The 55972-nt window shown below is 71.6% G+C and carries 54 protein-coding genes and 4 pseudogenes; 36 read left to right on the top strand and 22 right to left on the bottom strand.

Annotated elements, in window-relative coordinates:
• Positions 1-357: 357 nt before the first annotated feature.
• Positions 358-984, top strand: coding sequence for an SAM-dependent methyltransferase (locus tag ACLFMI_RS14550; protein WP_410948376.1), 627 nt, complete (start codon positions 358-360; stop codon positions 982-984).
• Positions 985-1142: 158 nt separating this feature from the next.
• On the opposite strand, the gene ACLFMI_RS14545 is transcribed toward ACLFMI_RS14550, so the two are convergent.
• From ACLFMI_RS14545 to ACLFMI_RS14510, 8 genes and pseudogenes are all read right to left on the bottom strand, one after another.
• Positions 1143-2405 carry an IS4 family transposase gene (locus ACLFMI_RS14545; protein ID WP_410948375.1) on the bottom strand — a complete coding sequence of 421 codons (1263 nt, stop codon included), beginning with the start codon at positions 2403-2405 and terminating at the stop codon, positions 1143-1145.
• 610 nt (positions 2406-3015) lie between these two features.
• Complete coding sequence (locus ACLFMI_RS14540; protein ID WP_410948498.1) at positions 3016-4794, bottom strand: IS481 family transposase; 1779 nt, start codon at positions 4792-4794, stop codon at positions 3016-3018.
• Positions 4795-5005: 211 nt separating this feature from the next.
• Positions 5006-5383 carry a dihydrofolate reductase family protein gene (locus tag ACLFMI_RS14535; protein WP_410948497.1) on the bottom strand — a complete coding sequence of 126 codons (378 nt, stop codon included), beginning with the start codon at positions 5381-5383 and terminating at the stop codon, positions 5006-5008.
• A 568-nt stretch (positions 5384-5951) separates the two neighbouring features.
• Complete coding sequence (locus ACLFMI_RS14530) at positions 5952-8237, bottom strand: heavy metal translocating P-type ATPase (RefSeq protein ID WP_410948374.1); 2286 nt, start codon at positions 8235-8237, stop codon at positions 5952-5954.
• Positions 8237-8464, bottom strand: a complete 228-nt coding sequence (locus ACLFMI_RS14525; protein WP_410948373.1) for a hypothetical protein — start codon at positions 8462-8464, stop codon at positions 8237-8239. Before ACLFMI_RS14525 ends, ACLFMI_RS14530 begins: the two co-directional genes overlap by 1 nt.
• A gap of 107 nt (positions 8465-8571) precedes the next feature.
• A pseudogene (locus tag ACLFMI_RS14520) lies at positions 8572-8775 on the bottom strand (heavy-metal-associated domain-containing protein); the annotation flags it as partial.
• 103 nt (positions 8776-8878) lie between these two features.
• Positions 8879-9163, bottom strand: coding sequence for a metal-sensitive transcriptional regulator (locus ACLFMI_RS14515; protein WP_410948372.1), 285 nt, complete (start codon positions 9161-9163; stop codon positions 8879-8881).
• 36 nt (positions 9164-9199) lie between these two features.
• Complete coding sequence (locus ACLFMI_RS14510; protein ID WP_410948371.1) at positions 9200-9523, bottom strand: carboxymuconolactone decarboxylase family protein; 324 nt, start codon at positions 9521-9523, stop codon at positions 9200-9202.
• A 145-nt stretch (positions 9524-9668) separates the two neighbouring features.
• Between ACLFMI_RS14510 and ACLFMI_RS14505 the strand changes: the two genes are divergently transcribed.
• The 11 genes from ACLFMI_RS14505 (at position 9669) to ACLFMI_RS14455 (ending at position 20380) form a co-directional block, all read left to right on the top strand.
• Positions 9669-10019 (top strand): NADH-quinone oxidoreductase subunit A, encoded by a 351-nt coding sequence (locus tag ACLFMI_RS14505; RefSeq protein ID WP_410948370.1) that lies wholly within the window; start codon positions 9669-9671, stop codon positions 10017-10019.
• Complete coding sequence (locus ACLFMI_RS14500; RefSeq protein WP_410948369.1) at positions 10010-11242, top strand: hypothetical protein; 1233 nt, start codon at positions 10010-10012, stop codon at positions 11240-11242. The genes ACLFMI_RS14505 and ACLFMI_RS14500 overlap by 10 nt, the downstream gene beginning before the upstream one ends.
• Positions 11239-12165 carry a complex I subunit 1 family protein gene (locus tag ACLFMI_RS14495; protein WP_410948368.1) on the top strand — a complete coding sequence of 309 codons (927 nt, stop codon included), beginning with the start codon at positions 11239-11241 and terminating at the stop codon, positions 12163-12165. The genes ACLFMI_RS14500 and ACLFMI_RS14495 overlap by 4 nt, the downstream gene beginning before the upstream one ends.
• Complete coding sequence (locus ACLFMI_RS14490; RefSeq protein ID WP_410948367.1) at positions 12166-12726, top strand: NADH-quinone oxidoreductase subunit J; 561 nt, start codon at positions 12166-12168, stop codon at positions 12724-12726. It begins immediately after the preceding gene.
• Positions 12723-13028, top strand: coding sequence for an NADH-quinone oxidoreductase subunit NuoK (nuoK, locus tag ACLFMI_RS14485; protein WP_410948366.1), 306 nt, complete (start codon positions 12723-12725; stop codon positions 13026-13028). Before ACLFMI_RS14490 ends, nuoK begins: the two co-directional genes overlap by 4 nt.
• Before the next feature lie 3 nt (positions 13029-13031).
• Positions 13032-14852, top strand: a complete 1821-nt coding sequence (locus ACLFMI_RS14480) for a proton-conducting transporter transmembrane domain-containing protein (RefSeq protein WP_410948365.1) — start codon at positions 13032-13034, stop codon at positions 14850-14852.
• 4 nt (positions 14853-14856) lie between these two features.
• A complete protein-coding gene (locus ACLFMI_RS14475) occupies positions 14857-16362 on the top strand; it encodes a complex I subunit 4 family protein (protein WP_410948364.1) in 1506 nt (501 codons plus the stop codon).
• A gap of 4 nt (positions 16363-16366) precedes the next feature.
• The gene (locus ACLFMI_RS14470; RefSeq protein ID WP_410948363.1) at positions 16367-17812 is read left to right on the top strand and encodes an NADH-quinone oxidoreductase subunit N; all 1446 of its coding nucleotides are present in this window, start codon (positions 16367-16369) and stop codon (positions 17810-17812) included.
• Entirely contained in the window at positions 17809-18309 is a 501-nt protein-coding gene (locus ACLFMI_RS14465) for a DUF6153 family protein (RefSeq protein WP_410948362.1), read from the top strand. Before ACLFMI_RS14470 ends, ACLFMI_RS14465 begins: the two co-directional genes overlap by 4 nt.
• Positions 18310-18377: 68 nt before the next feature.
• Positions 18378-19049, top strand: coding sequence for a DUF305 domain-containing protein (locus tag ACLFMI_RS14460; protein ID WP_410948361.1), 672 nt, complete (start codon positions 18378-18380; stop codon positions 19047-19049).
• A 404-nt stretch (positions 19050-19453) separates the two neighbouring features.
• Positions 19454-20380, top strand: coding sequence for a F510_1955 family glycosylhydrolase (locus ACLFMI_RS14455; RefSeq protein WP_410948360.1), 927 nt, complete (start codon positions 19454-19456; stop codon positions 20378-20380).
• 88 nt (positions 20381-20468) lie between these two features.
• Here the strand turns inward: ACLFMI_RS14455 and ACLFMI_RS14450 are convergent, their stop codons facing one another.
• The 3 genes from ACLFMI_RS14450 to ACLFMI_RS14440 form a co-directional block, all read right to left on the bottom strand.
• Positions 20469-21935, bottom strand: a complete 1467-nt coding sequence (locus tag ACLFMI_RS14450) for an MDR family MFS transporter (protein ID WP_410948359.1) — start codon at positions 21933-21935, stop codon at positions 20469-20471.
• Entirely contained in the window at positions 21935-23032 is a 1098-nt protein-coding gene (locus tag ACLFMI_RS14445; protein ID WP_410948496.1) for a PLP-dependent cysteine synthase family protein, read from the bottom strand. Before ACLFMI_RS14445 ends, ACLFMI_RS14450 begins: the two co-directional genes overlap by 1 nt.
• 104 nt (positions 23033-23136) lie before the next feature.
• Entirely contained in the window at positions 23137-23622 is a 486-nt protein-coding gene (locus ACLFMI_RS14440) for a hypothetical protein (protein WP_410948358.1), read from the bottom strand.
• Positions 23623-24289: 667 nt separating this feature from the next.
• On the opposite strand from ACLFMI_RS14440, the gene ACLFMI_RS14435 reads away from it, so the two are divergent.
• Positions 24290-24841: a L,D-transpeptidase gene (locus ACLFMI_RS14435; RefSeq protein WP_410948357.1), complete on the top strand. Its 552-nt coding sequence runs from the start codon at positions 24290-24292 to the stop codon at positions 24839-24841.
• Between the two features lie 7 nt (positions 24842-24848).
• Here ACLFMI_RS14435 and ACLFMI_RS14430 read toward each other — a convergent pair whose 3' ends face one another.
• Positions 24849-25766, bottom strand: coding sequence for an alpha/beta hydrolase (locus ACLFMI_RS14430; protein WP_410948495.1), 918 nt, complete (start codon positions 25764-25766; stop codon positions 24849-24851).
• Between the two features lie 97 nt (positions 25767-25863).
• Here ACLFMI_RS14430 and ACLFMI_RS14425 point away from each other — a divergent pair, with 97 nt between their 5' ends.
• On the top strand, positions 25864-26265 hold the full coding sequence (locus ACLFMI_RS14425) for a MerR family transcriptional regulator (RefSeq protein ID WP_410948356.1): 402 nt from the start codon (positions 25864-25866) through the stop codon (positions 26263-26265).
• Positions 26266-26299: 34 nt separating this feature from the next.
• On the opposite strand, the gene ACLFMI_RS14420 is transcribed toward ACLFMI_RS14425, so the two are convergent.
• Both ACLFMI_RS14420 and ACLFMI_RS14415 read right to left on the bottom strand, forming a co-directional pair.
• Positions 26300-26878, bottom strand: coding sequence for a hypothetical protein (locus tag ACLFMI_RS14420; protein WP_410948355.1), 579 nt, complete (start codon positions 26876-26878; stop codon positions 26300-26302).
• Positions 26879-26884: 6 nt separating this feature from the next.
• Positions 26885-27484 (bottom strand): DsbA family protein, encoded by a 600-nt coding sequence (locus ACLFMI_RS14415; RefSeq protein ID WP_410948354.1) that lies wholly within the window; start codon positions 27482-27484, stop codon positions 26885-26887.
• 897 nt (positions 27485-28381) lie between these two features.
• Between ACLFMI_RS14415 and ACLFMI_RS14410 the strand changes: the two genes are divergently transcribed.
• From ACLFMI_RS14410 to ACLFMI_RS14375, 8 genes are all read left to right on the top strand, one after another.
• Entirely contained in the window at positions 28382-28792 is a 411-nt protein-coding gene (locus tag ACLFMI_RS14410; protein WP_410948353.1) for an ArsR/SmtB family transcription factor, read from the top strand.
• Entirely contained in the window at positions 28749-31286 is a 2538-nt protein-coding gene (locus ACLFMI_RS14405) for a heavy metal translocating P-type ATPase (RefSeq protein ID WP_458788586.1), read from the top strand. The genes ACLFMI_RS14410 and ACLFMI_RS14405 overlap by 44 nt, the downstream gene beginning before the upstream one ends.
• Positions 31237-31527, top strand: a complete 291-nt coding sequence (locus ACLFMI_RS14400; protein WP_410948351.1) for a methyltransferase family protein — start codon at positions 31237-31239, stop codon at positions 31525-31527. Before ACLFMI_RS14405 ends, ACLFMI_RS14400 begins: the two co-directional genes overlap by 50 nt.
• A 313-nt stretch (positions 31528-31840) precedes the next feature.
• Entirely contained in the window at positions 31841-32200 is a 360-nt protein-coding gene (locus tag ACLFMI_RS14395; RefSeq protein WP_410948494.1) for an integrase core domain-containing protein, read from the top strand.
• A gap of 235 nt (positions 32201-32435) precedes the next feature.
• Positions 32436-32672, top strand: a complete 237-nt coding sequence (locus ACLFMI_RS14390) for a hypothetical protein (RefSeq protein ID WP_410948350.1) — start codon at positions 32436-32438, stop codon at positions 32670-32672.
• Between the two features lie 241 nt (positions 32673-32913).
• Positions 32914-34284, top strand: a complete 1371-nt coding sequence (locus ACLFMI_RS14385; protein WP_410948349.1) for a hypothetical protein — start codon at positions 32914-32916, stop codon at positions 34282-34284.
• Between the two features lie 235 nt (positions 34285-34519).
• Positions 34520-35149 carry a GIY-YIG nuclease family protein gene (locus ACLFMI_RS14380; protein WP_410948348.1) on the top strand — a complete coding sequence of 210 codons (630 nt, stop codon included), beginning with the start codon at positions 34520-34522 and terminating at the stop codon, positions 35147-35149.
• Between the two features lie 186 nt (positions 35150-35335).
• The gene (locus ACLFMI_RS14375; RefSeq protein ID WP_410948347.1) at positions 35336-37882 is read left to right on the top strand and encodes a DUF4158 domain-containing protein; all 2547 of its coding nucleotides are present in this window, start codon (positions 35336-35338) and stop codon (positions 37880-37882) included.
• Positions 37883-37895: 13 nt separating this feature from the next.
• Here the strand turns inward: ACLFMI_RS14375 and ACLFMI_RS14370 are convergent, their stop codons facing one another.
• Complete coding sequence (locus ACLFMI_RS14370) at positions 37896-38636, bottom strand: GAF and ANTAR domain-containing protein (RefSeq protein ID WP_410948346.1); 741 nt, start codon at positions 38634-38636, stop codon at positions 37896-37898.
• Positions 38637-38885: 249 nt separating this feature from the next.
• Here ACLFMI_RS14370 and ACLFMI_RS14365 point away from each other — a divergent pair, with 249 nt between their 5' ends.
• Both ACLFMI_RS14365 and ACLFMI_RS14360 read left to right on the top strand, forming a co-directional pair.
• Complete coding sequence (locus ACLFMI_RS14365; protein WP_410948345.1) at positions 38886-39089, top strand: hypothetical protein; 204 nt, start codon at positions 38886-38888, stop codon at positions 39087-39089.
• 303 nt (positions 39090-39392) lie between these two features.
• Positions 39393-39548: a hypothetical protein gene (locus tag ACLFMI_RS14360; RefSeq protein ID WP_410948344.1), complete on the top strand. Its 156-nt coding sequence runs from the start codon at positions 39393-39395 to the stop codon at positions 39546-39548.
• 102 nt (positions 39549-39650) lie between these two features.
• Here the strand turns inward: ACLFMI_RS14360 and ACLFMI_RS14355 are convergent, their stop codons facing one another.
• From ACLFMI_RS14355 to ACLFMI_RS14340, 4 genes and pseudogenes are all read right to left on the bottom strand, one after another.
• Positions 39651-39941, bottom strand: coding sequence for a hypothetical protein (locus ACLFMI_RS14355; RefSeq protein WP_410948343.1), 291 nt, complete (start codon positions 39939-39941; stop codon positions 39651-39653).
• Positions 39938-41455, bottom strand: a pseudogene (locus ACLFMI_RS14350) (IS21/IS408/IS1162 family transposase). Before ACLFMI_RS14350 ends, ACLFMI_RS14355 begins: the two are co-directional and overlap by 4 nt.
• Positions 41456-41847: 392 nt before the next feature.
• The gene (locus tag ACLFMI_RS14345) at positions 41848-42243 is read right to left on the bottom strand and encodes a hypothetical protein (protein ID WP_410948342.1); all 396 of its coding nucleotides are present in this window, start codon (positions 42241-42243) and stop codon (positions 41848-41850) included.
• Positions 42244-42535: 292 nt separating this feature from the next.
• Positions 42536-42991 carry an STAS domain-containing protein gene (locus ACLFMI_RS14340; protein WP_410948341.1) on the bottom strand — a complete coding sequence of 152 codons (456 nt, stop codon included), beginning with the start codon at positions 42989-42991 and terminating at the stop codon, positions 42536-42538.
• Between the two features lie 735 nt (positions 42992-43726).
• On the opposite strand from ACLFMI_RS14340, the gene ACLFMI_RS14335 reads away from it, so the two are divergent.
• The 6 genes from ACLFMI_RS14335 (at position 43727) to ACLFMI_RS14310 (ending at position 48934) form a co-directional block, all read left to right on the top strand.
• On the top strand, positions 43727-44110 hold the full coding sequence (locus ACLFMI_RS14335) for a hypothetical protein (protein WP_410948340.1): 384 nt from the start codon (positions 43727-43729) through the stop codon (positions 44108-44110).
• Between the two features lie 115 nt (positions 44111-44225).
• Entirely contained in the window at positions 44226-46229 is a 2004-nt protein-coding gene (locus tag ACLFMI_RS14330) for a thermonuclease family protein (RefSeq protein ID WP_410948339.1), read from the top strand.
• Between the two features lie 166 nt (positions 46230-46395).
• Positions 46396-47271: an NAD-dependent epimerase/dehydratase family protein gene (locus tag ACLFMI_RS14325; RefSeq protein ID WP_410948338.1), complete on the top strand. Its 876-nt coding sequence runs from the start codon at positions 46396-46398 to the stop codon at positions 47269-47271.
• Positions 47272-47369: 98 nt separating this feature from the next.
• A complete protein-coding gene (locus ACLFMI_RS14320; RefSeq protein ID WP_410948337.1) occupies positions 47370-47684 on the top strand; it encodes a hypothetical protein in 315 nt (104 codons plus the stop codon).
• A 159-nt stretch (positions 47685-47843) separates the two neighbouring features.
• Positions 47844-48215, top strand: coding sequence for a GlcG/HbpS family heme-binding protein (locus ACLFMI_RS14315; RefSeq protein ID WP_410948336.1), 372 nt, complete (start codon positions 47844-47846; stop codon positions 48213-48215).
• Positions 48216-48454: 239 nt separating this feature from the next.
• Complete coding sequence (locus ACLFMI_RS14310; RefSeq protein ID WP_410948335.1) at positions 48455-48934, top strand: hypothetical protein; 480 nt, start codon at positions 48455-48457, stop codon at positions 48932-48934.
• Positions 48935-48983: 49 nt separating this feature from the next.
• Here ACLFMI_RS14310 and ACLFMI_RS14305 read toward each other — a convergent pair whose 3' ends face one another.
• The 3 genes from ACLFMI_RS14305 to ACLFMI_RS14295 are packed head-to-tail and all read right to left on the bottom strand — an operon-like array spanning position 48984 to position 52634.
• Entirely contained in the window at positions 48984-51092 is a 2109-nt protein-coding gene (locus ACLFMI_RS14305; protein ID WP_410948334.1) for a xanthine dehydrogenase family protein molybdopterin-binding subunit, read from the bottom strand.
• 1 nt (position 51093) lies between these two features.
• Positions 51094-52092: an FAD binding domain-containing protein gene (locus ACLFMI_RS14300; RefSeq protein ID WP_410948333.1), complete on the bottom strand. Its 999-nt coding sequence runs from the start codon at positions 52090-52092 to the stop codon at positions 51094-51096.
• Positions 52089-52634 (bottom strand): 2Fe-2S iron-sulfur cluster-binding protein, encoded by a 546-nt coding sequence (locus tag ACLFMI_RS14295; RefSeq protein WP_410948332.1) that lies wholly within the window; start codon positions 52632-52634, stop codon positions 52089-52091. Before ACLFMI_RS14295 ends, ACLFMI_RS14300 begins: the two co-directional genes overlap by 4 nt.
• 192 nt (positions 52635-52826) lie before the next feature.
• Here ACLFMI_RS14295 and ACLFMI_RS14290 point away from each other — a divergent pair, with 192 nt between their 5' ends.
• From ACLFMI_RS14290 to ACLFMI_RS14265, 6 genes and pseudogenes are all read left to right on the top strand, one after another.
• Positions 52827-52997, top strand: coding sequence for a hypothetical protein (locus tag ACLFMI_RS14290; RefSeq protein ID WP_410948331.1), 171 nt, complete (start codon positions 52827-52829; stop codon positions 52995-52997).
• Positions 52998-53246: 249 nt separating this feature from the next.
• A pseudogene (locus ACLFMI_RS14285) lies at positions 53247-53393 on the top strand (aldehyde dehydrogenase); the annotation flags it as partial.
• A gap of 112 nt (positions 53394-53505) precedes the next feature.
• Positions 53506-53943 (top strand): PPOX class F420-dependent oxidoreductase, encoded by a 438-nt coding sequence (locus ACLFMI_RS14280; RefSeq protein ID WP_410948330.1) that lies wholly within the window; start codon positions 53506-53508, stop codon positions 53941-53943.
• 265 nt (positions 53944-54208) lie between these two features.
• Positions 54209-55042, top strand: coding sequence for an MBL fold metallo-hydrolase (locus ACLFMI_RS14275; protein WP_410948329.1), 834 nt, complete (start codon positions 54209-54211; stop codon positions 55040-55042).
• A 463-nt stretch (positions 55043-55505) separates the two neighbouring features.
• The gene (locus ACLFMI_RS14270; RefSeq protein WP_410948328.1) at positions 55506-55751 is read left to right on the top strand and encodes a DUF2630 family protein; all 246 of its coding nucleotides are present in this window, start codon (positions 55506-55508) and stop codon (positions 55749-55751) included.
• A 28-nt stretch (positions 55752-55779) separates the two neighbouring features.
• Positions 55780-55972: pseudogene (locus ACLFMI_RS14265) on the top strand (hypothetical protein); the annotation flags it as partial.

Genomic DNA, 55972 nt, shown 5'->3' with positions numbered 1-55972 from the left:
GCGCTTCCACGCCCGCCGGGCTCACCCCCAGCAGCGCAACCCGGCCGCAACGGTGCGGTCTGGTCAGGTGATCCCCGCCCTCGCCGACAACCCTGCCTCACGCGCCCGCGACGGAGTTGAGCTTGTCGCGTGGCGTCCGGAGGTCTACCGGACCGGTGGCAGCGCCTGGCGCAAGGTTAACGCGGTCGACTGACCCGATGTGCTGCCGCTAGTGTCGCGCCGCCTCGGTCCGTCCGCTGAGTGGAGTCGGTCCGTCCGCTGAGTGGAGTTGGCAACCCATGACCGTGCTGTCTCGATCGACTTCTGTCGATCACACGTCCTTCATGAACCCCGTAGACGTGAGGCAGCACAACAGACATGGATCTACCTCGTAGTTTCACTATTCGCGAAGCCGAATCGCGGATCGTCAATCCGTTCGACGAGCACAAACTGCACAGTCTCGGGGAGGTTTTGCGCCTGTCCAGAGGAGCGAGCATCCTCGATCTCGCGTGCGGCAAAGGCGAGATGCTGTGCACCTGGGCCCGGGACTTCGGCCACACGGGATCGGGCGTCGATGTCAGCAGCGCCTTCATCGCCGATGCCGACGCCCGCGCCCGAGAACTGGGTGTGGAACAGCAGGTCGCCTTCCGCCACGACGATGCCGCGGGGTTTGTCCTGGACTCCAGCGTCGACGTAGCGTCCTGCGTCGGCGCCAGCTGGATCGGTGGCGGACCGGGATGGCAGGACGCGGTCACGGGAACACTGGCCCTACTGGAACGCAGCGTCCGCCCCGGCGGCGTCCTCTTGCTCGGCGCGCCGTACTGGAAGCTGCGCCCGCAGAGCCAGGAAGCCCTGGCGGCCTGCCACGCGGAGTCTCCCGACAGCTTCGCCGAGCTGTCACACCTGCTCGACCACTTCGCCAGCCTCGGGTACGACGTAGTCGAGGTGGTAATGGCGGACGAGGACAGTTGGGATCAATGCCACTTAGTTAGGCTAGCTGGGTGACATCAGGCTTCAGGATCGCTGGTCGTGGATTGTAGTGATGTTGCCGATGTTCGGGCTTCTTTGTAGGGAAGCTGTGACGATTACCCTTCTTGGCGACTCGTGGGTAGGTTCGATAGCGGCGGACGTTCTGGCGCTCGATCGTTTCGGCGATGGCTCGTTCACGGTTCTGGCGTTGAGCGGTGGGGGGAAAATGCCGGCGGGTCGGCGACCTGTCGGCGGACTATGTTCAAGGTTCGGGTGAACGATAGTCGGTCGGGGTCGAGGTCGACGGTGTCAGCGGCCTCGGCCATGAATGCGCGTACCGCGTAGTGGGAGATGAGCAGACCCCACATCTCCTGGCGCACGAGTTCAGGGGTTTTTGAGCGAAGTCCGCACCCGCCAAGCAACTGAATTTCCAGTTCGCGGAACGATGATTCAATTTCCCATCGTTGATGGTAGGCGTTGGCGAGTTCAACGGCGTTGGCCTGCTCGGGGTCGAGGATCGAGGTGATCAGCCGGAAGGTTTCGGACTTTCCCTCCGAATCGGTGTGCCCTTCGATCTGATACTCGATGATTCGAACGGTGATGTGGCTGGCCAGGTGCGGGCTGTTCGGGACCGAGGCCAGCGGGATGCGGGTGGCACTGGAACGGGAGGCCTTGTTGCTGATCTCGGCGAGGTAGGAGCCGTCGTCGAGGACCGTCGTCGGCTCAAGAGTGATTGTTGACCAGGCGCGCCAGAGCAGCGCCGCGCCGGTGGCCAGGTACTCCCGCCAGAGCTCGTAGCTGTGAAAACCGCGATCGGCGATGAGCAGCATTTCCGGGGTGACCCGGTCGCGCAGCGGGCCGGCGAGCTCGCGTTCGCCCTGGTAGATCGTGCCAAGTTCGGCGGCGACCAGAGCGTGGGTGCCGCATTCGCTCAGGCCGACCGCGCGCAGCTGTGGGAACGGTCGCCGGGTTCCCCCTTCGGGCTTGCCGTAGTCCGCCAGGTTCGCCTCGGTGTCTGGCAGGTCGATCATCACACCGTCGATCGCCATGAGTCGCCAACCCCGCAGCCACGCACCCGGTGTCCCCGCTCGGGCTAACGGTACGGCGACGCGGTCGAACAGGGCCTGCATCGGCTCGGCGCCCAATCGGTGCCGGGCTTGCGACAATGCTCCTGTCGTGGGTACTGCCCAGTCTCGACTCCAGACTCGCGCGAACCGTAATCCATGCACGAGTTTTCGGACTACTTCTTCGTAGCCGTCGGTGAACAACGCCAGTGCGAGCACGAAGTACACGACGACATGAGCGGGTAGCGACCGCGTCCGTTTCTGTACCCGCCCCGTTTCGGCCAGCACTTCGTCAACCACCGATCGCGGTACGATCCGGGTGAGAACTCCGACCGAAACATGATCGGTCAGCTTCCCATTTAACGGCCGCACACCAGGGGTGTCACTCGACATGCCTGAATGATACGACGGCAGGCCGTTCATTCCCGCCATTCTCGACTCGACACGCCGGGGGCGAACTGGCCGAATAGTAGCGATCGTGATTGTGTCTGTGGAAAAAGAACGACAGGCCGTGGCAACGAAGGGCGCGAGGCGGCCAGGATGGGAATACTTTAGGCGTGAGAGACGTGTGCCGACCGTGCAGCACTGGCACCGCCGCACGGGAGTTACTGCGCCACACAGCTACGCAGGAGCGAGCTTAACTAAGTGGCATTGCAGTTGGGATCGCTACGCGGCCTCGCAATGGTTGTCGATCCGACGGTGGCTTGACGCCCACCCTGATGACGATCTCTACGACGAGTTCCGGACAGAACTCGACTCCTCCCCGCGTAAGCACCTGCTCTACCAGCGCTCACACCTCGGTTGGGGAGTGTTTGTGCTGATGCGGCGCTGACTGTCGGGCCCCGCTGACCGCCCGACGTTCTCCGTCAGCGGGGTCAGACCACGCCACGGACCGACGTCGCCGAAGCACAGTCACCGCAGCGCAGCAGCGCTGTCGCATCAGCGCTGTCGGGTCTCACCTGATGCTTGACGTTCCTGTCCCGGGTGATGGTTGACGTTCGGGCTAGGAAACTGTGCGGTCTGTCTGGGCCTTGAGATTACGGATCGCGCCGGTCGTGGTGCGGCTGTAGGTGCGTTGGGCGCCGTCGATGAGGTCGACGGTGATCGTGTGCTCGGCGACGTGGGCGGTGACCACGGTGCGGGCCTGCTCGCGGCCCAGCGCGATCAACTGTCGGGCGATCATGATCGTGCCGGTGGCAGAGACCCGGCGGGTGACGGTGACCGGCTCGACCGACGGGCGTGGTGGGGGCCCGGCCGGTCGGGCGCCGCGCAGGTGGCGGGCCTGGTCGTAGGTCAGCGGGTTCGGCCGTGTGCGCAGCAGCTCGCGGGTGTCGGGGTCGAAGATCAGCAGGACGTGGTCGTCGATGCGGATGGTGACCCGGCGTCCGCCGAGGATCTCCGCAGCGAGGTTCCAGCACCCACCGACGCTGATCAGGCCTTGACGGGAGACGGTGCGGTCGACCTCGATCGCGGTGCCGTCGGGTTCGACCGGTGGTAGCGGGGAGGGCCCGGCGGGGCGGCCTCCGGTCGCGGCGAGGGTGGCGAGCTGGTTGTCGGTGTAGGGCGAGCGGACGGTCTTGATTCGGGCCCGGCCGGCGGTGAGGTGGATGACCTGGTTGTCGGCCCAGAACGTGACCGTGATCCCGGCGCGGTGCGGGCCGAGCCAGAACTGTTTGCCCAGCACCGCGAGGTTCCCCGAGGCGGGGACGACCCGCTCGAACTCCACTGGCCCACCCCGATAGGCCTCGACCTCGGTGGTCGGCTCGTCGGCCGGGTCAGGACCGGTCTCGTCGCCGGGAGCGGGGGCGGTGGTCAGTCGTGCGGGCAGCCGAAGCGGGAGCAGCTCTTCGTCGCCGCGCTGGTGCTGGCTGGGAGCGAAGCGGTCGACCGGGCAGGCCATCTCGATCGCCTGGTGCGGACGCGCGCAGTTGTAGTCGCTGATCCAGGAGTCCAGCGCCGCCTGCGCCGCCAGCAGCGAGTCGAAGGGTTCGGCGTGGTCGAGCAGTTCCCGGCGCAGGGTCTGGTGGAACCGCTCCACTTTCCCGGTCGTGGTCGGGGTGGCGGGCTGGGTGAGGCGGTGGGTGATGGCGTTGTCGCGGCAGATCCGGTCGAACAGGACTTCGCCGCCGCGGCCGAAGCGGGCGGTGAACTGCTTGCCGTTGTCGGTCAGCACTTCGTCGGGGATGCCGTAGCGGCGCAGCGCCTCGGCGAAGGCGAGGCAGACCGCCCGGCCGGTCGCTCGGACCATCACCGTGGCGATCACGGCGAAGCGGGAGTGATCATCGACCCCGGTCACGATCTTCGCCTCGGTGACCGTCCCGTCCGGGCTGCGGACGTGGATGCCGCCGACGATGTCGAGCTGCCACAGCTGCATCGGCTCCGGGCGTTCCCAGCGGCGGTAGTCCGAGCGCAGCTTGCGCCTGCGCCGGGGTTCGACCAGGCCATTGCGGTGCAGGATCCGCGCGACCGTGCTTCGCGACGGGGCCTGCTCCCCGAAGCGGAAGCCGAGCTCGTGGGCGATGCGCCGTGGTCCCCAGCGGGGGTTCCCGCGGCGCATCTCGCAGACCGCTACCTCCACCGCCTCGCTGGCCTGATGGGGGCAGGCGTCCGGGCGGCGTGACCGCGAGGCCAGACCGGCCAGGCCGTCGGCGCGGTAGCGGGCGATCCAGGTGTGCAGGGTCTGGCGTGAGACGCCGAACTGGGCCGCGACCTGATAGCGCGGTTCACCTTGCTCGACGGCCAGCACGGCGCGGTAGCGCTGCTCGACCACGGTCATGTCCACCAGGGCCAATCCCGGCCTCCCCACCCACGCTGTCCAGCAAGGACAACGAGTAGGAAAGCCGATCAGGCCCGAACGTCAAGCATCAGGTGAGACCGGAACGTCAAGCATCAGCCGGGACACGACACTGTCGCATCAGCGCGCTGTGTTTAGAGCCTCCCTTCGGCATCAAGGGCGCCGCCTCCGGCGGCGCTGAGCTGCGAGGCCGATTCGGTCATTGCTCCCGCCTGTAGTGCAGCGAGACCGCGCCGTGCGGCAGGATCGTCGTCGAGGCGAGCCCCCAGGCGCCAGCAGCATCATCGGGAAGGAGCCGCAGGCCTCCACCGAGCATGACCGGCACAACGGCGAGTCGGAGGTCGTCGACCAGGTCCTCGTGGAGCAGCGACTGGATGAGCGTGGCGCTGTTCATGACGAGGACGTTCGTACCCTCCTCGGCCCGGAGGGTGTTGACCGCAGTGCGGGCGTCGTTGAAGATCCGGGAGTTCGACCACGGGGTCTCGGTGAGTGTCGTTGAGACGACGGCCTTGTCGACCTTGTCGAGCCACTCGCCGAGCGCACGGGTCCGGGAGTCGGTGGTGGGGTCTCGGGTGATGGTCAGCCAGACGGAGTGAAAGCCCAGGTAGTTGTTCTTCCCGACTAGCGCGGACGAGCAGCCGCGCCAGATGCCTTCGAAGTGCTCGGCGGTGTCATGGTTGAGCGCATGCTTGTGTAGCCAAGTGTCGTGGGCCGGGCCCGTCGGGGCCTGAGGAGTAGCCGTCGACTGACACGCTGCACCAGGCGATTACCCGCCGCGGCGCAAGACCGGCGGCACAGCTCCGAGCCACCCGGTCCGGCGCACGCTGAGGCGCCAAGTACGCCAGGCACAGGCACTGTCGTTCGGCCGTCGTTCACATCAGCTTCTTCGTAGCCAGGACCCCGCATCCCGCGGCACCGTTCGCCGCGTGTCCGCAGCTCAAAACAGTCACTGACTATGCGTGCCCGGTTTGACACGGGTCGTTACTGTTGCGATGGGCTACTCGGCGGCCCGCCGTCGTGTCCCCGCCCGCCCCCCTCGGGACGGGGCCACGACGGGTCCGGACCAGGGAGTGCTCCTCCACGAGGAGCTGTACACGACAGCGCCGCCCTCCATGGTGGAGAGCGGCGCTGTGCAGGTGCGGTCGTCAGGCCGCGTGTCCTCGGAAGCGGCGCAGTCGCAGGCTGTTGCCGACGACGAAGACGGAGCTGAATGCCATCGCCGCGCCGGCGATCATCGGGTTGAGCAGGCCCACCGCGGCCAGGGGAAGGGCGGCGGTGTTGTAGGCGAAGGCCCAGAACAGGTTGGTCTTGATCGTGGCCAGGGTGCGGCGGGAGAGCCGGACCGCGTCGGCGGCGGCGCGCAGGTCGCCGCGGACCAGGGTGATGTCGGAGGCTTCGATGGCGACGTCGGTGCCGGTGCCCATGGCCAGCCCGAGGTCGGCCCGGGCGAGGGCGGCGGCGTCGTTGACGCCGTCGCCGACCATCGCGACTGTCCGGCCCTGCTCCTGCAGTCGTTCGATCACGGCCAGCTTGTCGGCGGGCATGACCTCGGCGATGACGGTGTTCGGGCCGGGTTCGATGCCGACTTCGGCGGCGACGGTGTCGGCGACGGCCTGGTTGTCGCCGGTGAGTAGGACGGGGGTGAGCCCGAGGCGGCGGAACTCGGCGATCGCCTCGGCGGAGGTGGCCTTGATCGTGTCGGCCACGACGAGCACGGCGCGGGCCTGGCCGTCCCAGGCGACGGCCACGGTGGTGCGGCCCTTCGCGGCCTCGTCCGCGGCGGCGTCGGCGAGTTCCGCGGTGAGGGGGACCGACCACTGCTCGAGCAGCCGGGGTCGGCCGACGAGGACGGCGTGACCGTCGACGACCCCGTGGACGCCGAGGCCTTCGTGGTTGGTGAACTCCTCGACGCGGGGTAGGTCACCGGTGCGTTCGGTGGCGCCGGTGGCGATGGCGGCGGCGATGGGGTGTTCGGAGGCGGTCTCCAGCGCGCCGGCGAGGCGCAGTGCGGTGGTCTCGTCGACGCCGTCGGCGGTGTGAATGCCGGCCAGGGTCATCGTGCCGGTGGTGACGGTGCCGGTCTTGTCCAGTACCACGGTGTCGACCCGGCGGGTGGATTCGAGCACCTCCGGACCCTTGATCAGGATGCCCATCTGGGCGCCGCGGCCGGTGCCGACCAGCAGCGCGGTCGGGGTGGCCAGGCCCAGTGCGCACGGGCAGGCGATGATCAGGACGGCGACGGCGGCGGTGAACGCCGCGGTCGCGCCGACGCCGGCGCCGAGCCAGAACCCGAGGGTCACCGCGGCGATCACGATGACGATCGGGACGAACACCCCGGAGATGCGGTCGGCGAGGCGCTGGACGGCGGCCTTGCCGTTCTGGGCGTCCTCGACCAGTTTCGCCATCTGGGCGAGCTGGGTGTCGGAGCCGACCCGGGTGGCCTCGACGACCAGCCGTCCGCCGGCATTCACGGTCGCGCCGACGACGGTGTCGCCGACGGTGACCTCGACCGGCACGGACTCGCCGGTGAGCATGGAGGCATCGACCGCGGACCGTCCCTCGACGACAGTGCCGTCGGTGGCGATCTTCTCACCGGGCTTGACGACGAACCGGTCGCCGACCACGAGTTCGGAGACCGGGATCCGGGTCTCGGCGCCGCCGCGCTGCACCGCGACGTCCTTCGCACCGAGTTCGAGCAGGGCGCGCAGGGCGGCGCCGGCGCGCCGCTTGGAGCGCTGCTCGAAGTAGCGGCCGGCGAGGATGAAGGTGATGACCCCGGCGACGACCTCGAGGTAGATGTTCCCGGCGCCGTCGGTGGGCGCCACGGTCAGCTCGAACGGGTGCACCATCCCGGGGGTCCCGGCGGTGCCGAAGAACAGTGCATAGACCGACCAGGCCATGGCCGCGGTCGTGCCCATCGAGATGAGGGTGTCCATGGTGGCCGCGCCGTGGCGCAGGTTGGTCCAGGTGGCCCGGTGGAACGGGGCGCCCGCCCAGGCCCACACCGGTGCGGTGAGCACGAGTGAGAGCCACTGCCAGTGGGTGAACTGCAGCGCCGGGATCATCGACAGGGCGATCACCGGCACGGCGAGCACGGCGGAGACGATCAGCCGCTCGCGCAGGGCGCGCAGCTCGTCGTCGGCACGATCGTCGTCGTCCTCGGTCCGGTCGCCGGCCTGGTCGACGAACGGAAGGGTCGCCGAGTAGCCGGCGGATGCGACGGTGCTGACGAGCTCGTCGGTGTTGATGCCCGCGGGCGCGTGGACGCGGGCCTTCTCGGTGGCGTAGTTGACGGTGGCGGTGACGCCGTCGAGCTTGTTGAGCTTGCGTTCGACCCGGTTGGCGCAGGAGGCGCAGGTCATGCCGCCGATGGCGAGTTCGATCTCCTGGGTCGTGCCGTGCCGGTCCGGCTGCGCAGTCGTGGTGGTCATCAGTGGCCTCCCTCGCGGTGGTCGTCGCCGTGCCCGGCGGGCTGCGTCTGCGGCGCCGGGCTCGCGGCCGGTGCTGCTCCATGCCCGGCACCGGAACCGGCGGGGCCGCTGTGGGCGGTGGGGCGCAGGTGGTCAGTCGGGGCGACGGTCATGCCGGTCGCGAAAGCGCCGGCACCGAAGAGGACGACGGCCGCACCGTAGGCGGACAGTCGTGCTGCGGTCTTCATCGTGGAAGTCCTTCGGCAGGACCCGATGCGGGTGGACGACCGTCGCGCAGTAGCGAGGCCGTGACCCGTACCGGGTGGCGGACAGACGATCGGGGCTCTAGGCCCCCAGAGGTGAGCTCGTAGCCGGCTTCCTGCACGGCCGCGCGGACTACGTCGGCGGAGATCTCGCCGTCGCTGGTGACAGTGACCGCGCCGGTGGGCAGGTCCACCGACACGTCGGTCACGCTGGCGACCTCGCTGATCTCCTCGGTGACCGAACTGACGCAGTGACCGCAGGTCATACCGGACACGGTGTAGGTGGCGATGCTCATGACGGGGTACCTCCTCGTGACGGCCCGCGCGTCGGATGCGGGCAGGCTCCGGTCACCGGAGACGGGCTCGCCGCTCCGGTTTCCGGGTCTTCGGGGCCTGGGGTCAGGAACGGACCAGGCGCGCGATCGCGGCGCTGGCTTCCTGGATCTTCTCGTCGGCGACCGCGCCACCCTCACCGGCGGCGTCGGCGACGCAGTGCTTGAGGTGCTCGTCGAGCAGGCCGAGCGCGACGGCCTCGAGTGCCTTATTGACCGCCGAGACCTGGGTGAGGATGTCGATGCAGTACTTGTCCGACTCGATCATCTTGCTGATCCCGCGGACCTGCCCCTCGATCCGACGCATCCGCTTGGCGTGCGCGTCCTTGTTGGCGGCGTATCCGTGTTGCATCGCTCTACCTCCTCGAGATCGTCACCAACGATACCCCTAGGGGGTAGCGGCATCAATGGTCGGCCGCGAGAGGCCGCTCACCAGGTTGAACGTCCCGGTGAACACGTTGAGGGTCACCACCACGACGATGTCGGCGATCTCTCGATCGCTGAAACCGCACGCGTGCAGCTCGTCCGTCCGGGCGTCAGTCATGCCCCTCGGCCGCATGTAGCACAGCAGTCCGAATTCGACGGCTGCGGTGTCGGCCGCGGTGACTGCCGTACCGGAGCGCGCCAGTTCGATGTCGGCTTCAGTGACGCCCATTGCTCGTGCGGCCGCCTCGTGGACGTCGAGGCAGCGGTCGCACCCGAGTCGGGTCATGATTCCTCCGAGCGTCGATACCCTAAGGGGGTATTCGCTTCTTACACCCCCGGGGGGTATCAGGCAGAGGCGTGACTCGGCTCGCGTCGGATGCATTGCGGGGGTACGGTATGCGCCCGTTGCGGCCGATCAGGAGGGGGCCGGGGTGGGGGAGTTCGTTCCGCTGGCGATCCTTACCGGCGTGGTACTGATCCTCGTGGCGGCAGTGGTCGGGGTATCCCGACTGGTCGCGGTCGGCCCGGCTGCGGGGGGTCGGCTCCCGCACCTGGGGGGCCTGCCACCGGTCGAGCACGCGGTCTCGCGGTTTCACGTCCGCTGGTACACGGTGACGATGATCTTCCTGGCTTTCGACATGGAAATGATCTTCATGTACCCGTGGACGGTCGTGGTCGCGACGATGGGGACGACCGCGGTCGTGGAGATGTTCCTGTTCCTGGCCATCCTGCTCGCCGGGGTCCTGTATGCGTGGCGCGAAGGAGCGCTGCGATGGACCTGACCGCCGCTCTGCTGCGCTTCACCGCGCGCGTTCCGCACGTCCTGATCGTCGGAGTCGCCGGTTACCCGCAGGTGCACCTGGACGTCGACGAGGCGGTGCGGCTACGTGGCTGGCCGGAGGCGACCGGTCCGGCGGACGCCGACGTGCTGGTCGTGGCCGGACGCGCAGGGCCGGAACTACGCGAGGTCGTCGAAGGTCTGTGGCGGCAGATCCCCGCGCCACGAGTGCGCGTCGAGCTGGCCGACGACGCCACGCCGGCAGAGTTGGAGGACACGCTCGCGACGATCCCCGTGCGGCTCGCGGACGCGCGACACGCACGACGCGAAGCCGCCGCGGCCGCCGCCGATCTCGCCGACGACCGGGGAGCCGACGATGCCGCGCACGGACACGAACACAGCGGGCACGACTACGGCGAGGCAGCCGCGGGCGGGCCCGGCGAGCACACCGACCACGACCACCACGGCGACCACACCGGCCAGCAGCACACCCCCGACGACTCCGGCGTCGCTGACGAGCCCGACCACGGCGCGCACGGTGAACACAACGGTGGGCACGGTGGAGGACACGACCATCACCACATGGACATGCCGCTGCCCGGTGGGCTGGGCATGGCCGACGTCGCCGACGACCGCGACGGCCTCGCGCTCGATGTCCTGCACCTGCCGCTGGGGCCGGTACTCCCGGAGTGGCCGGCCGGGCTGGTCGTCGACGTCGAGCTGCAGGGCGACGTCATCGCCTCGGCCACCGCACGTGTGCTCGACGCCGTCCAGCCCCGCCCGCCGGCCCCGGCGCCGGTATCGGCCGCGGTGCGCGACCTGGACGCGCTCGCACGGATCCTGGCCATCGCCGGCTGGCACGGCCCGGCCACCCGCGCCCGCGTGCTGCGCGACCGCCTGCGCCGCGGCGAACCCGTGGCCGATCTCGCGCGTCTGGTCCGGACGGTCCGCCGATCGAGGGTGCTGCGGCTGATGCTGCGCGGCACGGCATCAGGTGCCGGCATCGACGTCGCGGACCTGCTCGAGCAGCGCCTCGTCCGGATCGAGGCTCGCGCTGCCGGGACACCGGTCGACGACCCGGTACGCCCGGGCCCCGCCGCCCTCGGGGCACGCCTGGCCGGCGCTGAGTTCGCCGCGGCACGGCTGCTGATCGCGGCGCTGGATCCGGACGTCGACGGGGTCGTGGCCGCCACCGCGGTCCCCGGCCCCGGTGAGGAGCAACGATGAGCCCGGCGATCCTGCTGCTCCCGGCGGGGATGGTCGTGGCGGTGTGGTTCGTCGCCGTCCTCGACGTCGCGGTGGGCGCCCGGGCTGCCGGTGGGCGGGCCGGGGTTCGGGCTGCGGTGGTTGAGCCGGTCCGCGCGGCGGCGCGGCTGGTGATCGGGCAGCGGCGCACGACGCTGGCTGCCGACGGGTTGCTGCGGTGGGCGGGGATCGTGTCGTTGGTCGTCGCCGCGGTGCTGGCGGCGGCCGTCGTCCCGCTGGGCGAGCGCCCGCTTGCCGACCTGTCGGTCGGTGTCGTCTGGTTCAACGCGATGGAGGTCGTGGCCTGGGCGGCTGTGTGGCTGGTGGGCTGGGGCCCCAACGGGGCGTTGTCGCTGGTCGGCGGGTACCGGTTCGTGGCCCAGGGGCTGTCCTACGAGCTCCCGCACATGTTCGCGATCATCACCGCGGCCCTGGCGGCGGGGAGTTTGCGGATCACCGACATCGTCGAGGCCCAGGCCGGCCTGTGGTTCGTCGTGCTGATGCCGGCGGCGTTCGTCGTCTACCTGCTCAGTGCGGCCGCGATGGCGTTCTGGGGGCCGTTCGACGCCCCGGTCGCCCGGGACACCGCCGGGGGCGCGGCGGCGGAGCTGTCCGGTGTGGACCGGTTGCTGTTCGCGGCCGGGCGCCGGCTGTTGCTCGTGGCCGCTGCGGCGATGGCGGTCCCGTTGTTCCTCGGCGGCGGCCACGGGCCGTGGCTGCCCGCCTGGGTATGGGTGGGGCTCAAGACCGCCGCGGTGCTGGCGGTGTTGGTCTGGCTGCGCCACCGGTTTCCGACGATCCGGATGGACCGCTGGGCGGAGATCTCGTGGGTCGTGCTCGTGCCGCTGACGATCGTGCAGGCGCTCGTCGTCGCGCTCGTCGTGCTGGCCCGGGGAGGGATGTAGATGGCTTTCGCCGTGTTCGGCCTGCTGGCGCTGCTGGCGATCTCCTCCGGCGTGCTGGTGTTCGTCGTCGACTCGATGGCGCGCGCGACGTTCTGCCTGCTGGTCTCCTTTCTCGCGGTCGCCGCGATGGTACTGATGACCGGGCTGGCCTACCTCGGCGTCGTCATCATCCTCATGATGATCATCGAGATGGTGATCATGGCCGTGTTCATGGTCATGTTCATGATGAACCCGGCCGGGCTGATGCCGATGTCGATGTTCCACAACACCCGCGGCGCGGCGGCCATCTGCGGTGTCGTCTTCGCCGGGCTGGCCGCGGGGATCCTCGTCGTGGACTGGCCGCAGCGCCGCGGTGCGCCGGCACCGGACCCGACCGTCGCGCTGGGCGAGGCCCTGATGGGGCCGCACATGCTGACGATGATGACCCTCGGCGTGACGCTGTTCGCCACCATCGTGGCCACGGTGGTCCTGGCCACCGGGCGCGGGCGCTACGACCGGCTCGGCGACGACCACGACGCCGAGCGCGCCGACGACCCGGCCGGCGGAGGAGTCGGTCGATGATCCTCGAGGCGTTCCTGCTGGTGGCCGCCGCACTGTTCTGCATCGGGTTGTTCGGCGCGCTCACCCAGCAGTCGATCGTCATGCTGATGATGGGCCTCGAGCTGATGATCAACGGGATCATCCTGGCCGCGGCCGCGTTCTGGTACTTCCTCGCCCCGGCCGCCTCCGACGGCCAGGTGATCGTGGTGGCGGTGGTGACCGCGATGGCGATCGAGATGGCGATGGGCTTCGCCGTGGTCACGGCGATCTACCGGGCCAAGCGCGTCGACATGACCGACTCGGCCGCCGAGCTGGAGGGCTGAGCCGTGCCCGGTGCCCTGCTCCTCGCCCTCCTCATCGGTCTGCCCACCGTGGCCGGGGCGGTGCTGCTCATCGCCCGCCCCACCCGCGGCGCCACCGCGGCCGGGGTCGCGACGGCCGCGGTCACCCTCGCGGTCGCGGTGGCCGCCGCGGTGACCCGGCCGGCGTCGGAGGTGGCGTTGCTGGCCGGTGTGCGGGCCGGGTTCGCGGTGGACGGGTTGTCGGCGGTGCTGGTCGTGCTGGTCGCCGCGGTGCTGCTCGCCGCGCTCGTCGTCGCCGCGGCCGAGCCGGACCTGCGGACCGGCCGGTTCCACGGCCTGATGCTGATCTTCGCCGGGGCGATGCTGGCGACCGTCACCGCTACGACGCTGCCGGTGCTGCTGATGGCCTGGGAGGTCATGGGCGCGATGAGCTGGGCGCTGATCGGCTACCGGCTCGACGACCGGGCGGCCGGCCGTGCCGGGACGGTCGCGTTCCTGACCACCCGCGCCGCGGACCTCGGGCTGTATGTCGCCGCGGGCGCGGTGCTGGCCGGTGGCGCGGGTGCGATGGCGCTCGCCGAGCTTCCCGGCCTGCACGGCGGCTGGCTGCACCTCGCGGTCGCGGGCGTCGTGCTGGCCGCGCTCGGGAAGTCCGCGCAGCTGCCGCTGTCCTTCTGGCTGTCCGGGGCGATGCACGGGCCGAGCCCCACCTCGGCGTTGCTGCACTCGGCGACGATGGTCGCCGCCGGTGGCTACCTGCTGCTGCGGATCGCCCCGGCGCTGGAGGCCACCGGTTGGGCGGCGCCGCTCGTGGCGTGGGTGGGTGTGGCCACGGCGCTGGTGCTGGGCCTGGTCGCCGCGGTCCAGGACGACCTCAAGCAGCTGCTCGCGGCGTCCACCTGCTCGCAGATCGGGTTCATCGTGCTGGCCGCCGGGACCGCCGCGACGCAGGCCGGGGCGCTGCAGACCGTGGCGCACGCCGCCGCGAAGAGCCTGCTGTTCCTGGTCGCCGGCCTGTGGCTGGCCACCCTCGGCAGCCGCAGCCTCACCGGTGGCCTGCGGGGCGCCGCACACCGCCACCGGGTGGTCGGGGCCGCGTTCACCGTCGGGGCACTCGCGCTGGCCGGCCTGCCGCCGTTCGGGTTGTGGGTCGGCAAGGACGCCGTGCTGGCCGCGACACCGGCGGTCTCGCCGGTGTTGTACGTGGCCGGGCTGGTCGCCGGGTGGACCGCGGCGTTCTACGCCGGACGGGCCCTGTGGTTGGTCTGGCGCCCCACCGCCGGCCCGGTCACCGGCAGCGGGCCGGCTCGCCTGCCCGTCCCGGCGGTGGCGACGACCGTCGTGCTCGCCGTCGCCGCCGCGGTGGCCGGGCTGCCGGCGCTGGGGCCGGCGCCGTTGCGCCCGCAGCCGGCCCCGCAGGCCTCGGAGCTCGCGGCCTCCGCCGTGCTCGCCGGGATCGGCGTCCTGGTGGCCCGGCACTACGCCGAGCGGGTTCCGGCCCCGGGGCTGTTGGTGCGCTGGATCGACCTGGAGTGGCTCGCCCAGCGCGGTCTCGCCCGGCCGGTGCTGGTCCTGGCCGGGGCACTGGCCCGGGTCGACGATCACGGCCTCGCTCGCGTCCCCGCCGGCGCGGCACGCGCCACCGCCCGGCTGGCCACGCTGGTCACCGCGCACGGCGAGCGCGGTGTCGACCGTGCCGTGTCCGGGATCGCCGACGGCGCCCGCGCGCTCGGCCGGGCCGCCCGGCGCCCGCAGACCGGGCAGCTGCACCAGTACTACGCGCAGGCATCGGTGGGGTTCGCCCTGCTCGCCGCGCTGGCCGTCCTCGTCCTCGTTGTGGGGTGACCCGTTGCTGTCGCTGATCGTGTTCCTGCCCGCCCTGGTCGCGGTCGCGCTGTCGGTGGTGCCGGCCCGTGCCGGCACCCGGGTGTTCGCCGGTGCCTGGGTCGCGACCGGGCTGGTGCAGCTCGGGCTCGTCGCCGTGGTCTGGGCCGGCCTGCCCGACACCGGCTACGGCTCGGTGGAGCGGCTCGCGTGGATTCCCAGCGCCGGGATCTCCTATCACCTCGGCGTCGACGGCCTATCTCTGCCGCTGCTGGCGCTGACCGCGGTGCTGTTCACCGCGACGGCGGTCTACACGCTGCGCGGCATCGCCCGCCCGAAGGGCTTCGTGCTGCTGTTCCTGGCGTTGCAGGCGGTCAGCGCGGGCCTGTTCGTCGCGCTCGACCTGATCCTGTTCTTCCTGTTCTTCGACCTGTCGATCGTGTTCATGTACTTCGTGATCGCCGGGTGGGGCACCGGCGCGCCGGCGCGGCGGGCCGCGCTGACGTTCTTCCTCTACACCTTCCTGGGGTCACTCGCGCTGCTGCTCGGGTTCATCCTGCTCGCCCTGGCCGGACCGCGGGTCACCTTCGACATCCCGGCCCTGGCCGAGCAGAATCCGCTCGCCGGCGGCGGCGCCTACGCCGGGCTGACCCTGCTGGTGATCGGGATCGGCCTGGCGGTCAAGACCCCGCTGTTCCCGTTCCACACCTGGCTGCCGCCCGCACACACCGAGGCACCCGCGGCCGGGTCGGCGATCCTGGCCGGGATCCTGCTGAAGATGGGCACCTACGGCTTCGTCCGGATCGCGATGCCCCTGCTGCCCGCGAGCTGGCGGCAGTTCGCGCTGGTCGCCGTCGTGGCCGGGGTGGTCTCGGTGCTCTGGGGCGCGCTGGTCGCACTCGCCCAGACCGACCTCAAACGCATGATCGCCTACACCTCGGTCAACCACATGGGCTACGTCCTGCTCGGCCTCGGCGCGGCCGGGCTGGTCGCCGGCAGCGGCGAGCAGGCCCGCACGCTGGCCACCGCGGGCGCGACCTACCAGATGGTCAGCCACGGGTTGATCACCGCGGCGCTGTTCCTGCTGGCCGGATCGCTGCACGAGCGCGGCCGCACCTACGACATGACCGCCTACGGCGGGCTCGCGACCCGCACCCCCCGCTTCGCCGGGCTGTTCGCCGTCGCCGCGTTCGCCTCACTCGGGCTACCCGGGTTCTCCGGGTTCATCGCCGAGTTCCAGATCTTCACCGGAGCCCTGGGCGCGGTACCGGTCGCGACGGTCATCGCGGTGACCGGTGTCCTGCTCACCGCGGCACTGTTCCTGGTCGCCATGGGGCGGATGCTGCCCGGCGAGGTCCGCGTGCCGGACGCGCCCGGCACACCGCGCCCGTTCCCCGATCTCGGCGTCCGGGAGCTGCTCGCGATCGCGCCGCTGCTGGTGCTCGCCACCGTCCTCGGTCTGCTGCCCCGGGCGCTGCTCGAGGTGATCGAGCCGGCCGCCCGCACCGTCAATGACCTGGTCGCCCGGTGAGCGCATGAACATGATGGTCCACAGCGACCCGACCGCTCTGATCCCTGAGATCGCACTGCTGCTCGGCGCGGTCGCCGGGCTGCTGCTCGGTGCCTGGACCCCGCGCCGGCGCCAGTGGACCATCCGGGTGCTGGCCGCACTCGTCGCCGCTGTCGGGCTGGTCGCCACCGCCGTCGCCGCGACCCGGCCGCCCGAGGTGGTGTTCGGGACCTACGTCCTCGACACCGCCACGCACACGACCCGGGCGATCGTGCTCGTCACGACACTGGCCCTGCTCGCGCTGTGCGGCGACACCGTCGCCGGGCACCGCCGCGAGACCGAGTTCGTGGTGCTCGTCCAGCTCGGCGCGCTGGGCTCGATGCTGCTCGGCGGGGCAGCCGATCTGGTCCTGCTGTTCGCGGCGTTCCTGCTCGCCAGCGTCCCGCTGTACGCCCTGGCCGGCTGGGCGAAGCGTGGCACCGCGACCGAGGCGGCGCTGAAGTACTACCTCGCCGGCGCGCTCGCCGGAGTCACCACCCTGGCCGGGGGCACCCTGCTGTTCGGCGTGGCCGGGGCGACCGGCTACGCGGGCGTCGCCGAGGGGATCACCCGGGGACCGGGCGGCGCCGCGGCGGTCGGGCTCGTCGCCGTGCTCGCCGGGCTGGCGTTCAAGGCCGGCGCGGTCCCGGCCCACTTCTGGGTGCCCGACGTCGCCGACGGCACCCCGCCCGCGGTCGCCGCCGTGATCACCACACTGCCGAAGATCGGCGCCCTGGTCGCCACCTACCGGCTCCTGGACACCGCCATCCCCGCCGACGTCGTGGACTGGCCGCTGCTCGTCGCGATCCTCGCCGCGGCGAGCATGACACTGGCCAACCTCGCCGCCTTCGCCCAGACCTCGATACTGCGCCTCCTCGGCTACTCGACCGTGTCCCAGGTCGGCTACCTGCTGATGGCCGTCGCCGTCGCCGGCCGCGCACCGCTGGCCCAGCCTGCGCTGCTGTTCTACCTCGCCGGCTACGCCGTCACCAACATCGCCGCCTTCGCCGTGGTCGCCGCCACCGCCCAGCGCAGCATCGACGGGCACCGCGGGCTGGCGCACCGCGACCCGTTGCTCGCGATCGCCCTCGTCATCGCGCTGCTCGGGCTGGTCGGCACCCCGCCGACTGCCGTGTTGTTCGGCAAGCTCGTCGTGTTCACCGCGGCCGTCGACGGTGGCCTGGCCTGGCTGGTCGTGCTCGCCGTGCTCAACACCGTCGCCTCGCTGTTCTACTACCTGCGCGCCATCGCACCCGTCTTCACCGACCCCGGCAACGACCACGACGGCACCGCCGGCCCCGTCGACCACGAGGGATCGGGGACCCGGTCGCGTCCGTGGGCGCGGTGGACGGCGCTCGGCACCGCTGCGGTGTCGTTGCTGCTGGGCGTGGGCGCCGGTGTGGTCCTGGCCGTGGTCGGGACACCGACATGAACAGCACGCACGGCCTGCAGGAGCCGCCCAGGCACGCCGGTACCGTGGCCGATATGGGCAACAGGCGGCACGGACTGCGGCTGGTGCTGCTGGTCCTGCCTGTCCTGCTCGGGCTCGTCGGGATGCACGCGCTCGTCGCCCCGGCTGCTTTCCCCGCCACGGACACCGGGCATCAGGTTGCGGTCGACGCGTCCGTGGCCGGACACACCGACCTGCGAGCCGACGCGTCCACGCCGCCGTCTGCTCCGGTGTCGGCCGCAGCCACCGACGACCCGATGCCGGCCGACCACGGTGAGCACGACGCTCACCTGCTGCACCTGTGCCTGGCGGTGCTGGCCGCGGTCGGGCTCGCGCTGCTTGCGGCGTGGGTGTTCCTCGGGCGCCTGACGCTCCCGGTCTCGGTCACCCCGGCCCGCCAGCTGGCCCGCAGCATGCCGGCCCAGCGGCCACCGCCCGTCCCTCGAAGACTCGCCCAGCTCTGCGTGATGCGGACCTGATCGGCCCCCGGCGCGACAGAGCGCCGGATCCGGCCCGATCACACCGACACGGAGAGCCAGAACCACACATGAAGATCACCAACGTGGCCACCGCGGCCACGACACTGACTGCTGCCCTCGTCCTGGCCGCCTGCGGCGGTGGGGACCCCGCCGGCAGCGCCGCACCCGCGAACCCGGCACCCGCCCCGACCAGCGCCGCCGCCGCTCCCAGCGCCGCGGTCTCGGCCGAGCACAACCAGGCCGACATCGCCTTCGCCCAGGGCATGATCCCGCACCACCAGCAGGCCGTGAAGATGTCGAAGCTGGCCACCGACCGCGCCGGCAGTGACGACGTCCGCCGGCTCGCCACCGAGATCGAGCAGGCGCAAGGCCCGGAGATCGCGCAGATGCAGGCCTTCCTCACCGCCTGGGGCGCGCCCGCCCCCGGCGCCATGCCCGGGATGGACCACGAGTCGATGGGCGACGGCCCCGACCAGAACGGTATGGGCCAGGGTGGCATGGATCACGGCGGCATGGCCGGGATGATGAACCCCGACCAGATGGGCCAGCTCGAGCAGGCCAACGGCGCCGACTTCGACCGCATGTTCCTCGAGATGATGATCGCCCACCACGAAGGTGCGGTGCAGATGGCCCAGACCGAACTCACCAACGGGACCAACCCCGAGGCGAAGGCACTGGCCCAGCAGATCGTCGACGCCCAGGAAACCGAGATCACCGAGATGCGCGAGCTCCTCGGCTGACTATCCCCCGGCCAGGGTGAGCCGGCACCGACAGGTCGCCCTCACCTCTGGCCGATACGGGTGGGGGGTATGTACCGTTCGGTGTTATATACCCCCCGCCCGTATCGACGAGGGAGGCCGTCCGATGGCGAAGAGCGCGAGTCGACCCGCTGCCCGAGCTCCGCTGTCCGCCGTGATCGCGGCCGCCACATCCGAACCCGGCCGTGCGGTTCTGCGCTGCCTGCTCGGGTGCGCGGTGCGGGCGCTGTCTGCCCGCACGCCCGCTGCCGACCGCCGCGCGGCATGTGGCAACGGTCGATGACCGCGCAGCCACGACGGTCTCCACATCCTGCTCAAGGCTCGGCCCGCCGAGCCCACCGCGCTGCCGGAGCACGCCCCGGCTGAAGAGAAAGCCACCACTGCTGATGCTCGACAGACGTCCTGCACGCCGCACGAACCCCAAGCCCCGCAGATCTCGCTCCCGCCCCGCCTACGCGCTGCTCACCGCAGGCATCGCCGTACTGCTGGCGGGCTGTGGCGGACCGGCTCAGCCGGCCACCTCCCCCACCGCTGCCGACACCACCGCCGGCCTGTTCGGGCCGGTCGGTCACGTGCACGGGGTCGGGGTCGACCCTGCCGACGGCAGCACGGTCATCGCAGGCCACCACGGTCTGTTCGGCCTCACCCCCGAGGGGACACTGGCCCCGCGCCAGGGCTCGCCGCAGACCGGTGGGCCGGACCTGATGGGCTTCACCGTCGCCGGCCCGCGCACCTTCCTCGCCAGCGGCCACCCCGCCCCCCAGGACACCAGCACACCGAACCCGGTCGGGCTCGTCCGCAGCACCGACGGCGGCGCGACGTGGGAGCCGGTCAGCCTGCACGGCGAGGTCGACTTCCACGCCCTCGACGCCGACGGCACCAGCGTCGTCGGTCTCGACGCCACCCGGGGACTGCTGATGACCAGCAGCGACAGCGGTCGAACCTGGCAGGAACGCGCCCCGCTGTCCGCCCTCGACGTCGCCCTGGCCTCCGGGGACGGCGCCCGGATCCTGGCCACCACCGAGGACGGGGTCATGGCCAGCGGTGACGGCGGCGCCACCTTCACCAGCGTCGCCGGGAGCCCGCTGCTGGCCTACCTGGCGTGGGCCGGCGACGGCACCGTGTACGGGATCGGACCGGACGGAACGCTGCACGCCAGCACCGACCGGGGCGCGACCTGGCAGCGTCGTGGCGGCACCGCGAGCCCACCGCAAGCGATCAGCGCCGAGCCCGGAGGTCGACTGACGGTCGTGACCGACGACGGCGTCGAGCACTCCACCGACGGCGGCGCCACGCTGCAGCGACTCGCCTGACCGGCGGTCACCGATCGGCGAGGCTCCACGGGATGTGGTCGTCCTGCCGCCCCTCGGGGGTGGGGTCGTGGACCTCACCCCTGGGTGGTCACCGTCGCCGGACGGCGCCAGGGAGATCGGCCAGGGGGCGTGTCTGCGCCGACGCTGCAGCCGCTCCGCGTTCGCCCGGACGGACGCGTGGCAGCGGGTGCGTCGGCCGGTCATCGTGCTGGTCGACCGCCCGCAACCGGATGGTCGCAGGATCGGCATCCGGTCCGGTGGGCGCCGCCTGAATGTCATCGTCGGGTGCGGTGAGCAGGCCACGCCGGTACAGCACGGCCAAGGCCAGCCCACACAGTAGCCCGATCACCAGCAGTACCAGCCACGGCGCGTAGGGGGCCCCGGCGGAGCGGGCAAGATCGATCGCCCAGCCCGTCCCCGCATTCCCGAGCAGGATCCCCACCCCGCACACGGTGTTGTAGAAGCCGTAGTGGGTCGCGACGAGCCGGTTGCGGGCGAGCCCGACGATGGTGTCCATCTCGAACGGCAGGACCACGGCGGTCCCGATCGCGAGCAGCGCCGCCGTCGCCAGCAATGCCGCCACGCCGACCACCGTCGCGGCCACCGCGCCGACCTCGGGGAGCACGACGAGCAGGGCATCGGCGAGCAGAAGGGGCACGAACGCCGCACCGAGCACCACGAGGCCACGACTGAGCGAACCGGCCGGCCCCCAGCGCGCACGACACCACGCGGTGACCTTCATCTGCGCGGCGATGGTGACACCACCGGAGACGACGTAGAGCGCGGTCACCAGCGCCGTGCCCGGGTCGCCCTGCCCGCCCAGTGTCCGGGCGTGCAGCGGCAGCGCCAGATACACCTGGTAGGACAAGACGTAGGTGCCGATCATCGCGACCGAGAAGGGCAGGAACCCGCGGGTCGCGGCGACGTCGCGCCACTGGCCCAGGACCGGGCGCCGATCCGCGTCGGTCCCCCCGTCGGCGTCGCCTCCACGGGCCGGCAGCGCCCGGATCTGCAGCACCGTGAGCACCGCGAACACCGCCGCCGCCACCAGGCAGGTCACGGCGAAGTCGATGCCGGTCAGCAGCAGACCCACGACGGGGCCGACCACGATGCCCGCTTGGTAGAACACGCTGAACAGCGCGAACGCCTCGACCCGGCGTTCCCCGGCATCGCGGGCGATGTAGGCGCGCACGGCCGGGTTGAACAGCGCCCCGGCGAACCCGGTCGCGGCCGAGGCCACGACCAGGGTCGTCACGTTGTCGACCAGACCGAGCAGCGCGAACCCGCCGGTCCGCAAGGCGCACCCGGCCACGATCATCGGCTTGTAGCCGAACCGGTCGGCCAGGCTGCCCCCCACCAGGAACATGCCTTGCTGGAAGAAGTTCCGCACCCCCAGGATCACCCCGACGAGCAGCACCGAGAGTCCCAGGCCCTGGGACAGGTGATCGGCCAGGTACGGGATGAGCATGTAGAAGCCGAGGTTGATGGTCAGCTGGTTGAGCAGCAGCAGCTGGACCGGCCGGTCGAACGACCGGTACCTGTCGAGGACGCGCATCAGCTCTCCGGCCCGGTGGGTGCGAGCACGGTGGTGCAGCGGGTCCAGCGGTGGACCTCGACCGCGTCCGGTCGGTCGATCTCGTCCGGGTCATGCACGGGTGGGCCGCTGATGGTGATCCCCTTCGCCTCGCAGAACTCGTCGTTGTAGACGGTGTCGAAGTAGCGCTGCGGCCCGTCGGGGAAGATCGCGGCGATCCGGGTGTCCTGCGGTCGGGTCCGGGCGAGCCAGCCGGCCACAGCACCGACCGCGCCCACGCTCCAGCCGCCGCTGGCGTAGCTGGCACACGCCATCGCCCGGCACGCCGAGACCGCCTCGTCCGCGGCGACCCAATGCACCTCGGAGAAGATGCCGTGATCGACGTTGCGCGGATGGATGCTCGAGCCCAGGCCGCGCATCAGCCGCGGCCGGGCGGGCTGCCCGAAGATCGTCGACCCGACCGTGTCGACGCCGACGACCTCGAGGTCGGGCAGGTGCCGGCGCAGCGCGCGGGAAACGCCCGCCGAGTGTCCTCCGGTGCCGACCGAGCAGACCAGCACGTCGATGTCGCCGAGTTGGCTGCGTAGCTCGTGCGCCAGCGGGGCGTAGGCGCTGACGTTGTCGGGGTTGTTGTACTGGTCCGGGCACCAGGCGCCGGGATGCTGGTCGAGTACCTCGGCGACGCGTTCGCGGCGGGCCTGCTGCCACCCACCGCACGCGGCGGCGGACGGCACGGTCACCATCTCGGCGCCGTAGGCACGCAGCAGGCGATACATCAGCGGTTCCATTCCCGGGTCGGATACCAGCGTCACCGGGTGCCCGTAGGCGATACCGGCCAGGGCCAGCCCGAGCCCCAGCGTGCCGCTGGTCGACTCGACGATCCGTCCACCCGGCTGCAGGTCACCGCGGTCGCGTGCCTGCTCGACCATGTGCAGGGCGGGGCGGTCCTTGATCCCGCCGGGGTTGGTGCCCTCGAGCTTGGCCCAGAAGCCCCGCCCATCGGAGGCGAACGGTGCGTCGATCCACACCGTCGGGGTGGAACCGACGACGTCGGTCAACTTCACACAGCGCCGGGGCGCGAAGCCCGGGCCATCGAGGGGAACAGTTGTGAAAGGCATGGACATGACAGACCTCGTTCAGGCGCGGCGACACGCCGCACCAGGGAGCGGTGATAGGACGCAGGAGACGGCGACCGGGGAAAGAGCCCGAGGTCGCCTGGCCTCTACGTCCGAGAGATCTGTGCCAGCGTCAGGTGGTGCCGCCCGCCTTGCGGCCGAGCGGGCGCGGTCTCGACAGCGCCGACCATCCACGGTGGTGCACGAGGCCCAGCCACTACACGGACGTCGATGCCCGCCCCCGCGACGACGTCGGGCACGGCGGGGCGATCCCCGCGAGCGGTCAGAGTCGACTCGTCATGGCTGCCGGCGTCATGGCAGACCGGAGCATCGTGCTCCGGATGCGGCGCTCCGGAGCCCTCGGCCCCGGCTTCGTCGTGATGGTCCGCCGACTGATCGACCGCGGCACTCGCGAACTGTGGACTCGCCGACTGTGCCGGTGCCCCTCCGACCACGAGCTCAGGCCCGTGCGCCGACGCGACCGGGTGCAGCCCACAGATCAACACGATCGCGGACAGAGCGACAAAAAGGACGAACCGGCGGACGCCGACGGCGAGTTCGTGCGCCTTCAGCTCGCCGACGGTGTCGCTCACAGTAACCGAACCGTACCAATGTGATCGGCACGCCGGACCGCGGCGTCGAGGCCCGCGCGTGCGACATCCCGGCAACCCGATCGACGTCGTCGAGGACGGCGCCCATAGCGGATAGCGGCCATGTCCGGGAGCCGATCCGACGGCGCTGTCATCTGTGTCGCGCGTCAACGCTGTCGTCCTGGTGTCGCTCCACACGCAGTGGAAACGCCAGCCAGGTCGTTCCAGCAGGAAGCACCACGGAAATGTCAGCCGGTATGGGACGCGCCACAGGGATGAGAGTGCTCAGCGGCAGCAAGATGAGAGCGGCTACGGCGCGACCGTCTCCGACGCTGATTAGCGACGCGTGTCGTCGACAACTCAACCTGCGGGCTCCCGACCGGTCGACGGGTGGCGAGAAACGACCCATTGCCGACAGCCGCGTCCGGCCGCCTGAGCCCTGGCCGCGCCGCACCTGAGGCCCGGTGTAACGCGGCCGGTGGCACCAGTGTCATCGCTCGCACCTACCGTCGTTTCGCCCAACCGCTCGTCCTGTGTGACAGGCCGGTCACCGAGCGTCCTTCTGCTGAAGCAACTCCGCGTGGTGCCCACCCGTCGTTGATATGAGAGCGGGACGAATCGGAAGGTCGTCGCTCTCCTCGGTACTTGACGACGCATGGAGGTATCTCGGGTGCGCTTCGGGATTCGACGGGTCGGCGCACTCCTCACGGGGATGGTCGCGGTGGTCGGTGTCGGTCTGGCCGGTACCGCGGTCGCGGCCGCCGGGCCGGAAAGCAGCGCCGTTGCTCAGGATGCTCATGCCGAGGCGTTGGTGCCGGGTACCCCGTGCACGGTATCGACGAGGGCGTGTGTCGACCTGGATTCCCAACGAGCGTGGCTCGTCAAGGACGGCGCCGTCTCCTACGGTCCCGTTCCGATCGCCTCCGGCGGTGCCGGGCAGGAGACTCCGGTGGGCCACTCGTTTCGTGTTTACCGCAAGTCCGCCGACCACGTGAGCGGGGAGTTCAACGGCCCGGATGGTCAGCCCGCTCCGATGCCGTGGTCGGTGTTCTTCGCCGACGGTGGTGTGGCCTTCCATGGTGGTGACCGGGCCAGGTCCTCCGCCGGGTGCGTGAAGCTCGATCCCGAGCCGGCACAGATGTTCTTCAATGATCTGGTCGAGGGAGACAAGGTCCAGGTCGTCAACGCGTCCGTCGAGCAGCAGGCGCGGGCGGCGGGCTGATCCTGGGTCACCTCGGACCGCCAAGGGTTCGGCGCGGCGGGTCGAGAACGTTCCACAGAAAGTCGGTCTGGTCGCGGACCACGCGACTGCGCCACGGTTCGTGGAAGAGGCCGAAGTGGTCAACGGGGTAGGACTGCAGGTGCCCGAGCGGAGCTCGGCGTGCCACTGCTTGCGCGGCTCCGCGGGGAGCGATGCGGTCGCGGTCGCAGACACAGACCAGAATCGGGCAACGGACGCTGCCGGCTCGGGTGACCGGCCGGTCTCGTGGCAGGTCCAGAACGATCCTGGCCGGAACCGCGGGTGACCGGCCGTGATCGTCAGGTGGCACCACGACGCGGTAGCTGCTCGCTGCCCCGGCGGCGGTGATCAGTGCGCGGGATCCGGGTTCGCCGACCAGGTCGACGCGGAGCGGTGAGGCGCCGAGCGCCCGCCGGATCCGGTCGATGATCCCGCGCAGCAGCAGGGCGCAGGCCGTCCGTCGGCCTGCGGTGCGCAGAACGATCGTCGCTGCCGCCCGACCATCGGTGTAGGGGTTGGTGATGACCGCGGCCGCGAGGTCGGCGTCATCGGCGGCGACCTCGAGTACGTGCCCGGCGCTCAGTGACGTTCCCCAGGCGACGACTCGAGTCGGGTCGACACACGTGAGCGTCCGTACGTGGGCGATCGCGGCTCGGTAGTCGGCCCGCTGCGCGTTGAGGTCGACCAGTCCCCTGGGCTGGCCGCCACTGGTGCCCCAGTACCGGTAGTCGAATAGGAACACCTGAAATCCGGTGGCGGCGAATGCCGTGGCGATCTCCGGGAGGACGGCGGACCGGACCCCTCCGAACCCGTGCGCCATGACGATGCACGGGGCCGGCTCAGCCGCCTCGCTCCGGTAGAATGTGGCATCGCACCGGAGCTCTCGTGATCGGAACGACACGGTCATCGGCGCAGAGGCGGGCCCGCTCGGGAACGTGTGGGTCATGCACCCCACGATCGGAGCTCATGTCGACATGAAGTCAACCGGTCTGACCATCGGCGAGGTGTCCGAGCGGTTCGGGCTGGCCTCGCACGTGCTCCGTCATTGGGAGACCGAAGGGCTCCTTTCCCCGTCACGGACGAGCAGTGGGCACCGGCTCTACTCGCGAACCGATCTCTTCCGGGCAGCGGCGATCATCAATGCCAAGCGAGCGGCGCTCTCCCTCGACGACATCCGGGCCCTTCTCGACGGCGGCACCGACGGTCGGCAGGCGCGCCTGCACCATCACCGGGACGTGCTCGCCCGCAGGATCGTCGAGCAACAGGCGGCGCTGGACCTGCTCGATCAGGTCCTCGCCTGCCGGCACAGCGATCCGGCCGACTGCCCGCGGTTCCGTGCCCTGCTTGCCGAGCAGGTCGGTGACGGACCGCCCCCGGCGACGCCTGCTACCCCGGAGGAGCACTGAGGCCGCTTCAGCACGGCAGGAGTCACGACCGGCGTCAAGGGACCCGATCTTGCACACGAGCGACCGCGCGGAGGTGCCCGTGCACGTCGCGTACCCAGCTGCGGCCCTGGGCACTGCTGAAGTACAGCACCGGCATCTCGTCGAATGCCGTTGCGGCAATGGAGATGGACGAGCCGGGCCAGAGCGCCCTGTCGACGGTGATCGGGTGCTCGACGGTGAGCGTCGTCTCCCGGGAGAGCCACGCGGTGCGGCGCGAGCGTTCTGTCCGGATGCGGACCGGCCGGACCAGCGCCGCGTGGACGGGCTCGTCGCTGTCGTTCGTGACTTCCAGCTGGCCTCGGCCCGGGTCTGTCGGCCAGGCTCGGAGGCGAATCCGGGATGCTTGCGCGTGGTGTCGCCTGATCGTCTGTCGGCGGCTGAGGCGCCAGGCGAGGAAGAACGCGAGGGCGGCGCCGGCCGAGCCCACAGTCCTGGTCACGTGATGGCGGATGGTCCACTCACCGGTGCCGTCGGCCGCCTCGGGACTCCCACTGTGCCCCCAGGAACCGCGTGTGATGCCGAGACGGGCCCGAGGGGCCCGCGACGACCGGTGCCTGTCGAGAATGTCGATCATCGTTGATCAGCTCGCCGCCAGTGCGTCGTCGAGCGCACGGGTCAGGTCGTCGTAGGACTTCGGGTTGAGCTGCTCGCCGTTGACGAAGAACGTCGGCGTGCCCCGCACATTGAGGGCCAGCCCGTCCTCGCGGTCGGCGAGGACGCGTTCGCGGGTGGCGGGGTCGTTGTAGGTCGCGTCGTAGCGGGCCATGTCGAGGCCGAGCTGCTCGGCGTATCCGCGGAAGCGCTCGTCCATCGGGACCTGCTGTTCGCCCCACTCCTCCTGGGTCTCGAACATCAGCCGGTACATCTCCTCGAGCCGGCCCTGCTGGGCGGCCGCCTCCACCGCGCGGGCAGCACGCTCGGCGTTGAAGTGGCCGGGCCCGGGAAAGTAGCGGATGACGAAGTTGACGCGGTCGCCGTACTGCTGGCGGAGCTGTTCGATCGCCGGATACACCGCGCCGCAGGCCTCGCATTCGAAGTCGAGGAACTCCACGAAGTTCACGGTGGCGCCGGGCGCGGTCGACAGCCGGTGGCTGTTATCGCGGACCGCGACCGATGCGGCTTCGGAGCTGTTGTCCGGGGTGTCGCTGCCGAGGCGCGTGAGGCCGAACAGCACGGCCACGACGAGGACGAACAGGCCGGCGATGAGCAGGGACAGCGTCGTGTTGGACAGACGACGCGGTGTGTCGGACGAAGGTGTGCGGTTGCGCGTAGCGCGTGACATGGAAGGCCCTCCGGGCAGACCAGGCGACCTGGCGTCGCGAATCGGAATTCTGCTGCGGTGGCTCCGGACGCGACGTCGGGCAGGACGGCCTCAGCGGCCGGTCACGCACGGGCAGTCGAACCTGGAGCCGGGCGGATCAGTTCCGATCGACGCAGAGCACGGCGACGGGCGTGCGAACCGCCGCCGGAGGAACCGGGTTCGACACCGGCGTGGGCAGGACGGGCCGCTCCGCTCGGTCCGGCCCCAGGCACGCGGGGACGAGTGCGGGGCCCGGGTCACGTGGGTTGTCGAGTCCGCGTAGCGCGGCGTCCTCGGCGGCGTGCGATCCGCTCGGTCCGTGACAGGGCCGATCCTGGGTGCACGGATCTGTCTCGTTCGGTGAGATCAGATCCCCGGCTTCGGGACTCCTGGTGGGGCTCTCCGCGTCGGGAGCCTCGTCGGGCCCGCAGCCGGGGCATTCTGCGGTCTCGTGGTCCGGAGGCACCGTGACGGAGGCGACGGTCGCCACCGCCTGCTCCTGAGTCATGTCGTCGCAGGCCAGGAGGGGGCCGAACGCGGTGTGTACGAGCACGGCCAGCAGCAGGACGACGAATGGGGTTGCGGGACGGCGCATCGCAGTACGCACGATCACCCACCCCTCCTCAGAAGGCAACGGGCCTGGTCATTCGTCCTGATGGACCCGACGTCATGCCACCGACCTGCATTTTCGACGGCTCGTAGAGTACGTCCGCCCTCCTGCGCTCTCGCCTCCGGGCAGCACTACCCAAACATATCGACGACCGTTAGAATGTTTGTATGGCCATGGATGACGCGTGTGACCTGCTCTGTCTCGATCTTCCGCACGCCGAACGGATCCGTGCCGCACTGCCGGACATCACTCGTGTCGAACCGGTGGCCGGTATGGCCCGCGGACTCGGGGATTCCACCCGGCTGCGGATCGCGGCCGCCCTCCTCGAGGGGGCCGAACTGTGCGTGTGCGACACCGCCTGGATCGTCGGAGCGTCGCAGGCACTGGTGTCACACCACCTGCGCCAGCTGCGCACGGCCGGTGTCGTGACCTCGCGCCGGGACGGCCGGATGGTGATGTACCAGCTCTCCGACCGGGGCCGCGCCGTCCTGTCGGTGCTGGTCGAGGTCGACAACGGCACAGCCGTCGACTCCGATGGCGACGGTGACGCGGTGCTGGAAGGGGCGGATCGTGTCTGAGTCCGGCACTGCATCCGCACCCGCAGCCGACAGCACTGCGGGCGGCGACGAGGGGCCTGGCCGTATCTGGCAGGTCCGGGAGTTGCAGTTCGCCGCGGTCGCTGCGGTGCTGCTCGCTGCCGCCTGGGTGATCGCTCTCGTCGCCGGTGTTCCGGCGCTGCTGATCGGCGGGGTCGAGTTGGTCGCGGCCGTGGTCGCGGCGTCGATGTTCGTGCCCGACGCGGTGCGCAACCTGCGCCACGGCCGGATCGGTGTCGGCACCCTGATGACGATCGCCGTGATCGGCGCCGTGGCGCTCGGACAGATCGCCGAGGCCGCCCTGCTCGGGATCCTGTTCTCCATCGCCGAAGGGCTCGAGCACCATGCCGTGACCCGGACCCGCCGCGGCCTGCGTGCCCTGCTCGGGCTGGTCCCCCCGACCGCCTCGGTGCTGCGTGACGGCGACGAGGTCACCGTGTCCCCTGACGGCCTCGTCGTCGGCGACGTCCTGATCCTGCGCCCCGGTGAGCGGGCCGCGACCGACGGCGCCATCCGCACCGGGCGGACCAGCCTGGACACCTCCGCGATCACCGGTGAGTCGGTCCCGGTCGAGGCGGGACCGGGCGACGACCTCTACGCCGGGACGATCAACGGCGGTGGCGCGATCGAGGTCGTGGTCAGCGCCCCGGCCTCGGACAGCTCGCTGGCCCGGATCGTGCACATCGTCGAGCAGGCCCAGGAGCGCAAGGGCTCCGGTCAGCGCCTCGCCGACCGGATCGCTCGCCCGCTGGTTCCCGCGATCATGGTCCTGGCCGTGCTGATCGCCGGGCTGGGCGCGCTGTTCGGCGACCCGATGCTCTGGCTCGAACGAGCCCTCGTCGTGCTCGTGGCCGCGTCACCGTGCGCGCTGGCGATCTCGGTACCGCTCACCGTGGTCGCCGCGATCGGCGCGTCCAGCCGGCACGGCGCGCTGGTCAAGGGTGGTGCGGCGCTGGAGGAACTCGGCCGGATCCGAGCCGTCGCGTTGGACAAGACCGGCACCCTGACCCGCAACGAACCCGAGGTGGTCGAGGTTCTCGCCGCACCCGGCGAGGACCGCACCGACGTGCTGGCCACCGCCGCCGCGCTGGAATCCCGGAGTGAGCATCCGCTGGCCCGGGCGGTCCTCCCCGCCGCCGAGGCGGCACCGTGGTCGGTCGCGGTACGGCCCGCCGACGACGTCACCGCCGTGCCCGGGCACGGCCTGATCGGCGTCCGCGACGGGGTCGAGCTGCGGCTGGGCAAGCCCGGCTGGGTCGACGCCGGCCCGTTGGCCGACGACGTCGCGCGGTTGCAGGACCAGGGGGCGACGGTCGTACTCCTCGAGCGCGGCGGCACGCTGCTCGGCGCCGTCGCCGTCCGTGACGAGCTGCGCCCCGAAGCCGTCGAAGCCGTTCGCCGCATGCGCGCGCTCGGGATCGAGGTCGCCATGCTCACCGGCGACAACCAGCGCACCGCGGCGACACTCGGTGAGCAGGCCGGGATCGGCGTCGTGCACGCGGAACTGCGCCCGCAGGACAAGGCTCGTCTGCTGCCCGAGATCGCCCGGGGCCGCCGGATAGCGATGGTCGGTGACGGCGTCAACGACGCCCCCGCGCTGGCCACCGCCGATGTCGGCATCGCGATGGGCGCCATGGGCACTGACGTCGCCATCGAGACCGCCGACGTCGCGTTGATGGGCGAGGACCTGCGCCACCTCCCGCAGAACCTCGCCCACGCCCGCCGCGCCCGCACGATCATGCTGCAGAACGTCGGCTTCTCGTTGCTGATCATCGGTGCGCTGATCCCGCTCGCCGCGTTCGGTGTCCTGGGGCTGGCCACCGTCGTGGTGATCCACGAGGCCGCCGAAGTGCTGGTCATCCTCAACGCCGTCCGCGCCGCGCGGACACGGACCCTGCCCGGTCTGACCGCCGCCCCGGCCACCTTGGGGCGACACCACATCACGGTCGAGCCCGCGCCGGAACCGGACGACCCCTGCTGCGCGCCGAACCCCGACCGGCCACACCCCACACGGTGGCCACCGGACCGTCGCCGCTCGACACCGCCCCGGGATCCGCGCCGGCACCGTGGCCGCACCAGAGCGGTTGCGCGAATGGATGCGCATGCTGCAGCCCCGAACGGTCCGCTGCCGAACGAGAGACACAGGCACACGAGAGGTCTCACCCATGACCACGGCCAGCCGGGCGGCACGACTGGCCAATACCGTCCTCACGGTTGCCGTGATCCCGCTTCTGCACCGGATGCAGAACGAGCTGGACCGCAACGGAACCCTGCGGCGGGGAACCCAGATGATGATGTGGGCTGCCTACGCGACGTTCGGAGTCCTGCTCACCGAGTCCCTCGCCCTCCGCCGCGACGTGCCGACCGGCCGGCGCGTCGCCGGCTACGCCGTCGCCGCAGCCGGGACGACTCTTGCAGGAGCCGGCATGACGCCGTTCGCCAGCCCGCAGCAGCTCAACGGCGGCGAGACCGGTGAGCTGATCATCGGCGGGGTCTACAACTACAGCCGCAACCCCCAGTACACGGGCTTCGTCGCCGCCACCGCCGGGCTCGCCGTCGCCCGGGGCTCACCACGGGCCGCGCTGCTGGCCATCGAACTGGCCGTGATCATGCGCGCCTGGGTAGCGGTCGAGGAAAGGCACCTGCGGCGACAGTTCGGAACGGCCTACGGGCGCCTGTGCAGCCGAGTTCCGCGTTGGATCGGCGTTCGGTCATAGGGGGCGGGGGCCACGCGCCCCGCCCTTGACTCCGAACATGCGACCAGGAGGTCAGCACCATGCTGGTACAGCACCTGCGGGCGCGCCCTCGACCCGGCGCCACCCTGCCGATCAACGCCACGGCCGGCCGCGGTCGACCGGCGGCACCGTGCCGACCACGCCGCCACCATGACGACCACCACCGACCGAAATGCCCGACTCTGATCTGCACCCTCGATGACGCCGACATCTTCCTAGCCCGAACGTCAAGCATCACCCGAGCCAGGAACGTCAAGCATCAGGTGGGACCAGACAGCGAAACCCGACAGCTGCCATCACCCACCGACTCACCCAGCCCGCATCACCGACCACGACCGGGAAGGTCGAGCGGTTCCACCTGACCCTGCGCCGCGAGTTCCTCGACCCCACCGGCCCCTTCGAGACCGTCCCGGCCGCCCAGGCAGCGCTCGACTCCTGGATCACCAGCTACAACTGCGACCGCCCGCACCAAGCCATCGACATGGCCCACCCCGTCGACCGGTTCGCCCCCAGCCAAGACCGTCGCGACGACGAGGACCTGCTCCCGCTGCGGCTCCCGGCCCAGCTCACCACGGTCGAGCCGACGACCACGCTCGAGCCGAGCACCGCTGCGGCTGCGCCGCATCCCGACCAGGCCGACAGATGCGGATCGTGACCCGTCGTCCGCCGAGGATTTCTGCGGCCAGTAGCCAGGACCCGGCGAGGGAGATGGTGCCGACCCGGGAGACGGTGCGGTCGACTTCCAGGGCGGTCCCGTCGGCCTCGATCGGGGGCAGCGGTGGCACGGAGTCGACGCGCGGCCGGTCCCGATTAGGTGAACCAGCGAGAGACTCGAACTCACGGCGCGTCGGGACCCCGCTGTTTCAGATACCTGTGGCACGATCCGGGGCATGCCGAAGCGGGGAGCATACGGAGGTCGCCCTTCCAAGGGTGACCGCGACACGATGGTCACCCGGCTGCCCGCCGACGAGGGCGCCGAGGTTCGCCAGCTCGCAGTCGATCTCGACTGGAGCTACTCGGACACACTCGCTGCGCTGATCCGGCTCGGGATGCAGCACCGCGATCGGCTGCCGACCCCACCAAGTGGCCGCGACCAGGAGGAACTGCCTCTGAACAAGGCCTCCTAAACGAGAACGAGACGGCCCCCTGGCAGGGGGGCCGTCTCCGTTCGTTCTCGCGTCACTCGGACCTGCACCCGAGGTGACGCCGTAGCCCCGGCGAACCGGGGCCGATCCCCATCCGTCCAAGAAGGGGCGCTTTCGCGTGTCCAGGATACATCCTGGGCCGGGAGCCAACCACTACAGACACGGGGCGAATTCGGCGTGCCCGGAATCGGGTCGCTCGCCGGCAGCGGGCACCGGGTTCTGCGTGCTCTGCTACGAGCACGGCGCGTTCACCCTGGCCTCCGGCCCCTCCCAGCTCTGCCTGCTCCACGAGCTCCCCCTCGGTGAGCAGCCCCCTACCGGCGCCTACGGCATCCGCGCCGGCACCGCGCCGCGCCGGACACCCCGCGGCCGTGGCGCGCGCCGCACTACCGGACCGACCAGCGGGCCCGGCCTGACCAGCCGCGCGCTCTCACCCAGCCGGCGTGCTCGGGCACGGGGCGTCGCGCGGGCCCGCGCACGCCACCGGGACGGATTCGTCCCGCACCCGGGATGGCGCCACTTCATCGACCGCGAGTACCGGGTCCTGACCTCCCAGCGCGAGGCCCTCGACTACGTCGCCCGCCTCGTCGACGACGAGGACTGGCGGACGGACAAACGCCGCAGCTGGGCGGCGATCCTGCGCCGTCTGGTGTGCCACATGGACTGGGAGACCGGCCTGATCACCGGCCTGACCAGCCACCGCCTCGGCGCCGCAGGCGACCGGGCCACCCGCACCGTGTCCCGAGTCCTGGCCTGGGCCCGCGACTGCGGTCTACTCGTGGTCGTCGAGCCCGGCGCCAGCGCCGAGTTCCTCAGCACCGACACCGGACGCACCCCCACCTACGCCCTCGTTACCCACACTCCACCCCCCCACCTCGCCGGCCCCCAGCACGACGAGGAGCCGGGCACCGTGTCCGCAGGTCAGACCCCTGTGGAAGAAAGTGGCGACCTCCCCACTACTCCAGTGAGTACTAAGCCCTTGACGGGCGGCAGACGGACTCACCTCACTTCCCAGCCCAAGTGGCACCCCTACGACGTCCCCGACACCCCCGGAGCCAGAAACGCAGCCACCCGCACCCTGCTCTCACATCTCGGCCTAGGAGGCCGAAAAGGCGGCAAGATCGAGATCTGGCGGGCCCGGGCCCTGCTCAAACCGTGGTGGGACGCCGGCGCCACCGTCACCGGGCTGCTGCACGCCCTCGAATACCACCCCGACCGGCCCGACCACCGGCGCGGCGACCTGACCTCCGGGGCACGCGACCCGCTGCGGATCATCGGAGCACGGCTGCGGCCCTGGCACGGGCGCCTCGGCGAAATCCGGGCCGTACAAATCGGTCACATGCGCGCCACTACCTCCGGCTCCGCCGCGGCGAGCACCGCCCCGGCAGCGGCAGCCACTCGGCGTGACGTGGCGTCCACGCGCGCCCTGCTCGACCGCCCCGCCGGACGCGGCGCCCGCCAGTCCGCCCGCGACGCCCTCAGCGAACATCTCCGCCAGCTGCGCGAGACCCGCGGACAGCACCCCCACCAACCCGCTCCGGCGGCCCGCGGTGTCGCCGCACGCCGGCTGCGCCGCAGCCGGATACGACGCTGATCCGGCCGCGCCCGTGGATGGAGGCCGCCCGTGGCCTTCGCCGCCGGAGCTCACGCCCAACGACGAGGCCAGCGAGGTCGCTAACCACCAGCGCCGTGCGAGCTCTTCGCCCGAGCGACTCAGCAGGCTCCGCCGCGCCGAAATTGTGGTCTCTCCTCCGCATCCGTGGCGCTGAAGTGTCAGGGGCTTCCGGCACCGTGCCCACCGACAGCCCACCGGCGCATAAGGAGCTCCCGTGGTGGCAACAAGAACAACCGGCCCGTACCCGCTGGAAGGGCCGTGGCCGGAGCCAGAGATCGACACCGACTGGCACGCGGTCTACTGGATCTACGACGCCCGTCGACACCCGCGACCCACGCTGCTCTACATCGGCGCAGCGCGGTTCCCCGCCGACCGGCTCGCCCAGCACCGCCGCAACCAAGCACCGTTTTTGCCCTATGCCCGCTACTGGACCTACCAGTGGTACACGACCCGCGCGGCGGCACTGGCCGCCGAGAAGCACCTCAACGAGCAACTCGACCCACCGTTCGACTTCTCCCGCCGCACCGGCCCCGCGGCCCACCCCTCCGACCGGTCACGCGAACTGCGCCGGCCCCGGGAAGGCAGCCGCCTCCAACTGGTCGACCAGCCCTACGAGACCGGCGGCAGCGACGTTCGGCCCAGCGCGACCGCCCCCTACCGCGCCGCGCGGCCAACGCTCTACCTCAGTCCTGAAGAACACCGAGGCATCCGGCGGCGTCACGTGGACACCGGAATCGACACCAACCAGTTGGTCCGGTCCCTGCTACGCCTCTACCAACACGACCCCGACGTCGCCGCCACCGTCGACGAGCTGGCCCAAACCTGGGCCAACGAAACCGAGTAGCCCCGAAGCTCAACCGGGCAACGAACTCCTGGCCAGAGCACCGTGCAGAGCGAGCGTGGCCTGCTCGGCCAGCCCCGGGGTCGGGGAACAACCGAGCAGCCGTTGGCGGCGAGAACGATCTTGCACTGGAGCCGGACGCCGATCCCCGATCGGGCGTGATGTAGGCCACCTCTAGGGTGCGGCTTCGTGCCGGTGGAGTTCCTCAGCGACGCCCAGGTCGCCGCCTATGGCTGCTTCGGTTCGGAACTGCCGGCAGTGGAGATGGAGCGCTGCTTCTACCTTGACGAGGACGCCCACGATCTGATCGCGAAGCGGCGGGTGAACTCGCACCGGCTGGGCATGGGAGTGCAGATCGGTACGGTGCGGGCGGTCGGCCGGTTCCTGGAGGATCCGCTGGAGGTGCCGTGGCCGGCGGTCGAGTTCGTGGCCGAGCAGCTGGGTATCGAGGACGCCTCATGCGTGAAGGGGTATCTGGAGCGCTCGAAGACCGCCTACGAGCACGCGTGGGAGATCACCGAGCGGTACGGCTACCGGGCGTTCGAGGCGCACTCGGCCGCGGCCGAGTTCGCCCGGTTCCTCGACGGACGGGCGTGGACGCATGCCGAGGGCCCGGTGGCGTTGTTCGAGCAGTCCGTGGGTTGGCTGCGTCGGCATCGGGTGTTGCTGCCCGGTGTGACGGTGTTGGCCCGCCGGGTGGCCGCGGCGCGAGAGGCGGCCGAAGCCCGGCTGTATGACGCCCTGGCCAGCGCGGCGTCGCAGGCCGACCCGGAGCTCCCGCGGCGGCTGCGGGAGCTGTTGGTCGTGCCGGAGGGTGCGCGTCTGTCCCGGTTGGAGGCGCTGCGCCGGGCCCCGCGACGCAGCTCGGGCCCGGAGATGGTCAAGGCGCTGGAGCGGGTGGAGGATGTCGCGGGCCTCGGCGTGCGCGAGGTCGACGTGGCCGACATTCCGGCCAACCGGCTGGTCGCGCTCGCGCGGGTCGGGCTGGATAGCAAGACCGCCGCGCTGGCGCGGATGAGCGAGCCGCGTCGGACCGCAACCTTGCTGGCGGTGGTGCGGCATCTGGGCGCGGTCGCGATCGACGATGCGTTGGATCTGTTCGGGCTGCTGATGGCCACCAGGTTGCTCAGCCCATCCCGGCGGGCCTCGGCCGAGGCGCGGCTGGCGATGCTGCCGCGGCTCGAACGCGCCTCAAGGACCGTGGCGCGGGCTGGGCGGGTGCTGCTCGACGCGCTGACCGCCGCCGAGACCGCGGGCGAGGAGAGCGGCGAGACGGTCGCGGACGGCACGGACGCTGGCGCCGCCACGTTGTTGGATGTGGCGGGGTTGTGGACGGCGGTGGAGGCGGTGGCTTCCCGCAAGGAGCTCCGCGAGGCGCTCGGGATCCTCGAGCAGCTGGTGCCCGACGACGACGGCTCCGCCGACACGGCGCTGCGTACCGCCCTGGCCGGGCGCTACAACACGGTGCGCCCGTTCCTGGCGCTGCTGGGCGAGTCGGGCGCGCTGCACGCCGCCCCGGGTGGTGAGCGGGTGCTGGCCGCGGTACGCCGCCTGCCCGAGCTGGCTCGCCGCCGGGTCGGGCAGAAGCCGTTGACTCTGGACGAGGTCGACATCGAGCTGGTCACCCCGGCGTGGCGGCGGGTGGTGTTCGACAACCCGGCCCTGTCCGGGGCCGCCGTCGACCGCGACGCCTACGTGGTCTGCGTGCTCGAGGCGCTGCACCGGGCCCTGGGCCGTCGCGACGTGTTCGCCCGCCCGTCGGTGCGGTGGGCTGATCCACGGGCCCAACTGCTCGTCGGCGAGAGCTGGGACGTCGTGCGCGAGGACGTGCTGGCTGGGCTGGGCCTCGACGAACACGCGCCGGCGCATCTGGCGCGCCAGGCGATCGCGTTGGACGCGGCGTGGAAGCAGACCGCCGCCCGGCTTGGCGAGGCCGGCGACAGCGCCCGCGCCCGGGTCGTGGCCGGCCGGGACGGCCGCGCGCGGATCGAGGTGGACCCACTGGGGGCCAAGGAGGAGCCGGAGAGTCTGCGCTGGCTGCGCACGACCACCCAGGCCATGCTGCCGCGGATCGACCTGCCCGAGCTACTGCTCGAGGTGCATGCCTGGACCGGGTTCCTCGACGCCTACACCCACCTGGCCGAGACCTCCACACGCGCCACGGATCTGCCGGCCAGCCTGGCTGCGCTGCTGATCGCCGAGAGCTGCAACGTCGGCCTCACCCCGGTGACCAAGCCCGGGGACCCGGCCCTGACCCGGGCCCGGCTGGCCCACGTGGACCAGTACTACGTGCGCGCCGACAACCACGCCGCGGCCAACGTGGTGCTCATCGACGCCCAGGCCGACATCGCGCTGGCCCAGCAGTGGGGCGGCGGGCTGCTGGCCTCGGTCGACGGGCTGCGCTGTCTGCGGGGTGCAGATCTCGGATCGACGACTGCGGCTCGCTCCCCTCGCCGACCACTAAACCGACCACCTGCTCGACCGAGTCCCGCCCGGCAGGTCGCGGCCCGGCTGATCTGCGTAGACCCGCGTCGTTCACCCACGGTTGGTGTGCTGGCGGGAGCGCGTGGGCATCGCGAACGCCTGGCCCGCCGGTACGGCGGCGCTCCCTGGCTGGTTGCCGGCCTGACCGTCCGGGCCGCGACGGCACGCTGCACGCAACCCGGGGGCGGGCCGGTCTTACGCGTCGTCCACCGGACCGCCGCCTGCGCCATCCCGCCGCCGGCACCGGTGTGAGCGCCGTGCCTGCTCAGGGAGTGGGCGGTCCGGAGCGGCCTTGGGTGGCCTCGTTCAGCAGCCAGGTGGCGACGTCGCGCAGCTTGAGGTTGGTGTCCTGGCTGGAGCGCACCAGCATCGCGAACGCCTGGTCCTCGGACAGGGTGAACCGTTCGATCAGGATGCCCTTGGCTTGGCCGATCACATCGCGGGTGCGCAGCGCCTCGTTCAACCCGGCGGCCCGCTTGGCCCCATGCAGGGCGATCGCGGCGTGCGAGGCGAACAGTGCCCCGGTCTCCAGCGAGGAATCGTCGAACACGCCGGCCCGACCGGCGTAGAGGTTCAACGCACCCGCGTTGCCGTTCTGCGCGAACAGGAAGAACGAGCACATGGTGGCCACCCCCCGCTCGGCCGCGGCCGCGGCGAACCGCGGCCACCGCTCGCCCGCGGTGTCCATGTCGGTGACCAGGACGCGGCCGTGCTCGTGGATGGAGTCCCGACATGGGCCCTCGCCGAGCTCGTTCTGCCACGCGTCGAACTCGGCGACGACCTCGTCGCTGGGTGCCCGGGAGGTGATCGTGCCGTCGGCCTCGACGAACGAGATCCCGGCCCGGTCCACGTGCGGGATCGACGCGATCGCGCCAGCCACGATCAGCTCCAAGGTGTGCTCTACGCCGCCGTTACGCGCCAGCAGCTTGCGGGCGGCTGTATCGAGCGCCTGCGCCAATCCGGCGCCAACCCCCTGCTCACCGGCGCCCGACACGCTCGACTCCACCTACCACACCGCCCGCTATCATATCGCCGTCGTGCTCGACCATCGCTGGCAAGGGTACGGGCCCGACCGCGGCAGGCGACCACAGCCACCCCTGGCCGCCCCACTCGCCCGCAGTGGCTCACCGGAGCAGGGCCCGCCCGGTGGTTGGGAGCCGACACCGCGGGTACTCCTGCGGCTATGGAACCAATCCACCGGCTAGACGAGGATGAGCAGCAGCTGTCCTCGGAGACACTGCGGGTGGGTCTGGCGATGAGTGCACTCGATGTCGACACCCTGTGGTTGCACTGTGCGTCGCTCGCCTCGGTACCGAGCCTGGGCTGGCTGGTCGCGGTGCTCGACAACAGTCAGCCGCGCACCGCGCACGAGCACGATGTCGTCGCCCAGGCGCTCAACGACACCTTCATCGACGCGGCCCAAGACCACCCCGTCCGCTACGCCGCGCAGCTCAGCTAACCGCTATCCCAGCATCACCTACTGCGCCGCAACGGACTGGCCATCCCGGCGTGGGTCTCGAGCGCGGGGTGTCGCGAACCGGGTAGACGGGCCGAGGCCAGTCCCTTCCGCCGACACGCAGTCGCTGACCTCCGAGAGGGGTTGCCTGTTGACGTCCTCACCCCGCTCCCGGCGCGGAACCCGACCCACGACCTGCGCCGGATGCGTCCGCCGCGCTGGCAACCGGCCGCGCCGAACTCACCGGCCCACGCACTGACCGGCAGCTGCGACCCCTGACGCGTTCGCCGCATTCGACGAGTGGCGGTGACGCGGCTGGCCGAGCAGCTGGGCTGTTCGGGGTCGCGTTCGCGCACCCGGTGGCTACCGGGCTTAGCCTGCACCGGGCTCGTCGCGGTCGCCGCGGCGACCGCGTTGCTGCTGGTGGTGTCCCCGGCTCCGGCCGCGGTGGTGATCCGCTGAGCACCTGGCCACCTCGGCGGCGACCTCACGGCCGGCTTCGACACCGCCGCCGTGATCAACGTCGTCGTGCTCGGCGCCGGCGGTGCCCTGGCGCGCACGGTGCTAGTGCTCGGCAGTCGCCGCCCGCACGCGGATCGTGGCCTCGTCGCGGCCGGTGATCTCCTCAGCCAGCAACACCCGCAGCACCTCGGCCGGGTCCCAGCGTTGCGCCCGCGCGGTCGCGAGGACGTCGGGGGCGTGCTGGCGCAGGTAGGGCATCCGCAACCGGCGAGCCAGGCGCAGCATCTCCTCGGTGGGCTGCCCGGACGCGGGTGGCGGGCTCGCGCTGCCCGTGGCCTGTGAGCTGCCCGTGGTCTCGGGGTCTGCGGCTTGCGCTGTGCTGGTGGCGATCATGGCGCTGCCTCCTGGCCGGTGGTCGGAGCGGCGCCGAACAGGGCCCAGGCGCTCGTGCCGGTCTGCAGGCTGTGGGTCTCCGAGGCCCGCGCCGGTGTCGCGGCGGGTGGGCGGTTGCGTTGGTGGGCCAGGATCGCGGGCAGGTCGTCCTCGGCGAAGCGACCGGCCAGCGCGGCGGCGCCGAGGGCCATGGTCGACTGCGGCTCGGCTGTGCAGCTTGGCCAGCGATACCGCCTCGGTCATCTTCGAGCGCATCCGCCCGGTGCCGGCCGCGGCCGCCTCGGTGAGCCAGTCGGCGGCGCCGGGACCGATGGCCAGGAACGCCTCCTCCGCGGCGCTGCCGGCTCGCGGGGTGCGGTCGCCGGGGACGACGCGTCGGGACGGGTGGGTGTCGGGGTAGTGCTCGTCGCGGATCTGCGGTGTCCCGCGTCGTCCGCGGCGGTGGCGGGCGACCTCGCGGGGCCCGTCCGGGTCGACGACGGTGACCACCAGCTCGTCACCGGCCAACCGGGCCCAGGCCCGCTGATCCACCAGCTCGCAGGGCACCGAGTAGCGCACCCCGGCGACCGAGATCGTGGCGTCCCAGCCGACCCGGCGGGTCTCGCCGAATGCGGTGGTGACCGCCGCGACCGGCAACGTGTGCAGCCGGGTGGCCTCCTCGGCCAGCATCTCGACCGGTGTGCGTCCGGTCGCCCGGTGCGTGCGCGCGTTGACCCGCTCGCAGAACTGTCGGCAGGCCGTCTCGAGCTCGGCGAACTCGCCGTAGGCGTCGAGCAGGTTGGCATCGGTGGGGACCAGGTCGGCCTTCGCGATCCGCACGGTGGCCTCCGAGCCGCCCTTGGTCTGCGGATCCGCCGGCACACAGGTGCGGATGGTCATCCCGTAGTGCCGTCCGGCGGTCACCACGTCGGGGTGGCGGACCGGGACCCGGGCGATGTGTTCGACGGTCACGGTCTTCTCGTTGTCGGTCAGCGCATACGTCGGCGCCCCACCGATCCGGCGCAGCGTGGTGTCCACACAGGCCAGCAGCGAGGGCAGCGTCCGGTCCCGGACCGGAAGCACGACCCGGAACCTCGACGAGGCCAGCCACGCGCAGAACAGCAGCGTGTCCCGCCCGTCGACCCACGGTCCGGCGCCCGAGTCGAACTGCAGCCACAGCCCCGGCTCGGGCAACCAGGGCCGGAACACCCGCCGCTGCCCGGCCCGCCAGGCGGCCTTCGCCTCGGCGACCGCGCGCCGCGTGGTCCGCTCCGAACCGGCGAAGCCCATCGCGGTCAGCTTGTCGTGCACCCGATCCGCGCGGATCCGCCCGTTCGACCGCTCCACCCACTCCTCGATCTTCGGCAGGAACTCGTCCAGGCTCATCGCCCGCCCGGAGCGTGGCCGACCTCGCGCAGCGCGACGTAGTGGGCGACGGTCTTGTGATCACACCCGGCCAGGGCGGCGGCTGCTCGCAGCCCGCCGGTGAGGTCGTACGCCTCCAGGATCTCCATGATCTCCTCGCTGGTCTTCAACCCGGCTCCCTGCCCGCTCCCGACGATCACTGTCGAGGGCCAGCAAGCCGGACGACACCGCCGCCAACCGGCGGCGACACGGACTCAGTGGGGAAAAACCACGGCCATCAGTGGGGAGCATTCGTGGCCGCCAGCGGGGAGATCAGCCGCCCGCCACTGGGGAGGATCTCGTGTCCGCCGACAAGAACGCCGGCGGGCGCTCGGGTGCGATGTCCCGACCGGGTCCCCGAGCAGACAGATCGGAAACCACTGGTCACACCCCGGGTTCCGGGGGTGGGCACCGTGGCGGGTCCGGGGTGCGCACCAGCGTGTCCGCATCGTCGGGGTCCACGCTCGGCCCGATGCCCGCACCACCCGGCCGCCCGACGCGCGGCCCCCTCACCGGTGCGGCCTCATCGGAGTGGGTATCGGCGGGCCCCGGTGACCCGCGGCGCGCTATCGGGGGCAGGGCGGCGCAGTATCCGGGATTCGTGGCGGTGGGAGCCGAAGACGGTGACCAGGACGTAGAGGTCTTCGGCGTGGGTCGCAACGGCGGCATGGACCTGTTCAGTGACCGCGGTGGCGCAGTGGGGCCAGAACCCAACGACGCCGACGACGAGGATGCGCTCGTGCAGAGCGAGGCCAGCCAGCCAGCCGTGCGGGGTCCGGGTGGCGATGGCGCCGCGGGAGCCGGGATGCAGACCGGCTACCGCGGGGCAGCCCTGTACCGCCTGTGCCAGCGCACCGAGATCCACCGCGGGCGCGGCGACCGGCCGGGCCCGGTCGAGACGCGACTCGACCTCAGTCATCGGTGGACGCTGGCCGGGGGCTCGCTGGTGGGCGGGGCGGGTCCGGATCGGCGGGGTGCGGGTCGGTGGTACCGAGCCGGCGTACCTGCTCCCACAGCGACGCTTCGTCAACGCGCGGTGTCCGGTCGTGGGCGGTGTCGGGCAGGCCCGCAGCGGAGGTGGCGCGGCCGCGATCGGGCATCGGGGTGCTCCTCGCAAGTCGGTGGGTCTGGGGTCGGGCTGGGCCTCACGGAGGTTTCCCGGCGGCCGAGGTACGGGCACCCGGTCGAGCAGCCGAGCAGGCGAGCCCGAGCTACGCCGGGCTGCCCCCCGCCGGGGTCAGCGCTGGGGTCGGGGTGGGGCCGGAGTCGATCCGGGCCGCGCGCAGGGCGGCCGCACTCGAGACCGAGTCGCCGACCATCAGCGTCATCGATCCGCCGCCGAGCCAGGCGTGATGCTGGGCGGTGAGCAAGGAGGCGATCGCGCACGCGCCGAGGAACCGGACCTGGTCCAGATCGAGCACGACGTGATCTCCGACCGCGGTGGCCACCGCGCCCAGCACCGCATCCTCGAACGCGGCCCAGGTGGCCAGGTCGATCTCACCGGCCACGCTGATCACCGTCCGGCCGTCGCGAGATCGGCTGATCTGGATCTCTACCGCAGCGACGCACTCGGCGCCGGCCTCGTTGCGGTCGACCCAGCGTGCGCCGGATCCGTCAGGGGCAGCGGCGCCCACCGGGCGGGCCGGCGGGGCGGGCGGGATGGTCATCGGCAACAGAGCTCCACAGGTCCAACAGACACGCACCCACCCACCGGGTCCGCGGACCCGGCGCGGGCTCGCCCCGGCGTCCGAGTGGTGTCCGACAAAACCCGAGCAGGGCGAGGCGCGTCGCAGATCAGGACCGGGGCGTCGCGGTTGAACCCCGAAGATGGCGGGATCGCCCGCCGGCGACAGCGCATGCGAGCAGGCCGAGTTGGCCCACGCCATGTGCTGTCGCGCCACGACCGTATCGGTTGTCCGCAACCGGTGCGCGCCCGGCGGCGCTGCGGGCGGCGATGTTCGGTCGGCGTTGACCTGTTGTTCGCTGGGGGCCGGCTGACCACGTCGGGCCCGGGATCCGCTTGACCGGAACGAGACGCGTGAGGAGAGCTTCTGTGCGGGTGTGTGACGGGTCCGGCCCGCCACGAGGGGCCTGGAGTCGACATGTGGATCGGCAGCCGCCTTCGGCGCGCTGGAGGCGGGCGCTGGCGAAGACAACGGTGCCGGCGCGGCTCGATGTCGCCGTGGACCGTCGACGGATCGCCGGTTGCAGCCTCGGAACCCGGGTACCGCGCGAGCGCGCGTGTTCGCACCGAACCGTGTTGTGGTTCGACCTTTCGCATGTGGGTGTCGCCACGGCGGGTAAGTGGTTATGCCAGGCGAGACAGCGGTTAGTTGTGCACAAGCGGACGACATCCGCTCCCGGCTACCCGTCGGGATCTTCATCAGATGGGAACGACCCGAATGACCACGGATCTGTTCGACGGCGAGTTCACCGATCAGCAGGTGGAGCTGCTGCCCGCCCGCACGGTGATGACCACGCTGCTCGGCGGCGTCCTCGGCGGCGACGCCGGTGACGGCGGCGACGCTGGCGACGGCTTCGCCGAGAGCGGCGATGGCGGCGACGGCGGCAACGCCGAGGGCGGCGACGCCGGCAGCCTCGCCAACGTCAACGTGCTCGGCGAGCAGGACAACGACGCCGACGGCGGTGACGGCGGCGACGCCGGTGACGGCGGCGACTCCGGCGACGCCTCGGCCGAGGGCGGCGATGGCGGTGACGGTGGCGATGGCGGCGACGCCAGCGAGTCCACCGAGTCGACCGAGTTCAGCGACTCTAACGAGTACTGAGATCTGGTGATCTCGCGGTAGGCATGGTGCGGGGGCGGGTCGCCACCAGCGGCCCGCCCCCGCGCACGTCCCCGGGCCCCACCGGCCCGGTCGGTCATCTCGACAGGAGCAGTGCGTGAGCTCTGGCACCGCGGCGAGCACCCTCGAGCCGAGCGCGAGCCAGGCGCCCGTCCCGGTCGAGGGGATCGAGTTCCTCGGCCGCTACGACGGCTCCGGGTTCCGCCATCCGCGGTATCTGCTGCGCCGCTCGGATGGCCAGGTCGCCCAGCTGCCGTGGCTGCTGTATCGCACCGCCTGGCACCTGGACGGTCGCCGTAGCCTGGCCGAGCTGGCCGCGCTGCTCGGCGCCGACACCGGCCGGGACATCACCGCCTCCCAGGTCGGCTTCTTGATCGCGCATCGCCTGCGCCCGGCGGGTCTCGCCGGGGCGGCACCGACCACCGAACCCCCCGATCAGCCACCCGGTAGGGCCCCGGGTGAGACCGGCACAGTGGCCGCGGCCGATACCACCGGGTTGGACCACACCCAGCCGCCGCGTGGGGATCACTTGCTGATGTTGCGGCTGCGTACCGCGCTGGTACCCGACGCGGCGGTGTGGCGGGTCGCTGGACCGCTGCGGCCGCTGTTCCGCGCACCGGTGGTCGTACTCGCGCTGGCCGCGTTCGTCGCGGTCGACGTCGCGGTGGTCGCCGTGCACGGCTGGGCCGGGGTGGTGGCTGCCGGGCAGCAGTTGACCACCGCACCCGCGCTGACGTTGGCGGTGCTCGGGGTGATCGTCGCCGGCGGAGTGTTCCACGAATGCGGGCATGTCACCGCGTGTCGCTACGGCGGGGCCACGCCCGGCCCGATGGGCGTGGGGATCTATCTGGTCTGGCCCGCGTTCTACAGCACCGTCACCGACGCCTACCGGCTCGACCGCGGCGGGCGGCTGCGCACCGACCTGGGCGGGGTCTACTTCAACACGATCTTCCTGACCATTCTGGGCGGGGGGTATCTGGCGACCGGGCAGGCCTGGCTGCTGGCCGCCCTCGTGGTCTGGCACGTGGAAACCGTCTGGCAGTTCCTGCCCTCGCTGCGCCTGGATGGCTACTACATCCTCGCCGACCTGGTCGGGGTCCCGGACCTGTTCAACCGGATGCGGCCCATCCTGCGGTCACTTTTCCGCCGCGAGCACGCCGACCCGCTGGTCGCCGACCTCAAACCGTGGGTGCGCCGCGTGGTGACCGCCTGGGTCGTGCTGGTGGTGCCGTTCCTGCTCTACTGGGTCGTCCTGTTCGCCGTGCTGGCCCCGCAGCTGGCCCCGGCGGCGTGGCAGTCGCTGACCGACTTCGGGGGGCAAGCACTCGAGGCCGCCCGGTCCGGGCAGCCCGCCGCCGCGGTCGTCGGGGTGCTCGGCGCGCTACTGCTGGTGCTGCCGTGGGCGGCCGGCAGCTACCTCGTCGCCACCCTGCTGGGCCGCCTCGCCCGCGCGGTGCGCGGCTGGCTGACCCGCCGCCGCCGTGGCGCCGCGGCCCCGACGCCGATCGCGCGCGCTCGCCTCGCGCCGCGCACGGCTCGATCCGGGCTCGCCGCCGGGTGCCTGCTCGTGTTCGGCGCCGGTCTCGCCGGCGCCGCCGCGCTGGGCCCGCCGGACCGGTCCCCGTCGGCGTCGCCCGCCGTGCCCGCGGCCGCGACCGCACCCGGCGGCGCGGGCGTGCTGGCCGGGATCAGCGGCCCGCCGACCCTCTACGGGCAGGTCACCGCCGTGCGCGACCCGGACACCGCCGTCGTCGAGGTCGCCGGCCGCCCGATCACCGTCGACGTGATCGGAGCCGACGCCGCGGCGATACCGGTCTGCGCGCTCGACGCCGCGACCGCGTTCGCCCGCGACACACTCCTCGACCAGGCGGTGACGCTGGTGCCAGACCCCACACTGGCACCGCCACCACCGGACTCGCCGACCTGGCCGGCCTACCTCGTGCTCGACGATCAGCAGTCCTACACCGACACCGCAATCACCGCCGGCTGGGCCGGCGCCGGCCAGGGTCGCTACCGGCCCGGGTTCCTCGCCGAACAACAGCAGGCTCGCGACACCGGCGCAGGCATGTGGGGACTGCCCTGCGCAGGACCACCGCCCTGAACTCACAGGTACTCGACGTTTCGCCCCACCACCGCAGACGTGACCACCGCCCCGGAGAAGAGCAACCCGGTCACCAACGGCTCCGAGACCGAGCGCCAGGCCACGCAGCGGCTCCGGATCGGGTACCGACCGGTTTTTCGATGATCGGGTCGGGGAAGCAGAGGACATGAGGATTCTTGTCACCGGAGCGCTGGGCAAGGTCGGTCGGGCCACCGTGGCGGTCGCGCAGCGGGCCGGCCACGATGTCACCGCCACCGACCAGGCACCCCCGGCTTACGGGCCGACCGACCCGTCGGCCGCGCCCTATCTGCGGGCCGATCTGACCGATTTCGGCCAGGCCGTCGACCTCGTCGGGCGCGTGCGCCCCGATGCCGTCGTGCACACCGCCGGCATCCCAGAACCGTTTCAGGACACCGAGGTCGCGATCTTCGACACGAACCTGCCGGCGCTGTTCCACGTGACCGAGGCGGTCCGGCTGGTCGGCGTGGCGCGGCTGGTGGCCATGTCCAGTGAGACCGCGCCCGGCTACATGACCGGCGATCCGGTCCTGCTGCCCGACTATCTGCCCGTCGACGAGGACCACCCACTACGCCCGCGCGAGGCCTATGCGCTGACCAAAGTACTCGGCGAGCACATGCTCGACGCGCTGGTCCGCCGCGCCGACAACGCCGTACCGGTCACCGGTGTGTCCATCCGCCCCTCGCTGGTCACCACCGGCGAGATGTACGAAGGCTATATCGCACGGACCCGTGAGGCCGGGCTCGCGCCGTCGTTCAACCAGTGGACCTTCGTCGACGCCGACGATCTCGCCGACCTCGCGCTGCGCGCCGCGACCTCGACCACGCCGGGACACGAGGTCGTCTATGCCGCGCAGCCGGACAACCTGCGCGGCGAGCCGCTGGCCGACCTCGTGGCCCGGGCCTACGGCGACCACGCGCCACCGGTGCGCGACCTGGAGCGCCCGGACGCCGCCGCGATCAACATCGGCAAGGCCCGGCGACTGTTCGGCTGGGCACCGCGGGCCGGGCTCGCCGCACCCTGAGGCGAACACCATCGCGTCCGGGCATGGCCTCGCAGGCCCAGAAATTTCATGTCCGAGGCAGCGGGAGGCACCGCGACCTGGAGGGTAGTCCGAGGGGCATGGAACCGATCCCCTACACCGACGACGTCGAGCAGATCGGGCCCGACGAGGACGACCACATCCAGCGCTGCATCGCGGCGATGCAGCGCACCAACGCCATGACCTTCGACCTGCACCGGCACGGCTACCGCGCCACGCACGCCAAGAGCCACGGCATCCTGCGCGGCGACTGCGGGTCCACGACGATCTGCCCGCCGAGCTGGCGCAAGGCCTGTTCGCCCGACCGGCGACCTACCCCGCGCTCGCCCGGATCGCGACCGAGACCGGCCAGCTCGACGACGACCGGACACCGAACGCCCGCGGGTTCGCGCTGAAGGTGCTCGGCGTGCCCGGCGAGACGATGCACCCGACCGATCCCGGCCACGACGTGCACGACCCGCTGTTCAACACCCTGCCCGCGCTGCCCCCGGGCACAGCCGAGAAGCGATCTTGGCGACGTAGTCGCCGTAGCGGAACGCGCCCTAGGTGAGCGGATGGATGTTGGGCGCGTTCGGGCAACCGCCGAACAGGTCGGCCAGCCAGTGAACGTCGCGGTCGTGGACTCCGGCGGGAACCTCGTCGCGCACATCCGGATGGACCGGGCCTGGATCGGCAGCGTGGACATCGCGGTGAACAAGGCGTTCACCGCCCGCGCGTTCGACCTGCCGACCGCCGATCTGGCCGACAACGCGCAGCCGGGCGGACAGTTCTACGGCATCGACGGCTCCAACCACGGCCGCGTCATGATCTTCGCGGGTGGTGTCCCGCTGCGCGCCGGCGACGAGATCGTCGGTGCCGTCGGGGTCAGCGGCGGCAGCGGCGACCAGGACCGCGACATCGCCGAGGCCGCCGCGGCCGCACTGTAGCCGCGCTGTCGCCGTCACGACGCGCCGACCGCGCCGTCCGCGCGGTGGACGGTGGCGGTCCGTGCGTGACGCACAGGCGCAGGCGGCAGAACAGGACACCGTGACCGGTCCCGACGAGCCCGTCGACCGTCTGCCCGCCCGTCCTGGAGGGGCGGGACGCCCCGGTCGTGCCCGCTCACCTCGGCGGCTGGGCATGCCGCGCGGGGGGTCCGACGATGTGTGGCGGGTACAGGCCGGGCATGAGCACAACGACGACCGGACGCGTCGCGAACCTCGCCGCCGACGTCGGCGTCGGCCTGCTGGCCGGCGCCCTGGGCACGGTGGCGATGACGCTGTCCAGCACGATCGAAATGAAGATCAACCAGCGCGGTGCAAGCTCGACCCCGGAAGATGCTGCCGGTGTGGTACTCGGCGTCCGGCCGGCGAGCGAGGCGGGGCAGCAACGCTTCGGGACGCTGGTGCACTGGGGCTACGGCATCGCCTGGGGCGCGGTACGGGGCCTGGTCGGTGCCGCGGGGCTGCGCGGCCCGGCCGCCGCGCTGGCACACTTCGGCCTGGTCTGGGGTGGCGAGCAGGTAATCCTGCCGGCCACTGGCGCCGGGAAACCGACCTGGAGCTACGGCGGGGCCGCGCTGGCCACCGACGCGTGGCACCACGCGGTCTACGCCGCCGCGACCTCGGCCGCCTACGAGTGGCTGGACCGACACCGCAGCCGCTGACCGAGCCGCCCGGGCGCGGCGGCGCCCGGCCCGCCGCCGCTGTCCGGGCTCATTGCGCCGGCAGCACCTTGTCGAGGGTGACCGGCAGGTCCCGCACGCGTGCCCCGGTCGCGTGCCAGGCGGCGTTGGCGACCGCGGCCGCGGTGCCGACGATCCCGATCTCGCCGATGCCCTTGGAGCCCATCGGGTTGACGTGCGGGTCGTGCTCGTCGATCCAGTGCGCCTGCAGGTCGGCGACGTCGGCGTTGGTGGCGAGGTGGTACTCGGCCAGGTCGTGGTTGACGACGTGCCCGGTGCGCGGGTCGAGCACGCTCTGTTCCATCAACGCCATGCCCAAACCCATCGTCATGCCGCCGAGGAGCTGGGAGTGGGCCAGCCTCGGGTTGACGATCCGGCCCGCGGCGAAGGTCCCGTGCAGTCGCGGGACCCGGATCTCGCCGGTGTCGGCGTGCACCGCGACCTCGGCGAACTGCGCGCCGTAGGCGTACATCGCGTAGCGGTCGGCGTCCGGGTTGGCCGGCACCGAGGCCTCGGTCTCGTCGCCGTCCTGCGGGTCGGTGCCGAACTTGTCCCGGAACTCTCGGGCTGCCGCGACGATCGCCGAGCCCCAGGTCGTGGTGCCGGACGAGCCGCCGGCCACGGACGCCGGCGGGTGCTCGGTGTCGCCGATCAGCACCTCTACCCGCTCCACCGGGACGCCCAGCGCGTCCGCGGCGATCTGCGCCAGCACCGTCCACGTCCCGGTGCCCAGGTCCGCGGCCCCGATCCGGACCACGTAGCGCCCGCCGGACCAGGCGATCGCGGCGGTGGACATCGGGAACCGGTACACCGGGTACGCCGCCGACGCCACCCCGGTGCCGACCCACCAGCCGCCCTCGCGGCGCACGGCAGGCCGCGGGTCCCGCCCGGCCCAGCCGAACCGCTCGGCGCCCTCGCGCAGGCAGGCCACCAGGTTGCGCGAGGAGTACGGCTTCCCGGTCTCCGGGTCGGCGTCCGGTTCGTTGCGCACCCGCAGCTCCACCGGGTCGATGCCCAGCTCGGCGGCCAGCTCGTCCAGCGCGACCTCGGGGCCGAACATGCCCGGGCACTCGCCGGGCGCGCGCATCCAGGACGGCACCGGCACGTCGAGGGCGGCCAGCCGGTGCGTGGTCCGCCGGTTCGGCGCGGCGTAGATGTTGCGGGTGGGCACCCCGGTCTGCTCGGCGAACTCCTTGATCCGTGAGGTCTGCTCGACGACGTCGATCGCGATCCCCGCCAGTCGGCCCTCGGTGTCCGCGGCCACGTGCATCTGTTGGATCGTCGGGGTCCGGTAGCCGGCCAGGGCGAACATCTGCTGGCGGGTCAGGGCGACCCGCACCGGCTGTCCGGGGACGGCGCGGGCGGCCATCGCGGCCAGCACCGTGTTCGCGTGCGGCATCCCCTTCGAGCCGAACCCGCCACCGACGTAGGGGCAGACCACCCGGACCTGCCCCTCCTCCAGACCCAGCACCGAGGCGACGGTCCGGCGCGCCGGGTGCACGCCCTGGGTGGAGTCCCACAGCGTCAGCGCACCCCGCTCCGGGTCCCACAGGGCGGTGGTGGCGTGCGGCTCGAGCGGGTTGTTGTGCAGCATCGGCGTGGTGTAGGTCCGTTCCAGGGTGACCGGAGCCGAGGCCATCGCCGCGGCCATGTCGCCCTGGGCGGTGTCGGTCTCGTAGGTCGGGTTGACCACGTCGGGGGCGTAGAGGTCGGCCCGGTCGGTGGACAGCCGCGCGTCGTGCTCGGCCACCTCGTACTCGACGCGGACCCGGGTGGCCGCGTCCCGGGCGACCTCGAAGGTCCCGGCGACGACCGCGGCCACGATCTGGCCGCGGAAGGCCACCTCGTCGGCCTGCAGCACGGCGAGCTCGCGGTCGGCGGTCGACGCCAGCCGCTCGGCCGTGGCCGGGGTGAGGACGGCGTGCACGCCGTCGAGGCCCTCGGCCTCGCTCGCGTCCACCGAGACCACCCGCCCGCGGGCGATCGTGGATTCCACGATGCGGCAGTACAGCGGGTTCTCGACCGGCGACTCGTCGGCGTAGAACGCCGCACCGCGGACCTTCGCCGCGCCGTCGCGGCGGGCCAAGTCCAGCCCGATCGCCTGCGGGGTCAGGGCCGGTGTCGTGTCGGTGTCGGTCATCTCAGGCCTCCTCGCGGGCGAGGTCGCGCAGGGTGGCGACCAGCGTCCGGGTGAGCAGCGGGATCTTGAACTCGTTGCCGCCGTCGATGCCCGGCTGCGGGCGGGCATCGGTGAGCTCGGCCGCCGCGGCGGCGGCGAAGGAGTCGTCGGACACGGTCGCCCCGCGCAGCGCCTGCTCGGCCCGGCGGGCGCGCCACGGCACGTGCGCGACGCCGCCGAACGCGATCCGCGCGTCCCGCACGACGCCGCCGTCCACCTCCAGCGCGGCAGCGACCGACACCAGCGCGAACGCGTACGAGGCCCGGTCGCGCACCTTGCGGTAGCTCGAGCGGCGGGCCATCGTCAGCTCCGGCAGGTCGATCGCGGTGATCAGCTCGCCGTGCTCGAGCACGGTGTCGCGCTGCGGGGTGTCGCCGGGCAGCCGGTGCAGCTCGGTGAACTCGATCGTGCGCTCCCCGGCCGGGCCGAGTATCTGCACCCGCGCGTCCAGGGCGGTCATCGCGACTGCCATGTCCGAGGGGTGGGTGGCGATGCAGTGCTCGGAGGTGCCGAGCACTGCGTGGTTGCGGGTGGAGCCGCCGATCGCCGAGCAGCCGGTGCCGGGCTCGCGCTTGTTGCACGGCGTGCTGACGTCCTGGAAGTACACGCAGCGGGTGCGTTGCAGCGGGTTGCCGCCGGTGGTGGCCATGTTGCGCAGCTGCCCCGAGGCGCCGGAGAGCAGGGCCTGGGCCAGTACCGGGTACCGGCGACGCACCCGCGGGTCGGCGGCCAGGTCGGAGTTGGGTACCCCGGCCCCGATCCGCAGGCCGCCACCGGTGTCGGTGATCTCGTCCGAGGTCAGTGCCGTGACGTCGACGAGCAGGCCCGGCGAGGTCACGCCCAGGCGCAGGTGGTCGACCAGGTTGGTGCCCCCGCCGAGAAACGCGGCGTCCGGCCGGTCGGCGACCGCGCGGACGGCGTCGGCGGCGGCGTCGGGGTTCTGGTAGGCGAACGGCCTCATCGGGACCTCCCCGCCGGGTCGGTGCCGGCGCCCGACCCGGCGGCGTTGCTCTGGGCCACGGCGGCGCGGATGCCCTTGTAGGCGCCGCAGCGGCACAGGTTGCCGCTCATCCGCTCGGCGATCTCGGCGTCGTCGAGCTCGGGGGCGGCGGCGACGTCGGCGGTCACCGCGCTGGGCCAGCCCCGGGCGAACTCGTCGAGCACGCCGACGGCCGAGCACACCTGCCCAGGAGTGCAGTAGCCGCACTGGAACCCGTCGTGGTCGACGAACGCCCGGTGCACCGGATGCTCCTCGCCGTCGGCGGACAGCCCGTCCGCGGTGGTGATCTCGTGCCCGTCCTGCGCGACGGCCAGCGACAGGCACGCCAGCACCCGCCGCCCGTCGACGAGCACAGTGCACGCGCCGCACTGGCCGTGGTCACAGCCCTTCTTGGGGCTCATCACCCCCAACCGCTGACGCAGGGTGTCCAACAGCGAGGCCCGGGTGTCGACCTCGAGGTCATGGGTGACGCCGTCGACCCGCAGCGTCAGTTCGGAATCCATCTGCTTCGGGTCCCCGATCGGCGCCGCCCCAACCGCGTCTACCGATCGATTTCCGACTGGTAGCGCGTCGGTCGAGCGGACGAGCATCAGCCCGAACGCTCCCGCACGCGATTGTGCCGGGTTCCACGCCGTGGCCACACCCTCGGCCTGGGGTCACAGTGCGGCCTTTGCCGCGGCCTCGGCGAGACTACGGTGACCGAGGCGATCGAGCACACCATCGCTACCGCCGAGACCGCGGCGGCGGAGTTCGTGCGCGACGCCTGGCGCCAGGTCTACGGCCGCCACCCGGACCCGGATGCCGGCTACGGCGACGCGGTCCGCGCGTTGGGCGCCTCGCCTACGCCCGCGGGTGCAGCCGAATAGCCCGAAGCCACTCGGCACGGTCGTCACGCACGTACGCGGCGCCGGGACCGAAGTGGGAGTGCTCCTTTGCTGGTGCACTGACCCGCCGGGCCGGTCGTGTCCGACCCGAGCTCGTTCCGGCCGAGCGCCGACAGACCGTGCTGCTGGACCGCCGGCCGCGGCGCCGCTCACCGGTTTCAGCTGCTCGAAGTCGGGGATCCTTCGAACACTCGCCCGGCCCGCCGGGCCACTGTTGAGGAGAGGACTCCGGTGAAGGGACTCGTCTACAACGGCCCGTTCGACGTCTCGGTCGACGACGTCGCGGACGCCCGAATCGAAGCGCCAACCGACGTCGTCGTCCGGATCACCACGACCAACATCTGCGGCTCGGACCTGCACATGTACGACGGCTGGACGAAGGTCCTGCTGCACACCGGCCAGGCCGCCTGACGGACACGGCCACCCCGACCTCGGCGGCGGAGCCAGTTCGACTCGGCCCCGCCGCCGTCCCGATCGAACGGAGCACCACATGCCTGCGGAGACCAAGAACGGGCCCGACCTGCACCCGATGACCGAGAAGCTCGCGACCGGGAGCAACTTCGCGTCCGTCGCGACGCTGCTCCCGAGCGGGGCGATCCAGAACCAGACGATCTGGGTACACGCGCAGGACGGGAGGATCCTGCTGAACACCGAGACGCACCGGGTCAAGCACCACAACGTCGACCGGGACCCGCACATCACCGTGCTGATCCGCGACGAGGACGAGCCGTACCGCTACGCCGAGGTGCGTGGACGGGTCACCGGCACGACGACCGGGCAGCAGGCCCGCGATCACGTCGACGAGCTGGCGCGCAAGTACACCGGCAAGGACTACCCGCCGGACGCGATCAAGTCCGCGCGCGTCACCTGGTGGATCACCCCGGACCGCCAGACGGTGATCGACCAGAACAACGGCGTGGCCGACTAAGAACGGCCTCATTGGACGACGACGGTCGAGGAGGCACAACGCGCTCCCGTCGTTGGCGCACCCGCTTCGGCCCCGCCACAGTCGACGACCTCCAGTGGTGGACCGGGTGGAACAAGACCACGGTCGGCCGCGCCCTCGACCGCCTGCCCGTCGAGGAGGTCAGGACGCCCGGGGGTGGGGACCGAACCCGCGATCCCGCACGCCGTGCGGTGCGCCGGGTAGGTGGCAGCTACGCCAGGCAAGTCCACACATCAGGAGGATCTCGATGGCCATCGACGTGCCAGCCGCGGAACGGCCCGACTTCAACGAGGGGTGGCTCTACTTCGTCGGGAACGCCACAACGGTGATCCGTTACGGCGGATTCTCGATCCTCACCGACCCGGCCTTCCTGCACGCCGGAGAGCATGTGCACCTGGGACACGGTGCCTACGCCCGGCGCGAGATCGAACCGGCGTGCCAGATCTCCGAGCTGCCACCGCTGGACCTGGTAATCCTCTCCCACCATCACGGCGACCACTTCGACGACGTCGCGGCACGCGAACTCGACAAGAGTCTGCCGATCGTCACCAACGACCACGCGGTCCGCCTACTCAGCGAGCAGGGCTTCCCCCACGGCTACGCCCTCAACACCTGGGAATCGCAGGAGGTGACCAAGGGCGACGCGCGGCTGCGGGTGACCTCGATGCCCGCCAAGCACGCACCCGACCACGTCGCCGGCCTGCTCCCGCCCGTGATGGGCAGCATGCTGAACTTCTACCACGCTGACGAGCACCGGTTCCGCCTCTACATCAGCGGGGACACGCTGCTGCACGAGCGGCTGCACGACATCGGCCGCTTCTATCCCGACATCGACCTGGCGCTGATCCACGCGGGTGGAACCACGCTACTCGGCACGGTCGTGACCATGACCGGGCAGCAGGTGGTGCGCTGCGTGGAGATCATCGGTCCACGCACGGCCGTCCCGATCCACTACAACGACTTCTCGGTGTTCCAGTCGGGCCTCGACGACCTCAAGCAGGCGGCCGAGACATCGTCGGTGGACACCGAGTTCCACTACGTCTCCCACGGCGACCAGTACCGATTCCGCTCACCGCGGTGAGCTCCCGGCGCACCGGCTCACCGGCTCACCTGGGGCCAGCCTGGGTCCGTGACCGCGGTCCCGCCGGCCCACGCTGCTGCCGGGTGGTCACCGGGGTGGTCGACGAGTTGCTCGGCGCCGCCGAGCGCGCTCCCGCCGGGCGCGCGGCGCATCCCACCGGCGCTGCCAGGCGAGGGGACGAGCAACCGTGGGCCCGGTGCGGGCCACCGTCCGCACCGCCCGCCGATCCGTGTTGACCACCACTCGGCGGGTGGTTTCGTCCGGGTCTGCCCGGGCACGCCTAGCCGGTCCGCCTGATCCTGCCGCGCCGCGGTCCTGCGGGTCGCGATATGCGGCAGAAACCGTTGCGAGGACAGGAGAAGACGACCAGCTCGTTACCGACCAGCGTCGTCAAGGGCCCGCCTAGGTCGACGCATTCCGGGCCCGCACCGCCGAGCGCTTCTACCTGAGGGAACGACACCTGATGACCGACACCGACATCCAGGACCGGATCGGCGAGCTGATCGGAGAGGAGCACCAGCTGCGTGAGCAGGTGGTCCAGGGCGAGCTGTCGCCCGGGGAGGAGTCCGAGCGGCTGCGCGAGGTCGAGGCCCGGCTGGACCAGTGCTGGGACTTGCTGCGGCAGCGGCGCGCGCAGCGTGAGTTCCACGCGCACCCGGACGAGGCGGAGGTCCGGCCGGCGCGCGAGGTGGAGAACTACCGGCAATGAAGCGCTGCCGTGAGGGAGGCACCCTGCCATGACGACGAACACGGCTTCCACGAACAGCACGACCTCGCACACGCCGACGCCAGAGGCGTACGCCGGCTTCGACACGATGCCGCTCGGCGGGCAGTGGCGGGCCGGCAGCTCGGGTGAGATCGCCACCGACAGCGACCCGTACACCGGCGAGACCCTCACCGAGATCGGGATGGCCACCGCAGCCGACCTCG

The sequence above is a fragment of the Pseudonocardia nantongensis genome, assembly GCF_046546495.1.
Lineage (GTDB): Bacteria > Actinomycetota > Actinomycetes > Mycobacteriales > Pseudonocardiaceae > Pseudonocardia > Pseudonocardia nantongensis.
This window is presented reverse-complemented; position numbering and strand designations above follow the sequence as displayed.

Bases quoted from the DNA above. Each gene is read 5' to 3' on its own strand.
- ACLFMI_RS14550 (WP_410948376.1), top strand. From the start codon at position 358: ATGGATCTACCTCGTAGTTTCACTATTCGCGAAGCCGAATCGCGGATC.
- ACLFMI_RS14545 (WP_410948375.1), bottom strand. From the start codon at position 2,405: ATGTCGAGTGACACCCCTGGTGTGCGGCCGTTAAATGGGAAGCTGACC.
- ACLFMI_RS14530 (WP_410948374.1), bottom strand. From the start codon at position 8,237: ATGACCACCACGACTGCGCAGCCGGACCGGCACGGCACGACCCAGGAG.
- ACLFMI_RS14525 (WP_410948373.1), bottom strand. From the start codon at position 8,464: ATGAAGACCGCAGCACGACTGTCCGCCTACGGTGCGGCCGTCGTCCTC.
- ACLFMI_RS14515 (WP_410948372.1), bottom strand. From the start codon at position 9,163: ATGCAACACGGATACGCCGCCAACAAGGACGCGCACGCCAAGCGGATG.
- ACLFMI_RS14510 (WP_410948371.1), bottom strand. From the start codon at position 9,523: ATGACCCGACTCGGGTGCGACCGCTGCCTCGACGTCCACGAGGCGGCC.
- ACLFMI_RS14500 (WP_410948369.1), top strand. From the start codon at position 10,010: ATGGACCTGACCGCCGCTCTGCTGCGCTTCACCGCGCGCGTTCCGCAC.
- ACLFMI_RS14495 (WP_410948368.1), top strand. From the start codon at position 11,239: ATGAGCCCGGCGATCCTGCTGCTCCCGGCGGGGATGGTCGTGGCGGTG.
- ACLFMI_RS14490 (WP_410948367.1), top strand. From the start codon at position 12,166: ATGGCTTTCGCCGTGTTCGGCCTGCTGGCGCTGCTGGCGATCTCCTCC.
- nuoK (WP_410948366.1), top strand. From the start codon at position 12,723: ATGATCCTCGAGGCGTTCCTGCTGGTGGCCGCCGCACTGTTCTGCATC.
- ACLFMI_RS14470 (WP_410948363.1), top strand. From the start codon at position 16,367: ATGAACATGATGGTCCACAGCGACCCGACCGCTCTGATCCCTGAGATC.
- ACLFMI_RS14465 (WP_410948362.1), top strand. From the start codon at position 17,809: ATGAACAGCACGCACGGCCTGCAGGAGCCGCCCAGGCACGCCGGTACC.
- ACLFMI_RS14460 (WP_410948361.1), top strand. From the start codon at position 18,378: ATGAAGATCACCAACGTGGCCACCGCGGCCACGACACTGACTGCTGCC.
- ACLFMI_RS14455 (WP_410948360.1), top strand. From the start codon at position 19,454: ATGCTCGACAGACGTCCTGCACGCCGCACGAACCCCAAGCCCCGCAGA.
- ACLFMI_RS14450 (WP_410948359.1), bottom strand. From the start codon at position 21,935: ATGCGCGTCCTCGACAGGTACCGGTCGTTCGACCGGCCGGTCCAGCTG.
- ACLFMI_RS14445 (WP_410948496.1), bottom strand. From the start codon at position 23,032: ATGCCTTTCACAACTGTTCCCCTCGATGGCCCGGGCTTCGCGCCCCGG.
- ACLFMI_RS14430 (WP_410948495.1), bottom strand. From the start codon at position 25,766: ATGACCGTGTCGTTCCGATCACGAGAGCTCCGGTGCGATGCCACATTC.
- ACLFMI_RS14420 (WP_410948355.1), bottom strand. From the start codon at position 26,878: ATGATCGACATTCTCGACAGGCACCGGTCGTCGCGGGCCCCTCGGGCC.
- ACLFMI_RS14410 (WP_410948353.1), top strand. From the start codon at position 28,382: ATGGCCATGGATGACGCGTGTGACCTGCTCTGTCTCGATCTTCCGCAC.
- ACLFMI_RS14405 (WP_458788586.1), top strand. From the start codon at position 28,749: ATGGCGACGGTGACGCGGTGCTGGAAGGGGCGGATCGTGTCTGAGTCC.
- ACLFMI_RS14400 (WP_410948351.1), top strand. From the start codon at position 31,237: ATGACGCCGTTCGCCAGCCCGCAGCAGCTCAACGGCGGCGAGACCGGT.
- ACLFMI_RS14390 (WP_410948350.1), top strand. From the start codon at position 32,436: ATGCCGAAGCGGGGAGCATACGGAGGTCGCCCTTCCAAGGGTGACCGC.
- ACLFMI_RS14365 (WP_410948345.1), top strand. From the start codon at position 38,886: ATGAGTGCACTCGATGTCGACACCCTGTGGTTGCACTGTGCGTCGCTC.
- ACLFMI_RS14355 (WP_410948343.1), bottom strand. From the start codon at position 39,941: ATGATCGCCACCAGCACAGCGCAAGCCGCAGACCCCGAGACCACGGGC.
- ACLFMI_RS14345 (WP_410948342.1), bottom strand. From the start codon at position 42,243: ATGACTGAGGTCGAGTCGCGTCTCGACCGGGCCCGGCCGGTCGCCGCG.
- ACLFMI_RS14340 (WP_410948341.1), bottom strand. From the start codon at position 42,991: ATGACCATCCCGCCCGCCCCGCCGGCCCGCCCGGTGGGCGCCGCTGCC.
- ACLFMI_RS14335 (WP_410948340.1), top strand. From the start codon at position 43,727: ATGACCACGGATCTGTTCGACGGCGAGTTCACCGATCAGCAGGTGGAG.
- ACLFMI_RS14325 (WP_410948338.1), top strand. From the start codon at position 46,396: ATGAGGATTCTTGTCACCGGAGCGCTGGGCAAGGTCGGTCGGGCCACC.
- ACLFMI_RS14320 (WP_410948337.1), top strand. From the start codon at position 47,370: ATGGAACCGATCCCCTACACCGACGACGTCGAGCAGATCGGGCCCGAC.
- ACLFMI_RS14315 (WP_410948336.1), top strand. From the start codon at position 47,844: ATGGATGTTGGGCGCGTTCGGGCAACCGCCGAACAGGTCGGCCAGCCA.
- ACLFMI_RS14310 (WP_410948335.1), top strand. From the start codon at position 48,455: ATGAGCACAACGACGACCGGACGCGTCGCGAACCTCGCCGCCGACGTC.
- ACLFMI_RS14305 (WP_410948334.1), bottom strand. From the start codon at position 51,092: ATGACCGACACCGACACGACACCGGCCCTGACCCCGCAGGCGATCGGG.
- ACLFMI_RS14300 (WP_410948333.1), bottom strand. From the start codon at position 52,092: ATGAGGCCGTTCGCCTACCAGAACCCCGACGCCGCCGCCGACGCCGTC.
- ACLFMI_RS14295 (WP_410948332.1), bottom strand. From the start codon at position 52,634: ATGGATTCCGAACTGACGCTGCGGGTCGACGGCGTCACCCATGACCTC.
- ACLFMI_RS14280 (WP_410948330.1), top strand. From the start codon at position 53,506: ATGCCTGCGGAGACCAAGAACGGGCCCGACCTGCACCCGATGACCGAG.
- ACLFMI_RS14275 (WP_410948329.1), top strand. From the start codon at position 54,209: ATGGCCATCGACGTGCCAGCCGCGGAACGGCCCGACTTCAACGAGGGG.
- ACLFMI_RS14270 (WP_410948328.1), top strand. From the start codon at position 55,506: ATGACCGACACCGACATCCAGGACCGGATCGGCGAGCTGATCGGAGAG.